The following is a 41835-nucleotide window of genomic DNA, read 5'->3' as shown; positions in this document are numbered from 1 at the left end:
TGCCACTGGTGGGAGAGTAGGTCGTTGCCTTTCTTTATCAAACCTCAATCTTTTAGTAGATTGAGGTTTTTTTTATGCGCGTATTTTAGGTTGAATACTTTCTTAAAGAAAGACTTTCTTAGTTAGAATATCAAGAGCGAAAATTGATCAAGAGCTATTTAGTTAGTTATAGTCTCAAAGAGTAGAGGCTATGTTGACGTATAAGAGAGGAGTATAAAGAGATGTTTTCGAAGATGCGTAAAAGAAATATAGACGTAAGAAAAAGTAATGTAAACATTACAGTATTTGGCTTTGTAGATCTAAATACAATCAGGTACTAAAAAGCCTATGAGTTTTAAAATTCATAAGCTTTTTTAGTTTATAATAAAGTATAATTTAATTTTTGTAACGTAATTTTCCTGTTTCAATACCAATGGCTGTTTTTGCTAAAATAGTGAATATAAGAGCTCCTAAGGCCCAAATACCTAAAGTAACACCTATTTCTATTCCAGTAGGAGTGTATTCAGCTATTTTTCCGTAAGGACCAGGAATGAAACCTGGTACAATTAAACCAAACCCTTTTTCAATCCAAATAGCTATAAATAATATAAAACAAGCAAAATATAATACTTTCAAATTGTTTCTAAGTTTATGAAAAGTTAGAATAATTGTAGCTAAGACATTTAATGAAATAGCAGTCCAAATCCATGGTAATAATGCTGTTTTTCCATCTAAACCAAAAAATAAGTAGTAGGCACTTTCACTGTGATGAGTTGGAGCATAAAACTCTTTAAACAATTCAGATACTAACATGATAATGTTTATTTGAGCAGCAACAGTAACAACCATTGCTATTTTTTTAATGGTTTTATCTTCAATTTTAAAAGCTGTAAAGGTTCTGATTATAGCTAATACCAAAATAATAAGAGCTGGACCCGCAGCAAATGCAGAAGCTAAAAATCTAGGTCCCAATAAAGCATTGTTCCAAAAAGGGCGTGCTTGCAATCCTTGGTATAAAAAGGCGGTAACTAAATGAATTCCTACAGCCCAAAAAACTGATAAAATAGCTCCGGGTACATAAACACTAGCTTTCGCCTCTTTTCCTTGATAATGTCTAAATAAAATATAAAATGGAATTGTAATGTTTAGAAATAAGTATCCGTTTAGTACAATTACATCCCAAGTAAGCATTGAATTAGGAAAATTAAATACTCCAATACCGGGAATCATGTGCCATAATACAGAAGGTCCTCCCATATCAGCAATAACAAAAGCTAAACACATAATAAGTGCAGCAACCGCTAATCCTTCACCAATTAAAACAGCTTGTTTAAAATCAATATCTTTTAATACATAAGTAGGCATAACGAGCATAACAGCAGCAGCAGCAACCCCTACTAAAAAAGTAAAGTTAGAAATGTATAATCCCCAGCTTACTCTATCGGTCATTCCTGTAACACTTAGACCATGCTCTAACTGGATAGAATAACAATACATACCTACTAATATAACCAAGGTTAAAAAAGCCATCCACAGATGGTATTTTTTAGATCCTTTAGTAATAATATTTATACTATCTTTAACTAAGCTTCCAAAAACTTTAAGTTGTTTCATTTGTTTTATTTTAGTCCATGAAGTACCAAAACTTTGGTTCGGTACCTAAATCTTCTTTTAATCTGAATACTTTTTTATTTTCTAATACCCAACGAATAGTACTATTAGGATCGAGTAAGTTTCCGAAAATACGTGCTCCTGTAGGGCAGGCTTCAACACATGCTGGATTTTTTCCTGCTCTAGAGCGTTGCACACAAAAAGTACACTTTTCCATCACTCCCTTTTTACGCATTCGATTTCCTAAGTAATGTTGATTGTGGTTGATCTCTTCTTCTGGTACTTCTGGTTTGCTCCAGTTAAATCTACGCCCGTCATACGGACATGCAGCCATACAGTATCGACAACCCACACACCAATCGTAATCTACAACTACCAATCCGTCTTTCTCTCTCCAAGTAGCTTGTACAGGACATACTTCTACGCATGGTGGATTATCGCAATGAAAGCATTGAGTTCCCATATAGAAATGTCCTTCTGCAGGAACTTCGTGATAATAATTGTCATCAGCTTCATTAAAATTAAAACCTTTTCCATCTTTCATTTCATGGATTCGGATATATTGCATTTGTGAGTTTCTGTCTTGGTTATTTTCTTCAACACAAGCACTCACGCAATCCATATATCCTTGACATTTAGAAATGTTAAAAGCATAACCAAACAGTACATCTTCTTCTGCATTTTTAGAAGACATATTTATTGTTTTTCTAGTACGTAATTGGTACGAACGGACTAAACGACTTACAGTTGCTTCTTTTTCTTCATCAGTCATTAGTTTATAGTTTCCTTTAAACTGCTCTTCCCAATCTATTTGTGCTTTTTCTTTTGATTCGTCACTAGAAGTGATACTTGTACAAGAAGACACAGCGCCAGCTCCAATTAATAAGCTAGCCGTTAGTTTTTTGAAGGCAGATCTACGATCCATTTTTACATCAAATACCTGCTCAAAACCATCTTTATGTCGTTCTTCACCTATAGACGCATTTACTGCTTTTTCAAAAAACTCTTCATTACTTAATTCTTCTTTAATAGCGTGGGAATCACATCCACCAGATGTTTTTCCACAACTACAAGAACTATTTTTCTGTTTATGCTTACTATTTAGGTTTAGAGTAAACCATTTTTTGTTGTTATTGCTCATGCCTAAATTTATTTACGTTCTTTAATTTTTTGAGTATTAAATCGTGCTGGCCATTTTGAATGGAAACTTGGTGAATGTGGATTATGACAATTTACGCAAGTCATAGAAGTTCTTGGAGGAGCCCAACCACCAATACGTTTTCCATGTGCGCCTCCTGTCCAGTCTTTGTATTGTTTTTGGTGACATTGACTACACAGTTTATAACTGTTGTTAAAATCAATTGAATTTCCTGTAAGGCTTTTTAAATTATCAGGATTATCACCATTGTGGCAAGTAGTACAATCCATAGTATTGCTATCAGCATGATTTACCTTAATGTTCCAATGTGCTTTTTTGGTAGCATCTTTACTTTGCATTTTATGCAACGGTTGCGTATGACATTCGGTACAAGCAAATGATTTTATTTGTTCTTTTCTTTCAGGAATTAAAAATGTTTGACCGTTTTCAGTAACCTCAATCGTTTTAACATTTCCAATGTATTTTTCAGAAGAAATAGAAGTACCGTGATAGTTTTTACTTTCAGCTTCTATTTTATCTGTTATGTTATGATATTCATCCTCTTTATGCTTACATGAAGTAATTATAAAGACGATAAAAAATAGATAACTCAGTAGTTTTATATGATGGTAATAGTTCATTAGTTTTCAAATTTTCTGATGAAAGATCCTATGTCTTCTGTTATTTTATTATTAGGAACATGACATTGACGACAATTTACTCGTTCGGGATGTGTAACTCTAATTTCTTTTGGGGCACTAGGACCAGCATGACAGGCTAAACAATTTTCTCGTAGTTGTAATTGATGAGGAATTACTGGCGGACTTCCGACCAAAGCATTGTTTGTTCCTACAGTAGGAATAGTTCCCTTTGTAAAGTTGGTTCCTTTAAATAGTGTTTGCGCTTTTTGTGGCACGTGACATTGGCGACAGTTTATCATCTCTGGATGTGGTGTAACGGGAGCATATGCTTCAAATTTTGTTACAAAACCTCCATTTTCATGACATTTTAAACAGCTATTTTCTCCCATATTACGTTCACTAGCAACTTCATGAGGAATGCTAGGAGGAGCTCCATAGAAAGCTCTGTTTTCGTAATAGGTTTTCATACTTCGCTGATGATTGTCATCTATAGGCATATTGGCATAATCTAAGGCATATTCTGAACGCTGAAATACACCAGTTTCAGAAGGAATAATAGGAATAGGTCTGTTGTTTTCTATTGGAATATAGGCTTCTTCTTGACCTTGATAATAACTATAATTCCATACAGCAATAAAAGCTATAAATAGAATGATAAAAAGTGATATGATTCCTAAACGTTTTCTCATAACCTTAAGCTTTTTCTATTTTAACAGCACACTTTTTGTAATCTGGTTCTTTTGAAATAGGACAAAAAGAGTCGAGTGTGATATCATTAATTAGCATATTTTCATCAAAGAAAGGAACAAATACTTGCATTGGAGCAGGTACTCCTCGTTGATTAATAGAAGCTGGCAGCGTAATTTCACCACGACGTGTTGTTAGTTTTACCTTATCACCTGTTTTAATTTGCATGCGTTTAGCATCGGCAGGGTTTAACTCAACATAGCCATGTGGCATTGCTTTGTGAAGCACAGGAATACGTCTTGTCATAGAACCGGTATGCCAGTGTTCAACAACACGACCTGTGTTTAACCAATATGGATATTCAGCATCTGGTTCTTCTGCAGCTGGTTCATATGGACGTTGCCAAATAATAGCTTTTCCATCTGGTTTTCCATAAAAATGAAAATCTTCACCATTGCTACATGCTGGATCGTATTTAGCATTAAAACGCCATTGGGTAGATTTTCCATCTACATAAGGCCATTGCATTCCAGGGTTTTCCTTTAAAACCTCTAAAGGAGCCATGTTGTGTTTTTTATTATCGTGGTGTTTACGATATTCAGCATAAATTTCTTCAATATGAGTTTCTTCATTGTAGTAAAACTGTTTTTCATATCCTAAGCGTTTTGCTACCTCAACTAATTGCCAAGTATCGCTCATGGCTTCACCTGGTGGTTGTACCATTTGCTCGAAATATTGGGTTCTACGTTCTGAGTTTCCGTACATACCTTCACGCTCTACCCACATTGCTGATGGTAGAATAACATCTGCTATATCTGTTGTTGGCGTAGGGTAGATGTCAGAAACGACAATAAATCGCCCTTCTTTTTTAGCGGCATCTCTATAACGTTTTAATTTAGGCATGGTTACCATAGGGTTTGTTACCTGAATCCACATAAAACGAATATCGCCTCTATCTAAAGCTCTAAACATTTCAACAGTATGGTATGTAGGCTTTGGATCGATATTTTCAACTGGAACATCCCAAATTCTTGCAGCAAATTCACGATGTTCTTTATTCATCACTACACCATGAGGAAGTTTGTGCGTTAAGGTACCTACTTCTCTAACAGTACCACAAGCCGATGGCTGACCTGTTAAAGAAAATGGACTATTACCAGGAGTAGATATTTTTCCTGTTAATAAATGGATGTTGTAAATTAAGTTGTTCATCCAAGTACCTCTACTATGTTGGTTAGGTCCCATACACCAAAGTGACATTACTTTTTTATTAGGATCACCATAGTAAGTAGCCATGTACTTAATATCTTTAGCAGAAACACCAGAAAATTTCTCTACTTTTTCGGGCGTATAGTCTTCTAAAAACTTTTTGTATTCTTTAAAATTAATTTTTTCTGGTTTATCTTTAAACTTGTATTTATCCTCTAAACCATATCCCATGTTGGTCAATCCTTTATTAAAGTTACAGTGCTTTTCAACAAAAGATTTATTAACCCAGCCATTATTTATAATTTCATAACAAATAGCGTTGGCAACTGCTAAATCGGTTTGAGGTAAAAATAAAATAGATTTATCCGCAGCCATACTAGTACGAGTAGTACGCGTAGCAAAATCGATGATTTTTACACCTCTTTTTAATCGGTTATCTAACATCCTAGAGAATAATACTGGGTGCATTTCAGCCATATTATTTCCCCATAAAACAAATACGTCTGCATGATCAATATCTTCATAACACCCCATTGGTTCATCTATACCGAAGGAAGTTAAAAATCCTGTAACGGCACTAGCCATACATAAACGAGCATTGGCTTCTACATTATTGGTACCTATACAACCTTTAAATAGTTTAGAGGCCACATACCCATCAGGAATTGTCCATTGCCCAGAACCGTAAATAGATACTGCATCTTTACCATAATCTTTTATGGTTTCTTTCATTTTTGAAGAAATTAAATCTAAAGCTTCTTTCATTGAAGTTTCTACATAGGTTCCATTTTTCTTAACTAACGGTTTGGTTAAACGGTCTTTACCATACATTGCCATGACTGAGTGATATCCTTTTACACAGCACAATCCTTTATTAACAGGTGACTTGGGATCACCTTTTACTGCGACTGCTTTACCGTTTTCAACACCAACCATTACTCCACATCCTACACCACAGAATCGGCAAGGAGCTTTTTTCCAATCTAAATTTTTGCCTTTTGGTAGTTTTTTTTCTTGTTCACCAGCAAACATAATTCCAGGAAACATAGTTGCAGCTGCTGTCATGGCAGATAACACAGCCATTTTTTTTATAAAACTTCGTCTGTTAGTTGTCGAGGTATACATAATTAGTTCTTTTTAGGTGTATTGAAGCCTGAAACCATAGCTAGTAATTTTAAACTACTAATAGTCTCTAATTTTTGTTTTAAAGTTTCTTCTTCTACTTTGGTATCAGTCTCAGTAACTACTACTAAAACATCTTTATTTTCAGCAGGAATTACTTCACATTGACCTAAGGTTGATAAAGCTTTAATGAGCTCTTCTTTTTTACCATCATGAGGATGGGCTAGATAACTTTTTATAGGCATAAAATAGTTGTTAATTTCTCTAACAAATTAATAAATATATGAATACTAAAAAAATGATATTTATCATAACTCATAGTTTTTCAATACGTTATGTTTTTGTAGAAATAACGAATAAGCTTGAAAGTGAAGAGGTTAAAGACTTTTTTGTCTTTTTTAAATAATGGAAAAAATGTAATTTATAATTGTTTTAAATAATTTACTGTTTATGATTAGCCTCATAAATAAAAAAGAAATAAGCCTTTAGTTTTGAGCTCTAGTTCAATTATAATTTATGCCATATAAAATTAAAAGTAGAATATGGATAGAAATAAATAATACCACTTTTTTAGGTGAAGGAAGAGTTCGGTTATTGAAATCTATCAAAGAAACTAAATCGTTATCAAAATCGGCAAAAGAATTAAAAATGTCATATAAAAAGGCATGGAATTTAATTGATTCTGTCAATAAAAAAGCTAAAAAACCTGTTGTCGTTAAAATGTCGGGAGGATTGAGAGGTGGTGGAACGACATTGACTGAACATGGTTTGGAACTTATAGAAATGTATGAGAGTATTAATACCAACTGTTGGAAGTATTTAGACAAACAACTTGAAAAATATTCACAGGACTGATTTTAAGGTAGAGTAAGAAGATTCAGAGGGTGTATAGTAATATGATTAATATCATATTTTAAACTTTGCTGTCTGACTACTTTCGCATTAAGAACTCTTTAAAAGAACTACAAGTTTTAATGCGAGGTTACGTAGGAATTGTACGAAGTAATACTCGGTTAAAAATAACAAAAGCAAAGCTTGATATCATTTATAATGAGGTAGAGAAGTTGTATAAAACATCCAAAATTACTACAACTCTTTGTGAGTTAAGAAATATGGTTACTATAGCATATTTAATTATTAACCAATCATTAGAAAGAAAAGAGAGTAAAGGAGGATACTTTAATACTGATAATAGTACGAAACAAGTTTGTGAATTAGTTTAGTTAGCATGACTTTTATCATTAATTAAATAGCACTTTCTTGTGATATTTGTACCTATAAAACACTGAATAAAACACTGAATAAAATGCCAGAAAATTTAAAGATTGTTACAGCTGAAGAAGCTGTAGCTATTGTAAAATCAAATAATAAAATATTTTTTCAAGGAGCAGCAATGACTCCTAATTTACTCATAGATACTTTGTGTGAGCGCTATCAAGACTTAACCAATGTAGAAATTATTCAAATTCATACGCATGGTAAAGCGAAGTATTTAGAAGAACCTTATAGCAAATCATTCAAATTGATAAGCTGCTTTGTAGGTGATAATGTAAGGAAAGGAGTGAATACGAATAACGGAGATTATATTCCTATTTTTTTAAGTGAAATACATTGGTTATTCCGCCGTAATATTTATCCGTTAGATGTAGCATTTATCCAAGTTTCTCCTCCAGACAAGCATGGATACTGTTCTTTAGGTACTTCAGTAGACATTACACTTCCAGCTATACAAACCGCTAAAACTGTAATAGCACAAGTAAATCCTAATGTTCCTAGAACTCATGGAGACGGTATCATACATATAAGTAATATTGATTATGCAGTAGAAGTGAACTCACCAATTCATATATCAATAACAGGAAGTCCTTCTGAAATAGAAACCAAAATAGGAAAAAATGTTGCAGGGTTAATTGATGATGGAGCAACTTTACAAATGGGAATTGGAAACATACCCAATGCTGTATTACATAATTTAACCAACCATCAACGTTTAGGAATTCATACAGAAATGTTTTCTGATGGTGTATTACCTTTAATAGAAAAAGGGATAATAACAGGAGAAGAGAAAGAAATAAAAACAGGAAAAATTGTTACTTGTTTTGCTGTGGGTTCTCAAAAATTGTATGATTTTATAGATGATAATCCGTTAGTGCATTTTAAAGAAGCAGGTTATACAAATGATACATCTATCATAAAACTAAATCCGAAAGTAACCGCAATTAATAGTGCCATTGAAATTGATTTAACAGGGCAAGTTTGTGCTGATACTATTGGAAAATATCAATATTCAGGGGTAGGAGGACAAATGGATTTTATTAGAGGAGCATCCTTATCAAAAGAAGGAAAAGCAATAATCGCAATGCCATCAATAACAGCGAAAGGAGTTTCTAAAATTACTCCGTTCTTAAAAGAAGGAGCAGGAGTTACAACTACAAGAGCTCATGTACATTATGTAGCAACAGAGTATGGAGTAGTTAACTTGTTTGGAAAGAGTTTAAAGGAAAGAGCGAAAGCACTAATTTCTATAGCACATCCTAATTTTAGAGAAGAATTAGAACGAGAGGCATTCAACAGGTTTATTAAATTATAAATAAAACAAAAAAAGGAGCATTCAAATGCTCTTTTTTTTTTGCTTTTGATTAGTGTATTTTCTTTTCTAAAGCAATGGTTTTAGGGTGTAAAATATTGTTTTCAAGATGTATGTGCTTATGTAAATCTTGTTCAAACTCATCTAGTTTAGCATACAAAGCTCTAAATGTATTACAAGCTCCCTCAGGAGGTGTATAATTATTAGATAGTCTCGCTATTTCTTTAAAAACATTACCTGCACTCTCATGTTCATGCTCCATCATTTGTATAGGATTGTTTACAGTTCTGAAAGGAGGTGTTGTATTTTTTGTGCCTTCTTTTTCAGCTTGTACTAGTTGTTTTATGAAGGGAAATAATACTTGTTCTTCTTTTTGCATATGTGATAGTAGCTCATTTGCTACTTCATGAAATAAATCAGTTATTTCTACAACTTCAGCGTAATGATGTCCATGCACTTTAGCAACTTTATTAACATATTGAGAAATGATAGGTAGACTTTCTCTTACATAGGTATGATGTACATTTTCAATATAAATTATTAAAAAATCCAATTCCCATTTATCATAATCTTCAATAACATCTTTCACTACATCTACTTCAGTCAGCTCTTTTTCAATATCTGCTTGATCTACGTTGTTTTTAGCACAAGCTTTTGCAATTGTTATACCACCTCCACAGCAAAAGTCAATTCCGTATTTTTTAAATACATGTGCTGTCTTTATGTTTTCAGTTACATAATCAGCCACTGTTTTGTTATTTGATACTACCATGATTTCTAGTTTTTTGATGAAAATAAAGTTGGCTTAATAGTTACCATAACCCAAGCCCAGTTATTCGTATTGCCGTCTGAGTTTCCTTTTAAAACTTCCATTCCTTCAGATGGAAATAGATGAGAATAACCAGCTTTAAAATCGATGTCTCTCGTAAATTTATATCCGTATACTAAATCTACTTCAGTACCTAGTTGGTTAGAAACTGAGTTATTAATATCTGCTGCTGCAGAAAAATTATGAACAAAAGCTGTTAAACCAGATTTAAGGTTTAATTTAAAGTTAACTTTTGCATAGAGATCTAACAAACCAACACTGTTTATATGATTTCCTACGTAGAAATAATCCATAAAACCATTAAACTTATGATTGGTTCCATAAAAAGGGGTAAAAGCATTGTTTTCATCAGCAGGAGTATTGTAGTCATTACCACTTTGTAATTCAACACCTATTCCAACTTTTGTTTTTTCAGAAGCTTTAAACATCGTTTCTAAACCAAGTAAATAAGCGCTTAACTCTCTATCCAAAGCATCATTTCCAAATTGATAATATAAGTTAGCAGCAATAGTAAATTTATCCTTTTTGACAGTTAGATGCGTTCCCACAGTTTGACTGTATGTAAGCCCATTAGGAGATTGCATTCCGTTATTTAAAAACAAAAAACTACCAGAAAAGTCATTCCAATCTTTATGTAACCATGCATATTGCATTGCTTTATACGTGTTTGGTGTAGTTAAGTTCGTTCCTGTTAGGTTTTCTTTCGATTGATTAAAAGCTAAACCAATATCAAATTTAAAATCATCTTTTTGATATTTAAGCATAGCCATATCGTGACTTCGAGCTTGTTGAGCCCAATCTACATTACCAAAAACCCTGCTATCATCGTATATAACTTCTTGACGTCCTAATTTTACAGAAAAATTAGCATCTAAAAAAATTTCTCCCCATGCTTGGTGAACACTTAAGCCACTGTTATCAGCATTATTAAGTTGCGGAACATCTCCCCAAACTCTTACATCTTGAAAACTAACATAAAAGTTTAATTTTTCAGTTTTATAGGAAGTGTTAAGTCGGGTTCTTTGCGAAACAAAAAGAGCAGGATTAGTATTATCAGGAAATAAAGTTTTAAACCCATGCCTATACTCAGCACGTGGACGTAGTTCTGCATCAATTGTTAATTGAGCAAAAATAGTAGTTGTAGCAAAAAAGAGTAATGCTATTATAATTTTTGATGTTTTCATAATTTTTTAAATTAACATTACTTCAAATTTCTAGATAATTACTAGGATAAAATATGATAAAAATCAGTCGGATAATAAAAAGATAAAAATATCTTTTTTGTAAATAGTAAAAATTTAAAAGAGTATAATTGATAATGAATCGTAGTTTTGTAAGTAAGATAAAAAAGGAACTACTAATAAGTTAAATAAAAAGAATGAGCGAGATGAACGACAAAATTTTAACTTGGAAAGATGTAATTAACTTTGCGGTGAATGGCAATCCAACACCCGATAAAAGAGTGGAAAAAACAGCAGTAGAATGGCAAGAACTTTTAACCCTAGAACAGTTTAGAGTTACTAGACAAAAAGGAACAGAAAGACCAAACTCAGGAGAACTGTGTAGTGTTTATGATGAAGGAAAATATAAATGTGTATGCTGTGGCACACCTTTGTTCGATTCAACTATTAAATTTAGTTCAGGTACTGGTTGGCCTAGCTTTACACAACCTATAAAAGAAAATTCTATTCAGTATGAGAAAGATACTACCTTCGGTATGGTACGTGTGGAGGTAATGTGTAATACTTGTGATGCTCATTTAGGACATGTTTTTCCTGACGGGCCAGAACCTAGCGGATTACGTTATTGTATTAACTCAGCTTCAATGATTTTAGATACTGATGAATAAGGAAAGGAGAGAAATGACAAATAATAAATTAGAAGTAATAACCGTTGGTGGCGGTTGTTTTTGGTGTGTAGAAGCTGTTTTAAATCAAATAAGAGGAGTAGAAGAAGTGGTATCTGGTTATATGGGGGGCACTGTACCAGGAACACCAACTTATAGAGAAATTTGTTCAGGTTTAACAGGGCATGCAGAAGTAGTACAAGCAACGTTTAATCCTGAAATAATAAGTTATGAAGAGTTATTGGTAATGTTTATGACAAGTCATGACCCAACAACATTAAACAAACAAGGAGCAGACGTAGGAACACAGTACCGTTCCGTTATTTTTTATCATACAGAAGAACAACAAATAACTGCTGAAAAAGTAATAGAAAAGTTAGCTGCTTACTATGAAGATGAAATTGTAACAGAAATAAGTCCAGCATCCAAATTTCATATGGCAGATGAGAGTCATCAAGATTTTTACGAAAAGAATAAAGATCAAATGTATTGTGTAGTAGTTATTTCACCTAAATTGGCAAAATTGAAAAAGCTATACGCAGACAAATTAAAAGAACAATAGAACGTGTTGAAATTCAATATACAAAATACCTTTATAGAAGAGTTACCTGCAGACCCAATTCAAGAAAATACTCGAAGACAGGTTACAGAAGCTTGCTTTTCGTATGTAACTCCTAAAAAAACGTCCAATCCAGAAATAATTCATGTTTCGGATGAAATGGTAAATGAATTAGGACTAATAGAAGCTAAAGTAGCTTCCGAAGAGTTTAAAAATGTGTTCACAGGGAATAAAGTATATGCTAGTACACAACCCTATGCAATGTGTTATGGAGGCCATCAGTTTGGGCATTGGGCAGGTCAATTAGGAGACGGTAGAGCAATTAATTTGTTTGAAGTAATCCATAATAACAAAAAATGGGTTTTACAATTAAAAGGAGCTGGTGAAACACCATATTCACGTACTGCAGACGGATTAGCAGTGTTACGTTCTTCTGTTCGTGAATATTTGTGTAGCGAGGCTATGCATCATTTGGGCGTACCTACTACAAGAGCTTTATCGTTAGCACTGTCAGGAGATCAGGTACTAAGAGACGTGATGTATGATGGAAATGCTGCATATGAAAAAGGAGCAATTGTGTGTAGAACAGCCGAGTCTTTTTTACGTTTTGGTAGTTATCAAATATTTCCTGCCAGAGGAGATGTAAAAACATTAAAAACACTGGTTGATTATACAATTAAACATCATTTTTCTCATTTAGGAGAACCTTCAAAAGAAACATACGTATCCTTTTTTAAGGAAGTAGCCGAACGTAGCTTAGAAATGGTAATTCATTGGCAGCGTGTTGGATTTGTGCACGGGGTTATGAATACAGATAATATGTCGATTTTAGGTTTAACAATTGATTATGGACCTTACGGATGGTTGGAAGGTTATGATCATGGATGGACACCTAATACTACTGATAATAAACATAAACGTTATCGATATGGTTCACAGCCAGAGGTGGTTTTATGGAATTTATATCAGTTGGCAAATGCTTTATATCCTTTAATTGAAGAAGCTGAACCTTTAGAAGTTGTTTTAGAAAATTATCAAGAAAAATTTCCTGAAAAGTACATGCAGATGATGCGAGAAAAATTAGGGCTTTTTTCTTCAAAACAATCAGACGGAACGTTAGTTTCAGATCTTGAAGAAGTACTTCAAAAAACAGAAACAGACATGACAATTTTTTTCCGATTGTTGTCAAGTGTTTCTAAAAATGATACTGTAGAGGAGGTAATAAAAAAAATTAAAAAAGCATTTTATACGCCTTCAGAAATTGTAGACGAAATAAAAAAATCTTGGGAAAACTGGTTTCGAAATTATATAGATAGATTACAGAATGAAACTGTTTCGGATGAAGACAGAAAAGTAAAAATGAACGTTGTAAACCCGAAATATGTACTTAGAAATTATATGGCGCAATTAGCCATTGATGATGCAAATAAAAATGATTTTGTATTGTTAAATGAGTTATATTTACTGCTGAAAAAACCTTATGATGAGCAGCCAGAAAATGAAAAATGGTTCGTAAAACGTCCTGAATGGGCACGAAATAAAGTGGGTTGTTCTATGTTATCTTGTAGTTCTTAAGATAAAAAACACACTAAACCTTTTGTTTAAGTGAAACAATGTAGTTTGTTGATTGTTAATTACTTGGTTGCATGTGTTGATGATAATTCAAAACACTTTTTTAAATAAAAATCAAAATAAATTTGGAATATTCAATTTTATAATTGAATATTTGTGCTCGTAAAAGTTCAAACACTTATTGACGATGTTATCAAGAAAGGTGGAGGGATTAGACCCTGTGAAACCTTAGCAACCCTTTGTGCAAACAAAGAAGGTGCTAAATTCTACCAGAGCGTAAAAAACTCGAGGATAGATAACCCAAAGAAGTTTCTTTATTTCTACAAGAACTTTCTTATAATTTCTTAATAACATTTTTCTAGTAAGCAACATCTAAAAAAGGATGTGTTTTGGCTTTTGGTTTAATTTTTTTATTAACTCAAAAACAAGAAAAATGAGTACACAAAAATTCGCAACCAATGCGTTGCACGCAGGTCACGATGTAACACAAAATGGAGGAACAAGAGCAGTTCCTATTTATCAAACAACATCGTATGTTTTTAACGATTCAGAACATGCAGCAAATCTATTTTCGTTAAAAGAATTAGGTTTTATTTACACCCGATTAAACAATCCAACTAATCAAATTTTACAAGACCGTTTAGCTGCTTTAGAAGGAGGTATTGGCGCAGTAGTATTTGCTTCTGGTACCGCAGCAATCTCAACAGGATTGTTAACCTTACTAAAAGCTGGGGATCATATTGTTGCTTCGAGTAGTTTGTATGGAGGAACCTACAATTTACTGAATGTTACGTTACCAAGATTAGGAATTACCACTACGTTTGTTGATGCTTCAAACCCTGATAGTTTTGCTGATGCAGTACAAGAAAATACTAGAGCATTTTTTGTAGAATCATTAGGAAATCCAAAATTAGATGTGTTAGACTTACAAGCCATTTCTTCACATGCAAAAAAGGCAGAAGTTCCGTTTATTGTAGATAATACAGTAGCAACTCCAGCTTTATTAAATCCGATTGAACACGGAGCAAATATTGTAATTCACTCGTTAACAAAATACATTGGTGGACAAGGAAACTCGTTAGGAGGAGCAATTATTGATGCAGGAACTTTTAACTGGGCAAATGGAAAATTCCCCGAGTTTACTAAGCCTTCAGCAGGATACCACGGATTAGTATACCACGAAGCTTTAGGAGCTGCTTCATACACGTTTAAGTTAATTTTAGAAGGGTTACGTGATTTTGGAGGAGCTTTAAGTCCAACGAATGCATTTAATATTATTCAAGGATTGGAAACCTTAGAAGTAAGAATTCAAAAACATAGTGAAAGTGCGTTAGCTATAGCAAAATGGTTAGAAGAACAAGAAGAGGTTGCTTGGGTAAATTATCCAGGATTAGAAGGAAATAAATACAAAGCTTTAGCCGATAAATACTTACCAAAAGGGCAAAGTGGGTTAGTAACCTTTGGTGTAAAAGGGGGGTATGAAGCAGCTAAAACCATTGCCGATAATACAAAACTCTTTTCATTACTAGCTAATATTGGAGACACCAAATCTTTAATTATACACCCTGCAAGTACCACGCACCAACAGTTGAATGATGAGGCACAAGAAAGCACAGGAGTAACTAAAGATTTAATCCGTTTATCAGTTGGACTGGAAAATATTGAAGATTTAAAAAAGGATTTAGAAGAAGCGTTTGCTAAAATTCCTACAGAAGTAGTAGCGTAAAAGAGTTATATCAACAAGTACAGATAAAGACTAGGCTATTAGTCCTGAATTTACTTCAAAACAGCATCTAAAAATATCAATAATGAAAAGTGATTTACAACATATACATATTCTTAGTTATACCACAATAGGCGGTGCACAATTCGATAAAATTCCGTTGAGCTATCAAACCTTCGGAAAAGCATTGGGCACTGCACCTGTGGTACTTATTAACCATGCGTTAACAGGAAACAGCAATGTTACAGGAACTGATGGTTGGTGGCAAGATTTGGTTGGTAAAAACAAGATTATTGATACGAGTCAGTATACAGTTTTGTGCTTTAACATTCCAGGAAACGGTTATGATGATTTTTTAATTGATGATTATAAAAGCTTTGTAGCACGTGATGTTGCAAACATCTTTTTACAAGGGCTAGAACAACTAAGGGTTGAAAAATTATTTGCGTTGATAGGTGGTTCTCTAGGTGGTGGAATAGCTTGGGAAATGGCGGTAGTTAATCCGAAAATAACAAAACACTTAATTCCTATTGCGACCGACTGGAAATCGACTGATTGGTTAATAGCAAACTGTCAAATACAAGAACAGTTTTTAACCAATTCTAGCAATCCTGTACATGATGCTCGTATGCATGCAATGCTGTGTTACCGAACCCCAGAATCATTTAAAAAACGATTTCAACGCTCTAAAAACGAGGAGTTGCAAATTTTTAATGTTGAAAGTTGGCTGTTACACCACGGAAAAAAATTACAAGAGCGTTATCAACTAGCTTCTTACAAATTGATGAATCAGTTATTAAAAACAATTGATGTTACAAAAGGTAGAGAAGGATTAGATGTGTTAGAAACCATTGAAGCAGAGATCCATATTGTTGGCGTAGATTCTGATTTGTTTTTTACAGCGGAAGAAAACAGAGAAACACATAAACAACTGGCATCTGTTCATGCAAATGTAACCTATAATGAAATCAATTCAGATCATGGGCATGATGCTTTCTTAATAGAATACAAACAATTAGAAAAAATTATTGAACCGATATTCAATCAAAAATCAAAGAATAAAAGAATGAAAATTTTAAAATTTGGCGGAAAATCTTTGTCGAATGTAGGCATACAAAATGTTGTAGCTATCATAGAACAAAAAATTAATGAAGGAGAAAATATAGCTGTAGTTGTTTCTGCAAGAGGGAAAGCGACTGATGAGTTGGAAGAGATTTTAGAAAAAGCAGCTAAAAATGAAGTTTTTAAAGAGCAGTTAGAAGCTTTTAAATATGAGCAAACAAAATTAACTCCATTGGTAGATTTTTCTGGGGAGTTTGATAGGCTAGAAAAATTATTTGAAGGTGTTCGTTTGTTAGGAGATTATAGCCAAAAGATAAAAGACGAAGTATTGGCGCAAGGAGAATTATTGTCTATAAAAACAGTAACCGATTTATTACAACAAAAAGGTATTAACGCAAATGCTACAGATGCTAGAAACTTATTAAAAACGGATGAAAGCTTAGGTAACGGACAGTCAATAGTTGCAGTATCAAAAGAAAATGTATTGAATCACTTTAAGCAGTATAACGGTACAACAGTAAACGTTGTAGCTGGGTTTATAGCATCAAACTTAAAAAATGAAACCACTACTTTAGGAAGAAACGGAAGTAATTATACAGCCTCGTTATTGGCAAACTATTTAGATGCCGAAGAGTTACAAAACTACACGCATGTAGATGGTATTTTTACTGCAAACCCTGATTTGGTTGCAGATGCTAAAAAGATAGAAGAATTGTCATTTTCAGAAGCTAATGAATTAGCAAACTTCGGTGCTACTATTTTACACGCTAAAACGATAATTCCACTGTTGGAGAAGAATATCAATCTTCGAATATTAAACACCTTTAACCCTAATGATAATGGAACACTAATAACAGCAAGATCAACATCAAAAGGAATTAAATCTTTATCAGTATTAGATAACGTAGCTTTGATAAATTTTGAAGGAAGAGGATTGTTAGGAAAAGTAGGAGTAGACGCTCGTATTTTTAAAGCATTGAGTAATCACGGAATTAGTGTGAGTATAATTTCACAAGGTTCTTCAGAAAGAGGAATTGGTTTGGTGATTGATAAAAACAATGCAGCAGCAGCCGTAAAAGCCTTAGAGCAGGAGTTTGAAAATGACTTACAAACAAAAGATGTAAGTCAAATATCTATTCTTGAAGAAGTATCGGTAATTTCTATCATCGGGCAAGACTTAAGTGAGTTTCATCATCCGTACAATACGTTGATTAAAAACCAGGTTGTACCATTACTATTTAACAATACCATTACTGGTAAAAATGTAAGTTTAGTAGTAAAAAAAGAACAATTACACAAAGCGTTGAATGTAATTCACGGTCAAGTTTTTGGAGTTGCTAAAAAAATAAATATAGCTGTTTTTGGTAAGGGTTTAGTGGGCGGAACATTGATAGAGCAGATTTTAGAAAATTCAAAAACGATTTTAGAAAGACGAAAAATCCAGTTGAACATTTTTGCAATTGCTAATTCTAAAAAAGTATTGTTAACTAAGAATGGAGCCGATACTAATTGGTCGGAAGAGCTTGAAAACATAGAAGAAAATACAGACATTGTAAATGATGTAATTACATACGCAAGAGAGCATCACTTAGAAAATTTAATAGCAGTAGATAATACAGCTAGCTTAGATTTTATAGAAAACTATATTCCGTTGGTTAATGCAGGTTTCGACTTAGTTTCATCAAATAAAATAGCAAATACTGTTTCGTATGATTTTTATAAAAAACTACGTAAAACCTTAGATAAAAATAAAAAGAGTTATTTGTATGAAACCAATGTAGGCGCAGGTTTACCATTGATTGATACGATTAAGTTATTACATGATTCAGGAGAAAATATCACTAGAATTAGAGGAGTGTTTTCAGGATCATTAAGTTATTTGTTTAATAAGTTTTCTGCGGAAGAAGTGTCATTTTCAACTGTATTACAAGAAGCGATAGAAAATGGATTTACAGAACCTGATCCTCGTGAAGACTTATGTGGAAATGATGTTGCCAGAAAGCTTTTAATTTTAGCTAGAGAGTTGGACTTAGAAAATGAGTTTGAAGATATTCAAATAGAGAACTTAATTCCAGAAGCGTATAGAGAAGTATCTTCTGATGAGTTTTTAGGGAGTTTAGAAAAGTTAAATTCAACATTTCAACGACAAAAAGAAACTCAAGAAGAGAAACACGTACTACGATATATTGGAGATTTACATGGAGACTTACAACAAACAAAAGGAGAGTTAGATGTAAAGTTAGTATCTGTACCTGAAAGTTCACCCCTAGGAAGTTTAAAAGGTTCTGATGCAATTTTTGAAATCTACACAGAGTCATATGGAGCACAACCTATCGTAATACAAGGAGCAGGAGCAGGATCAAAAGTTACTGCAAGAGGGGTATTTGGAGATATTTTACGATTAGCAAAGAATAATAATTAGTAGAAAGAAACAAGAACCAAGAACCAAGAACCAAGAAAATAGAGATAAGATTTGTTAAAGCCTTTGTCAGTTCGAGTGATTTTTATGGAGTATTAACGAAGTAAAAATTGTATCGAGAACGATTACAATACTTCTCGATACAAAATTATTTTTATTTCATTTCAATAATTTTACTCGAAGTGACATCAGAAAAAAGGAATAGAAAACTTAGAAACAAGAACCTCAAAAATAGAGCAGAGAAAAAAGGTAGAAGAACTAAGACCCAAAAATCTTGATTCCTTTATCTGACAACGAAGCGGTCTAACATCTAAAAAAATAACATGAGTCAACAACATTTTGAAACCCAAGCCATACGAACACAAACAGAACGTTCACAATTTTCAGAGCATTCAACACCTTTATACTTAACATCAAGTTTTGTATTTGATGATGCTGAGGATATGAGAGCGTCGTTTGCAGAAGAAAAAGAAAAGAACTTATATAGCCGATTTTCAAATCCGAATACAACAGAATTTGTAAATAAAATTGTGGCTATGGAAGGAGCCGAAGCAGGATATGCGTTTGCAACAGGTATGGCAGCGGTGTTTTCAACTTTTGGAGCTCTGTTAAATGCAGGAGATCATATTGTATCGTGTCGCTCTGTTTTTGGGTCAACACATAGTTTGTTTACAAAATACTTACCAAAATGGAATATTGAAACAAGTTATTTTAAAGTAAATGAAACAGATAAGATTGAAAGTTTAATTCAACCCAATACTAAAATTTTATATGCGGAAACACCAACAAATCCAGCAGTCGATATTTTAGACTTAGAACTGTTAGGAAGCATTGCTAAGAAACATAATTTATTATTGGTGATAGATAATTGTTTTGCAACTCCGTACTTACAAAACCCAATTAAATTCGGAGCTGATTTGGTCATTCACTCAGCTACAAAACTAATAGATGGTCAAGGACGTGTTTTAGGAGGAGTTACGGTAGGAAAAGAGGAATTGATCAGAGAGATTTATTTATTTTCAAGAAATACGGGTCCTGCAATGTCACCATTCAATGCTTGGGTGTTGTCTAAGAGTTTAGAAACCTTAGCAATCAGGGTAGAAAAACATTGTGAAAACGCCTTGAAAGTAGCGCAGTTTTTAGAAGAACATCCAAAGGTAAACTTGGTGAAGTATCCGTTTTTAAAATCGCATCCACAGTATGAAATTGCTAGAAAGCAAATGCGATTGGGAGGAAACATTGTTGCTTTTGAAATCCAAGGAGGTATAGAAGCAGGACGTAAATTCTTGAATAGTATTCAACTATGCTCATTATCAGCAAATTTAGGAGACACTAGAACTATTGTAACGCATCCAGCATCTACAACACATAGTAAGTTAAGTGAAGACGACCGATTAGAAGTAGGAATTACTGATGGTTTAGTACGATGTTCGGTGGGATTAGAAAACGTAGAAGACGTAATTCACGATTTAAATCAAGCATTAAATAATTAAGAAGTAAAGCATATATTTGTAATATGCTTTCTAAGAAAACAAAATACGGAATTAAGGCACTTACTTTTATTGCAAGGCAAGAAAAGGGCACTATGGTACAAATAGCTACCATTTCAGAAAAGGAAAATATTTCGCACAAGTTTTTAGAAAGCATATTACTTACCTTACGAAAATCAGGGATTTTAGGAGCTAAAAAAGGAAAAGGTGGAGGCTACTATTTGCTAAAACCATCTAGAGAAATTAGAATGACTGATGTAATTAGAACACTTGAAGGTCCTATTGCTATGGTACCATGTGTTAGTTTGAATTATTATGAGAAATGTGATGATTGTCCTGATGAAGAAGCTTGCTCAGTACACAAACTAATGATTCAAGTAAGAGATAATACGCTACAAGTACTTCGTAATAACACACTTGCAGATTTAGTGTAGTATTAACAAATTGTAAAATTCAAATATTTTTTTGATTTCTCCTTGGAGAATTAAAAAGCATATGTATATTTGTCGACTTAAAACCTAGTATTCCGATAGGGTAATAGTATTTTAAAAATGATTGTAGAACAAGTAGTAGAAAATAAAGCAAATTATAAAGAAGATAAGCTTTCTGAAAAACCAATAAGAAGCATTATAAAATCAATAAGTTGGAGAGTTGTTGGTACCATAGATACAATATTAATATCATGGGTAATTACAGGACAAGTAAAGACAGCTTTTTCAATTGGAGCTGTAGAATTAGTAACAAAAATGCTATTGTATTTTTTTCACGAAAGAGTTTGGAACAGTATTAAATGGGGCAAAAAATGAGTATAGAGACAATGAATTTAGAAGCAGTAAACGCAGAGTTAAAAAACAAATCTCCAAAAGAGATTATTGTTTGGGCATTACTACAAGCAAATAAAGCCGTAGTAACTACAAACTTTCGTCCCTATGAAGGAGCCATTTTACATGTAGTATCATCAGTAAAGAATAGTATAGATGTAATTTGGTGTGATACAGGTTATAACACTCCACAAACCTATAAGCATGCTGAAGAGTTAATTGAAAAATTGAAATTAAATATTCAGTTATATGTTCCTAGGCAAACGGTAGCACATAGAAATATCACGTTAGGATTACCAACGATTGAAGATCCAAATCATACGATTTTTACAGAACAGATAAAGTTAGAGCCTTTCAAAAGAGCAATGAACGAACACAAGCCAGATGTTTGGTTTACGAATTTAAGAAAGGGACAAACAGCTTTTAGAGATAGTATCGACATTGTTTCAAAAAGTAAAGATGGAGTATTAAAAGTAAGTCCGTTTTATCATTGGTCAGATACAGAGTTAGATGCTTATTTAGAAGAACATCAATTACCAAACGAGTTTAAATACTTCGATCCCACAAAAGTAGAAAGTAACAGAGAATGTGGTTTACATATTTAAAGAACATGATTATGAATACACAAACTATACAAGTAGGAGCTTTAGAAAGCGAAGCCATATACATATTAAGAGAAGTAGTCGCACAATTTGAAAAACCGGTGTTATTGTTTTCGGGGGGCAAAGATAGCATAACACTGGTGCGACTTGCTCAAAAAGCATTTTATCCAGCAAAAATTCCATTTCCATTATTACATATCGATACTGGACATAATTTCCCTGAAACGATTGAATTTAGAGATCGTTTGGTAGCAGAATTAGGAGTTGAATTGATTGTTCGTCAGGTACAAGACAATATTGATGCTGGTAAAGTAAAAGAAGAAACAGGAAAATACGCAAGCCGAAACATGTTACAAACCGAAACGTTATTAGATGCCATAGAAGAATTCGGTTTCGACGCATGTATCGGTGGTGCGCGTAGAGATGAAGAAAAAGCAAGGGCTAAAGAACGAATTTTTTCGGTACGAGATGATTTTGGACAATGGGATGAAAAAAATCAACGTCCAGAGTTGTTCGATATGTTAAATGGAAGAATAGATCTTGGACAGAATGTACGAGTTTTCCCAATTTCTAACTGGACAGAATTAGATGTATGGTCGTATATACAGCAAGAACAAATTGAAATTCCATCCATTTATTTTGCTCATAAAAGAGCCACTTTTGTTAGAGACGGACTCATTTGGTCAGCTAACGATGAAGTAGTGTATAGAGAAGATGAAGAGGAAGTACGTGAACGTATGGTACGCTTTAGAACAGTAGGAGATATGAGTTGTACCGCAGCAGTATTATCAGATGCGATAGATATTGACACCGTGGTAGATGAAATTAGAGAATCAACCATTTCTGAAAGAGGTGCAAGAATCGATGACAAACGCTCTGAAGCAGCGATGGAAAAGCGTAAACAACAAGGATATTTTTAAAATATAGGTTTTAGCTATTGGCCTTTGGCTGTTAGCAAGATTAAGATCTAAATAATAATAATAATAAAAAGGCGAATAGCTAAAAGCGAATAGCCAACAGCATAAAGATGAACGTAGTAAAAATAGCAACAGCAGGAAGTGTAGATGACGGGAAAAGCACGCTAATAGGGCGAATTTTATACGATACAAAGTCATTAACTCAAGATAAATTAGAGGCAATAGAAGAAAAAAGTAAACAACGTGGATTTGATTATCTAGATTTTTCTTTAGCTACAGATGGGTTGGTAGCAGAACGCGAACAAGGAATTACTATTGATGTAGCTCACATATATTTTTCAACACAAAAAACCAGTTTTATTATAGCTGATACTCCAGGTCATATAGAGTACACTAGAAATATGGTTACAGGAGCTTCAAACTCTCAAGCTTCTATCATTTTAGTAGATGCAAGAAACGGAGTAGTAGAGCAAACCTATCGTCATTTCTTTATCAATAATTTACTGAGAGTAAAAGATGTGATAGTAGCTGTAAACAAAATGGATTTGGTAGATTTTTCAGAAGAAAAATTCAACCAGATAAAAGGAGAAATAGAATATTTAGCTAAGAAGAGCGACTATCAAAACCAAAATATAACATTCATACCACTATCAGCTTTAAAAGGAGACAATGTTGTGAAGTCTTCAGAAAACACTCCATGGTATAAAGGAGAAACATTATTAAATCACCTTGAAAACTTGGGGTCTGAAGATACACAAGAAGTGTCAAAAGCACGGTTTCCTGTACAAACGGTTATTCGTCCAAAAACAGATGTATATCACGATTTCAGAGGATATGCAGGGAAATTGTATGGAGGTGATTTAGCAGTAGGAGATCCTGTAACGGTATTACCATCGGCAACAAAATCTACCATAAAAAGCATTCAGTTTTTTGATAAAGAGTATGCAAGAGTGAAGAGAGGAAGCTCTGTAAATATCACTTTAGAAGATGATGTAAACGTAAGTAGAGGGGATATGTTGGTAAAAACAGGAGAAGAACCCTCAGTTTTAAAACAGTTAGACGCAACCATATGTTGGATGGATAAAGAACCATTAAAAGCTTCTCAGAAATATTACATTAAACACGGAGTAAACGATGTACAAGCAAAAATAACAGAACTAACAGCTTTGATTCGTACCGATTTTACAGGAAAAGAAGAAGCTCCGTCTCAATTATTACTAAACGAAATAGGAGAGGTGAGTTTAAAAGTTAGTAAGCCATTGTTTGTTGATTCGTATGAAGAAAATAAAGCAAACGGGGCATTTATAATCATCAATTCTAAAACCAATACAACGTCAGGAGTTGGTTTTATCAAGTAAAAAATAAAAAGTTATGGCAATTATAATTACAGATGAATGCATTAACTGTGGAGCTTGCGAACCAGAATGCCCAAATACAGCCATTTACGAAGGAGCTAGTGACTGGAAGTATAACGAAGGAACTTCATTACAAGGAAATGTAACCTTGCTTAATGGAACTTCTGTAAATGCAGATGAGGACAATGAACCAGTATCAGACGAATACTATTTTATAGTACCAGATAAATGTACTGAGTGTAAAGGATTCCATGAAGAACCACAATGTGCAGCAGTATGTCCGGTAGATTGTTGTGTACCAGATGATGCACGTGTAGAAACCGAAGAACAATTGTTAGCAAAACAAGAGTTCTTACATAACTAATATCAACGCTTTTACAAGCAAACAACTAGTAAAACAGATGCAAAGTTTTAGATCAGAAATAGAAAACCCTTTAGTAGAAAAGGATATCCTAGAGTTAGAGCGTAAAATACGCTTGTTTAACGAAGGAAAAATAGATGAAGAACGTTTTAGAAGCTTACGTTTAGCCAGAGGAATTTACGGCCAACGTCAATTTGGAGTACAAATGATTCGTATCAAATTACCGTATGGTAAAGTTACGAGCGAACAGTTACATAGAATAGCAGATGTTTCTGACGAATATTCACGTGGTCGTTTACATATTACCACACGTCAGGATATTCAAATTCACCATGTAAGTTTAGACAGAACTCCTGAGTTATGGGCACAGTTAGAGAAAGACGATATTACGTTGCGTGAAGCTTGTGGTAATGCCGTACGTAATGTAACCGCATCAGAAACTGCAGGAATTGACCCGAAAGAACCGTTTGATGTATCGCCTTATGCACATGCAACTTTTCAATTTTTCTTGCGTAATCCTATTTGTCAAGAAATGGGAAGAAAATTCAAAATGTCTTTTTCTGCTACGGAAGAAGATACCGCATTGAGTTTTATCCACGATTTAGGATTTATCGCTAAAACGAAAACAGTAGAAGGTAAAGAGGTAAAAGGATTCAAAGTCTTATTAGCTGGAGGATTGGGGTCACAACCGCGTCATGCAGATGTAATTTATGAGTTTTTAGAAGTAGAATTATTAATTCCTACCATTGAGGGAGTGTTACGTGTATTTGATCGTTACGGAGAGCGTGCTAAAAGAGCAAAAGCCCGTTTAAAATTCTTGGTAAAAGATTTAGGAGTGGATGCCTTTTTAGAACTAGTAGCAGAAGTAAGAAATGCATTAGCGTATAAAACGTATCCGATAGATACTACTGATTTTGAACAAGACATTGTTTTTGAAACAAAAGACGTACCGTCTGTAGTAATTGAAGATGAAAAAGCATATCAAAACTGGAAAACAACCAATGTTTTTAAGCAAAAGCAAGAAGGATTATATGCTATAGGGATCAAAGTACATTTAGGAGATTTTTATACTGATAAAGCACGTTTATTGGCCGATTTAATCAAAGCATATGGATCGAATGAATTGCGCTTTACGCTACGTCAAAATATCCTTATTCGTCACGTAAGAGAAGAATTTTTACCGTTTTTCTATACGGAATTACAAAAGTTAGGTTTTGCAGAAGTAGGATATAACAGTTTAAATGACATCACCGCATGTCCAGGAACCGATACCTGTAATTTAGGAATATCAAGTAGTACAGGAATTGCAGCGGAGTTAGAGCGTGTTTTAAAAGCAGAATATCCGCAGTATGTGAATAACAAAGACATTACCATTAAAATTAGTGGGTGTATGAATGCTTGTGGACAACACAATATGGCACATATTGGTTTTCAAGGAATGTCTATAAAAGTAGGAAAGTTATTAGCACCAGCATTACAAGTGTTAGTTGGAGGTGGAGTTTTAGGAGATGGAAGCGGACGTTTCTCTGATAAATTGGTGAAAATTCCAAGTAAAAGAGGACCAGAATCTTTACGAATCTTGTTAAACGATTTTGAAAAGCATAAACAAGAAGCTGAAGATTTCTTAAGCTATTACGATAGACAAGGAAAAATGTATTTCTATGATCTTTTAAAAGAGTTATCAGATACCACCAATTTAACAGAAGATGATTTTATTGATTGGGGACACGATAAAAACTATGTAAAAGCCATAGGAGTGGGTGAATGTGCTGGAGTTGTGATTGATTTGGTAGCAACTTTACTGTTTGAAAGCGAAGAAAAATTAGATAATGCAACGCAAGCATTAAACAGTCAACAGTGGTCTGATAGTATTTATCACGCTTATGCAGCCATGGTAAACACAGCCAAAGCACTGTTAACATCAGAAGGAGCAAAGACCAATACACAAGCAGGAATCATCACCAATTTTGATGAGGTTTTTGTAGCAACAAATAAAATAGAATTACCAAGTTTATTTGCAGAATTGATTTATCAAATCAACGAGAATGAACCTACGGAAGCTTTTGCAAAAAAGTATTTAGAAGAAGCAACATCGTTTTACAAAAAGATAGATGCTTTCAGAAAAGTAGTCGTAGAAAATTAAAAATAGAGAGTCCAATGAAAAATCAACCGAAATTAACCGTAGTAGGTGCAGGACCAGGAGATGCTGATTTAATCACCTTAAAAGCCATTAAAGCATTAGAACAAGCCGATGTGGTATTGTACGATGCATTAGTAAATAACGACCTGTTAGGATATGTGAATCCAAATGCAGAATTAATCTTTGTAGGAAAACGAAGAGGATGCTATCGTTATCAACAAGAACAAATTAATGAGTTAATTGTCGCAAGAGGATTTTCACACGGACATGTAGTACGTTTAAAAGGAGGCGATCCTTTTATTTTTGGTAGAGGGGCAGAAGAAATGGAATATGCGGCAAAGCACGGGCTAAAAGTAGCTGTAGTTCCAGGAATTTCTTCTTCGTTAGCAGTACCAGCGTATCAGAACATACCATTAACAAAAAGAGGAAGTTCAGAAAGTTTTTGGGTAATTACAGGAACGACCAAACAGCACCAATTATCAAACGATGTTGCTTTGGCAGCAAAATCCAGTGCAACGGTTGTTATTTTAATGGGAATGGGAAAACTCTCAGAAATCATTCATCTTTTTAAAGAAGCAGGAAAGAACGAATTACCTGTAGCTATTATTCAAAATGGAACAACTCCTGAAGAAAAAATAGGAATTGGTACCGTAGATACAATAGAAGAAGTAGTCGCTAAAAATAACTTGAGTAACCCTGCTATTATTGTGTTAGGAGAGGTAGTAAATCACAGACAACAATTGCTACAAGTACAACAAGAAGCAGTTTTAAAGGAAGTGGTATAATGGAAGAAAGAAATAACCTATATCCAATTTTTTTAAAGACAAAAGAATTGGAGGTGTTACTAGTTGGAGGAGGGTATGTCGCGGAAGAAAAACTACAATTTTTATTAAAATCAAGCCCAGATGCTAACGTAACTATGGTAGCTCCTTTTTTTAGAGAAGAAACTGTTGAGGTTGCTAAAAAGGGAAAGGTGAAGATGGTAATAGATAGCTATAGTAATGCTTATTTAAAAAAGAAGCATTTGGTGATTGCAACTACTGATGTTCCTGAGGTAAATATGCAAGTGTATAAAGATTGTAGAGACCAGAACAAATTGGTGAATGTGGCGGATAATCCACCGTATTGTGATTTTTATATGGGAGGAATTGTAACCAAAGGAAACGTAAAAGTAGCTATCTCAACCAATGGAAAGTCGCCAACAACCGCTAAAAGATTACGTCAGTTTTTTGAAGAAGTAATTCCAGAAGACATCAATCAATTAGTACAAAACCTAAATAGTTATAGAAAAACCATCAAAGGAAACTTTGAACATAAAGTAGAAACATTAAATAAACTGACAGAGAGTTTAGTGAAGTAACGTCATTGCGAACAAAGTGAAGCAATCTGTTAGTCGATAAACAGATTACTTCGTTTTCCAATTCATTGGAAACCTCGTAATGACAAAATAATAAGAACATGATACAAACAGATATATTAATTATTGGAGCAGGTCCTACAGGACTATTTACCGTTTTTGAAGCGGGATTGTTAAAATTACGTTGTCATTTAATTGATGCTTTACCACAACCGGGAGGGCAGTGTTCAGAAATTTATCCGAAGAAACCAATTTATGATATTCCAGCATATCCAGAGATTTTAGCAGGAGATTTAACAAAGAACCTGATGGAACAAATCAAGCAGTTTGAACCAGGATTTACCTTAGGTGAACGTGCTGATACTATTGAAAAGCAAGATAACGGAACATATATCGTAACTACTAATAAAGGAACAAAACACCAAGCACCTGTGGTAGCTATAGCAGGAGGGTTAGGAAGTTTTGAACCTCGTAAACCACCGATTCCAAATATCGCTGACTTTGAAGACAAAGGAGTAGAGTATATGATTAAAGAACCAGAATTGTATCGTGATAAAGATGTGGTAATTGCTGGAGGAGGAGATTCTGCCTTAGATTGGTCTATTTTCTTAACAGATGTAGCAAAATCAGTAACCTTAATTCATAGACGAAATGAGTTTAGAGGAGCATTAGATTCTGTAGAAAAAGTTCAAGAATTAAAGAATTTAGGTAAGATTAACTTAATAACACCTGCTGAGGTAAAGGCAGTATTAGGTGAAAACCATGTAACGGGTGTTGTGATAGAAGAGAAAGGGAAAGAACCTTATATGATAGATACGGATCATTTCATTCCGCTATTTGGATTAGCACCAAAATTAGGACCAATTGCCAATTGGGGGTTAGAAATTGAGAAGAATGCCATTAAAGTAAACAATGCGTTAGACTATCAAACCAATATTCCTGGAATTTACGCTATAGGTGATGTAAACACGTATCCAGGGAAGTTAAAGCTAATTTTATGTGGTTTTCATGAAGCAACATTAATGTGTCAAAGTGCTTTTCAACGAATTTATCCAGATAAAAAATATGTGATGAAATATACCACAGTTGGTGGGGTTGATGGTTTTGACGGAACGCGAAAAGAAGCACCAAAGGCGGTAGTAAAAGCAATTCAATAATGGGGATTAGGATGAAAGTAGTTAGGAGTTGAGTATATAGGTTTGTTGTAATTACAAGTTTTAAGTAAAAACTCCTTCACCAACAAAACTGAAAAACCTTCCTAACTACTGATTCCTATAAGAAATTGTTACAAATGGATAATCAAGACATCAATATAAAAATAATAGACCGTGAAGGTGTAATGCATGAGGTAGTTGCTCCGACAGATATGGCAATGAACTTAATGGAAGTTGTTCGATCATACGAATTAGCTCCTGAAGGAACTATTGGAATCTGTGGAGGAATGGCAATGTGTGCTTCTTGCCAATGTTATGTGAAATCAAATCATGAATTGCCTGAAATAAATGACGATGAAGATGCAATGCTAGCAGAAGCTTTTCATGTAGAAGAAAATAGCCGATTAGGATGTCAAATCCATATGGTTCCTGAATTAGAAGGACTTGAAGTTGAGCTAGCTCCTGAAAGTTAGTTATTTTTGTAAAAAATTAGTAAATGCAATTCAAACAATACGATTTATCATTAAAAGATGATGTAGAAAACTTTACAAAACAATTATTTTACGCATTGTTTAATGATGTATGTCAAGAAAAAGCAAATCATTTAAAAGAAAAATTTGTAAAAATACTAAATGGGTTGGCTATTAATAATGCTTCGGAAGCATGGGCTGTATACCAACAAACCTTTTGTGAAATACGAGAAAAGTTAGATTTAGATGCTAAAGCATTTGAACAAACAGATCCAGCCTGTAAAAGCTTAGGAGAAGTGTATTTAGCCTATCCAGGGTTTCATGCGATTGCCGTATATCGTTTGAGTCATGAATTGTATAAAATGGAAGTTCCTATTTTACCAAGAATGATGAGTGAATATGCGCATGGATTAACAGGAACAGACATCCATCCAGGAGCAGCAATTGGCGATTCGTTTTTTATAGATCATGCAACAGGAATTGTTATTGGAGAAACCACCATTATTAAAGAAAACGTAAAAATATACCAAGGAGTTACCTTAGGAGGAATTCAAGTAAAAAAAGAATTGGCTTCCACAAAAAGGCATCCAACGATTGAAAATAATGTAACCATTTATGCCAATGCAACTATCTTAGGAGGTGATGTAATAATAGGAAGAGATAGCGTAATAGGTGCAAATGTTTGTGTAACCACCTCTGTACCCGAAGGATCTATTGTAACCTATGAGTCAGAAAATAAAATAACCACTAGAAAATCCTATGTTAAATGATGTAGGTACAAAATTAACCATGAAAACTAAAACAATTATAGATAGTATAGGGAATACGCCATTAATAGAAGTTTCAAATATTCTTCAAAAAGAAGGCGTAAAGCTATTATTAAAATTAGAGGGAAATAACCCTGGTGGAAGTGTAAAAGATAGAGCAGCATTTAACATGATTGCTGAAGCTATTAAAAGAAAAAATATCCGTCCAGGAGATTATTTAGTAGAAGCAACTAGTGGAAACACAGGAATTGCGTTAGCACTCATGGCAAAAGTTTTAGGAGTAAATATGGTATTGGTAATGCCAGAAAATTCTACTGAAGAACGTGTAAAAACGATGCGTGCTTACGGAGCAGAGGTTATTTTAACGGATGCAGAAAAAGGTATCGAAGGTTCTAGAGATGTAGCGTTAGAATTACGCTATAAAAAAGGGTATTTTATGCTGAACCAGTTTGAAAATACTGATAACTGGAAAGCACACTATAAAACTACAGGACCAGAGATATGGAACGATACCCAAGGGGAAGTAACTCATTTTGTTTCAGCGATGGGAACTACAGGAACCATTATGGGAGTTTCTACCTATTTAAAAGAGCAAAACCCTGAAGTACAAATCATCGGAGCACAACCCAAAGACGGCGCCAAAATTCCTGGAATTCGTAAATGGACACCCGAATATCAGCCAAAATTCTTTAACAAAAGTAAGGTGGATCAAGTGGTAGAACTAGATGAAAACGATGCAAAAAACATGACCAGAAAGCTAGCACAAGAAGAAGGTGTTTTTGCAGGAATGAGTAGTGGAGGAGCGGTACATGCAGCGTTAGAAATAGCCAAAACAATTGACAAAGGAGTGATTGTAGCGGTTATTTGTGACAGAGGGGATCGCTATTTATCTTCAGATTTGTTTCAATAGATAATCTTACTAAATTTATAATACTATTATTCCCGCCCTAAGTGCGGGAATTTTAATAAATACTATTCTATAAAAAAGAGTCAGTAGCAAACGTTTTACTTGTCATCATCCCAATGAAATTTGTGTATAATTCGGTGAATTATAGGACTCATTAATATCCCCAAAGAAGCTATAAATACCAATCCAGCATAAAGCCCGTATATACCAGCAAAAATGTGTCCGATTTGAGAACTTGGCTTCTTAATAAGTCCTAAGCCCGATAACATGATTGATGAATGTAAAAAAGATTCACTTAAGGTTAAGTCTTCAAAAGTAATGAACCCTAAAATTCCAATTAAAAGTGAAAAGACTATCAATACTAAAATACCGAAAAAGTGTTTTAATAGTCTGATATAGAACCTTTTTTTATTAATAGGTGCTTCTGTTCTTTTTTCGTACATGGTTTATTGTTTGCACTACAAAGTACTGTTTTTTATAGATAATATGCTTTTATAACGATTAATTAGTAGAGTCTAATTTAACAGTAGCACTTAACTTTTTGTGCTTATTTGAAACATCAATTACCGCTAATGATGTACTAGAATCTTTTATCTTTTCGAAAGAAATCGTATCAAAATTCTCTTCTTCTAAATCCAAATTGGTAATACCGTTTAATTTTTTGCCCTTGAAGTCATTTAATTCAAACTCTATGACTGTTCCAAAGGGTATTTGACTAGATTCAGTATGTACAATTCCTTTTAGTTTTTTGCTTAAGAAAGATAGTTGACTGTAATAAATGATAATTAGAATAGAGGGTACGATGTAGAACATGTTAAAACTGAAACCTATTTTACCTATTGACATATAAATATCTGATGAGTAAGATATCAGAAAATTAATGTTTACGGTTTCACTGATAAAAGAAGCTGATAAGTACCAAATTAATATTAGTAAAATTAAGTTTTCTTTATAGTATTTTGATATAACACAAACTACAATTCCAAATAAACTTAAACCGATGCTTATATAATTATAATCATTACTTAAAAATGTACTTAATAGGGTAATTATACAAGTTGCTATACAGTAATTAATAATAAAGTTAAATAGTTTCATATGATTTTTTAGGTGATAGTAACAGTCTTGTATAACTACTATTTAGTGAAGAAAATTGTTAATTTTTGGTTATACGTTGTAAATAGTTATTTTTTCTGTAATATATTTTTCAATAAGCTTTTTATCTGATTTATTTTTTAAAATCAAAAGTTCGTTGTTTTTATGAGTTCGATAACTCATTAAAAATTTTGTTTTTCCGCTTCGAGTTAATTCCGAGTACTCAAATCGTTTTGGGTCAAATTTATCCGCAATTAATTCTGTTTTTTGAATTCGGTTAAGTATTTTTTTTAATCGAGTTATTTCGCCACTTTTTTCGTTGATTTTTAATTCTGTGTAATAAACCCACGAAGCAAATCGGTAAAAAAGATATCCAATTAAAGTCAAAATTGCGACAAAAATTCCAACTCCAACCCCTAGAAACCAAATTAAAAATATGAATGAAGAAGAGGTCCAAATCATTAGTTCTTTCCAATTAAATGGAATTTGGTCACTCAATGTGTGAACATTTCCCTTTTTAGAAATCCTGAAGTAGTCTTCTTTCTCGTTCATAATTGCCCACAACTAGTTTATATGCGTAATAAAATTACTAATTAGATTCCTCTTATGGTAGGATAAACGGAAGTTTATAACAATTTTATTCTCTTAATTAGGCGCTAGCCAAGATAAAACAAAATAAAAAAACGTACAAAAAATGTACGGTTATAGTATTCTATTGATATCAAGACTAGTAATTACTTATATTCTATAAAAAGACTCTCTATAGGTTTTCTTACTTTGTTTGCATTTTGAGAATGATCTTCGTCAGAACGATAACCGACAGGAGTAACTACAGCAGTATGCAAGTAGAGGAAAGGCATCAATTTGCGACAGAGGTGATTGTTATTTATCATCAGATTTGATGAATAATGGTTTAACTGTGAACAGTAATGGGTTTCTATTCACAAACCTTGCGGTTTAAACTGACCTTTGTTTTATTACTATAGACCTTGTTAGCAAACATGTTTTTTATAATTTACTTAATATTTTTTTTCGTTTTTCGCTAAATTCTTCTTCGGTAATGAGTTCTAAGTCAAACAACTCTTTTAACTTTTTCAATTTGGTTTTAATATCTTCTTTTTGGGGTTCGTTAGTTATTCGGCTGAGTTCTACTCCTGTAAACATTCCCATTGTTATTCCTGCTGCTCCTTCATTTTTGGCGGCATCTCGCATTGCTTTTAGTTTTTGCAAGTTGGCAAAATCTATGCCTGCTATTTGTGCCGATTTTACTTCAGCTTGAATATCTGAAATTTCACCAATTCTGCCTAAGGTTTCTTGATCAAATTGTGTTCCTTCAATTCTAAAATCTAGAACCTCAAAACCTAAATCGGTAAAAACTTCGTTGGTTTTATCTTTAGTATTTTTAGCAATTTCGTTTAATTGGCCATCAATTTCAACATACGAAAATTTAGCATTTGCAAGATAATCGGTGATTGGTTGTGCAATTCGAGATAAGAAAAATTCTTTTAAATCGAAATGTGTAAACAGCTCTTTCCCAGCAATAATATTTTCAAAAAACTCTAACGGCTTTATCACCTTTACACTATAATTCCCAAAAGCAGAAAGTTGAATAGGAAAGGAATAAATAGGATCGGTGTATGCAATTGGCACACGAGTTCCCCAACGCATATTTACAATATCGGCTTTTCTGAAAAACCAAATTCCGAGCACATGCTCACTGCGCTCACGAAGTTGAAAAAGTTTTTTTAAGTTGGTTATAAAAGGTTTATTATCAGTTTTTAAATCGTAGATTCCTGCTTCGGTAATAACATCTTTAACCTTACCTTCGTATGTAATTATACAACCTTGCCCTACTTGTAATATCAATTTAGAAGCATTTTTTATTTCCTCAAAATTGTCGGTTACTTTTACAAATAATTCTTTCTCGTTGGGGTTTTCCCATTCTATAACGGAACGAAATTGTTTATTTATGTTCATATGTTTCTAATTTCAAAAGTTACAAGTCTAAAAATAGACTTGTAGCTTAAAAACTTAATATTAAAAGTCAATATCTTCTCCTAAATTAGCTTCTTGCTCTTTGTAGAAGTCTTCGAAATGAGCAGCCCATTTTTTGTCCGAATCATTAAACATTTCCATTTCTTCTGGTGTTGCATTTTCTTCGTGAATTTTATCTTTCACCCAACTAGAATAATGCATTCCAACCTGTCCCCATTGTTGTAATGTTAATCCGTATTCGGCAATAATCGTTCCGGCGTCTAAACCAACTTTTGTTGCTTTTGATTGATGCATTGTTATTTTCATAAAAGTATCATAATCTGGTACTTTTTTCAATACGTCATCCATACTTACTGTTTCTCCTACATTAGCGAATTTCCCTACTTTTGGGTTCTGAAAAATTTCGCCGTATTTCATTGCCATATTCATATCTGAGGTCATTAAATCTGCCAGTTTTTCACCCCATTGGGTGTTAGTATCCTCCCAAACAGGAATTTCAATTCTTAAAATTTGACAAACTTCTTCAATTGACATTCCATTTGCAATGTTTGCAGATGCGGCTGCCCAGTTTTCAAACGTAATTCCGTTAATTTCCATTGTTTTTTTATTTTTAAATGTTATTAATTTATTATTTTGTAATCTTATCAACGTTGTTTAAACTTTTCAAATTCTTTGACCTTTCGTTCCATATCTTGTTCAAAGCGTTTTTCATAATCCGAATTGAGTTTTATACGTTCTGTGAAAAAACATTCATAATATGTTAAATATTGTGCTTTGTAATGTTCCCAGTCTTTGTTGGTTGCTTTGCCAAAATGTTCCTTTTCTTTTATCTTTTGATATGCGTGACTTAATGCTTTTTTCTCCTCAAATAGTTTCAGTTTTATAATATTGTCCACAGTCCCACCAAGTTGTGTGTATTTTGTTTCGGGCTCAAAAGTATTTACGGTATTGCAATAATCACAAGATAGATATTGTGAGCGGAAGATGCGTTTGTCTATTTGTAGTTTAGCATTGCATTGAGAACAAAGAAAATCTTTATCGGCTATTTTTATAATATTGTCGTAATATTTTTGAGACAATTTACCTTCTAAAATAGTTTCGAAATATTCTAGTTTTTTCCATAGTTCTTGAGATAATTTACTCCCTTTCTGAGATTGATCAATCCAATCGGAACTTGCAAGAGCATTTTGCATTTGATTTTTCACTTTTCCGTCCCACGTATCGTCAATTTTCTGAATTAAACTTCTTATTTGACCTTTCATCCCAACAAACGCTTGCATTGTTTGCCCATAATCGTAATTACTTTCTTCTAAAAATTCGAAACTCGCTTGTTCTGCTTGCTGCAAAGTTTCACTAAATCGAGCTTCAATTTTATTTAAAAAAGTATCCCAACGATTTATTAGTTCTTGTTTCATTACTTATCAGGTTTAATTCTCACATTAATATCCATAAATTTGAACCCACAGTAATCGCAGGTTGTTAAATTTGTGTCTACAGGTCTTGGTGCTTTGCAGTTTTTACATACACGTGATTTTATATCGGAAGTGTTTTTTTCTTTATCCTTATACCAAGCCTCGTTTTCCTTTGTGTTTTTTATAATTTTTTTAAATGGGGTAGACATTTTATTCTGTTTATTTTTTGATATGTTTGTTAGTGTTTATCTTCTGCTACTTTATTTTGAGATTTCGAATCATTTGTTTGTCTTGCCCAAAAGCATTAGTGTTCCAAATAAGCATCTTTAATTCTTGAAAAGTGTCCTGTCCTATCAACGCATTTCAATTGTTTGAAAACAGTATAATCACAGAACAAAAATGTAAAGTGATTATATTCCTGAGGTAATAATTACTTATATTCTATAAAAAGATTCTCCATAGGTTTTCTCACTTTGTGTGTATTTTGAGAACTATCTTCATCAGAACGATAACCAACAGGAGCAATTACAGCAGTATTTAAGCCTAATTTATTCAAGTTTAATATCTTGTTATAAGCTTTGGCATCAAACCCCTCCATAGGGCAAGCATCTATTTTAAGTTCAGAGCAAGCATTTAGCAAATTTCCCAAAGCAATGTAAACTTGGTTAGAAGTCCATTTGTTTTTTTCAACCAAAGTTCTGCTCGTAACGTCAGATTTAATAAAATCAGCATATCCTTTAAAGTTTGAAATGTCAACCTGTTCTATTTCAGTCTTTAAAGAAAAATAAGCATCTATATGGTCATTGGTAACCTTTGTATAATTACAAAACACAAATAAATGAGAAGCGTCAGTAATTTGGCTCTGTCCGTAAGAAACAGATTTTAACTGTTCTTTTATTACATTGTTTTCTATAATCAAAACGGTATATAATTGAAGACCATAGGAAGAAGGAGCTAATTGAATCGCTTTTTTTAAAAGTTTTATATGCTGCGTTGAAATTTTTTTAGAAGCATCAAACTTTTTAGTAGCGTATCGCCACTCAAGGTTGTCTATTAAAGTCATACTATTATTGTTTAAGAAAAAGCAAAATTAAAAGGGGAGTAGTTACAATGCCTTTACATATGTTGATTTAGCAATTTTTTACATTTTTCTTTGTAGAAGATGTTTGGATAAAAAACTCGTAACGGAACCATCAGCACGTCACGCTGAGCTTTCCCTAAGAAGGGATAAAGCTAGTTTTTAAATTTAAACAAACAATTTTCTATTAAAAAGGCAAAAAACAACGTGTGTGTAAATAAAGAATAGTTTTGCTACTTTTTTAATTATAAAGCTTTTACTATATAAAAAAGCGGTTTGAATTTGAGTTCAAACCGCTGTTAGTTATATATGTTACTGTGCTTAGTACTTACTAGACTTTTTTAAATTTTTAAAATGCTTAACCATTTTTCCAAAATCTTTATCCTTTTTGCGTTTTTCAGCAACAGTAGCTTCAAAATGTTCTTTTTCTTTTTCCATTTTTAAGTAGTTTTTATAAGAGGAGGTATCAATCTCTCCGATTTCAACTGCCTTAGTAACCGCACACCCAATTTCTATAGTATGTGAACAATCTTTGAATTTACAATGTTTTGAATGTTCAAAAATTATTTCAAATGTTTTTTCTAAACCATACGATGTATCAGTCATTCCAACTTCTCTCATTCCTGGATTGTCAATTAAAATACCACCATTATCAAGAATTATGAGTTCGCGATGAGTGGTTGAGTGTAGGCCTCTATTAGAAAAATCACTAACATTCTTAGTAATCATTAAGTGTTTGTTTGCGAGTGTGTTTACAAGTGTTGATTTGCCAACGCCAGAGGAACCTAAAAGACAATATGTTTTTCCTTTTAGTATAATTTCTTTTAGTTTTTCAAAACCTTGTTTTGATGTATTACTAATTGCAAATATGGGTACATTGTTAATTCTTTTTTTTAGAGAATCAATCAAATCACTTAATAATACTTCGTTTATCAAATCAATTTTAGTAAGAATAATAAAAGGTTGGATGTTTGATGTATTACAAATTGTAAGATACCTTTCAATTCGATTGATACTAAAATCTCTATCAACAGCCTGCATAATAAAAGCGTAATTTATATTTGTGGCAATTATTTGTAAATCTCCAAATTGACCGACTGCCTTTCTTGAAATAATTGAATTTCGAGGGAGTACTTTGTGGATTATTGAACTATATGAATCATATAGTACTAACGCAACCCAATCTCCTACAGCAGGAAAATCTTCAGGAGTATTAGCAGTATATCTTAAGTTTCCTGTAATTTCTGCATCGAAATCTCCTTTTTCTGTTTTAACAGTATATCGTTCCTTATGCTCTGAAATGACTCTTCCAATTTCAAAGTCTTCTAGATTATGTTCAATTTTTAGTTTTTCTATTTTGTCGTTATATCCGAAATGTTCTAGTTTCATATTTTAAGTATTTTAAAATATAGTAAACACTTACGCTATTCATACATGATATGAATTTAAATACATAAGCGTTCACAATTGATGTGTTTATATGTAAAATGTAAATAAATAGATATGCTTCAGATGATAATCTGAAGTAAAGAGTGGTGATAGCCTTAAGAAAATTGACTATCTATTTTACAATATCCAAATACGATACAGATGTAATAGACATAAAATTGAATTAAAAGTCAAAGTTAAGTAAAATATCCTTTTAAAGTTTAAAGAAATAGAATGTTCTTGTTTTTTTTAGTTGCTGAAATATTTAGTAACTTTAATGTAAGTTACTAAAAATGATTACATGAGAACTCTCTATACCTTAATTGGAGTAGCATATCTTCTGTTCGTAGTGGTGACGTCGTACATGATCTTAGTCCAACCACTTATAAACGCATGTAAAAAAAGTAAGAAAGAAAAATAGTACGTTATTACAAGTGTTTTTTCTTTGATAGAAACAGCATCAAAAGGACTGTTATTTTGGTGTTTATCATAAGGTTTTAAACTAGTAAGCAATGTATTTGTACTTTAATACTACTTTCAATGTTTATTAAAAGAATGGTATATAATTTAATTATGAGTAAAGAAGTTTTAGTTAAATTAACTTTTGGCATATATATTGAAAAGCTCTAGGAAAATTATATTATTATGAGAACAATTTCAAATCAATTCACTAAATTATTTTTAATAGCATTCTTAACTATTACTTCTGTGGCAGTAGGGCAGACGTCTTTAACAAAAACGGATGTATCAATATATCCTAAACCAGAAAAAGGGTTTAAACAAATGATTATTGAAGTTCCACATTCAGATAATGATAGTAACAAAAAAATAGAATTCGTTATAGGAAAATGGATGGAAGTAGATACTTGTAATAAGCACGGTCTTGTAGGAAGTATAGAAAAAAAGGAGCTCAAAGGATGGGGTTATTCGTATTATGATTTCAAAACTGATGGTGGAGTTATATCTACCCGAATGGCTTGCATGGAAAACAGCGTAATCAGAAAGTTTATTTCTAGTCAGCCAAAAATAGTAAGGTATAATGGAAAATTACCGATTGTTATTTATGTACCAGAAGGTTACGAGGTTCAATTTAAGATATTTAAAGCAGAGGATGATGTTTATCGCGCTAGTGAGGTGAAACAAAAATAATACGTTTCTTTAACCTTATCAATGGTTTTATATACAAAAAGCAGCAAATACTATTTGCTGCTTTTCATGTTATATTATAACAAGTATTTCTTTTTTATAGAATTAATAAACTATTTTTTTTCTTTAATAGGCACTGCATCAAAAGGATCAACCATAGCAACAAATAAAACACAAGGACCATTATTTAGGCATTTAGCCCTATGTGGCTTTCTTGCAGGACCATAAGCATAAGAACCCGCTTTTAATACAGTAGCTTTTTCTCCTTGGTATTGTACTTCCAAATCTCCAGAAATTAAAATCATTCGTTCAGGTGAATTATGTGTATGATATATAATTTCAGTATTGGGTTCTATTCTAAAGAAAAAATCTAAATTAGGCTTAGATATATCTCCATGAAGTATTGTAAAAGAACAATTAGGAAAAAAATCTGGAGCAGGTAGCCATTTCAAACTCTTATTATTAACAGTTGTAGCAATAGAAGTTTCTGTGTTTGAAACATCATTGCTTTGAGCATTTAATCCTATAGCTAAAAAAGCTAGGATAAGGGTTAACATGTTTAGCTTGTTTATTTTCATCTTGTTGATTTTTAGATATTTAATATAGGTAAAATATTTTAGATTATTAAATAATATTAACCCGTTTATTACGGGTACAATTACTTGGGTTTTATTAACAGAAGTATTTTCTTCCTCTTTTAGGAAGTAGTTAAATAAAACAAACAAAAATGTAGAGGTGTAATTCTTAGCGAGTTTCGTTAAGAATTAAGTTGATAGTTACTTTTTGGGCATTGGAATTTTATTTCTAAAATCAAAAGCTATTTCTGAAGCACCGTTTTTTTGTAGGTAATCTAATTTATCAACAGCTTCTTGTATCGTGGGATATTCTCCTTCAGTTATCCACCACATTGCAGTAAAAACTTTTCCATATGTTTGAAACCACTCTTTTCTTCTTTTCAGAAAATCCGTATGAAAAGTTTTGTAAACAAATTTTTCTAAGGATTCAATAGATTCCCAAACAGAAATATTTATAATTACCTGTTCGTCGTTATAAGGATTGAAACTTGTAGCATCATTATTCTCGTCTTTTAGTCTCCAAACAAAACCGTCACTGTTTTCAGCTAAATTGTTTACACGGTCTAAATTATCTACAAATTCTTTCATAATAGGATCGTCAATATTTACTCCTTTCATTCGAGCTACATTGATTTCTGCGATATGGTACTTTTTCATAGGTGTGGTTTATAAAGTGTTGGGCGCAGTTATTCTTGTTCGTAACATTTGTAGTTAGATTTTCTTTTTCTATAATAATCTTTTAAAGGTTCAAATCCTATTTTCTTTCGCTTAACCTTTGCTTTTTTACAATCACAAACCGTAACATTTAAATAAGAACCATATAGATAGCAAGATTCGCTAATTATAGTTCCATTATTTTTCTTCTTTTGACTAATATTTTTATGTGAAACCGTATAATCTATTATTCTGGCAAAGTGGTAAGGATACATTTCACCGTTTAAAACAGCTTCTAGCATATATGGTCTTAATTTTTCAATCCATTCTTTTTTGAAATGTAATGGCATTAAAGTTATGTTTTTTGTTATGTCATATTTTCCTTTTGGCGTCATTTCTCCAATTATCGAAAACCCAGGCCATTTATTATTGTTTTCTTTAATAATTTCTAAAAGTCTATTGTAATTATAAGAATCTGTTTTCTTCATTTGTTTCCAGCTTCCAAAAATTGGTGTTCTTGCTTTTTGGTCGTTTCTTACCATTTCAGAAATCTCTTCTCTTAAAGGTAAATTCAAAGTCTTAAGGTGGTTTTCACGAAGCGAATTATATTCTTTTTTTAGTTTTTTCCATTCTTTAGTTCTTTTGAAATCACTTAGTTGTTTTTTTATTCTTTTTAATGTCAATCCGTTATTAATTCCTTTTTTCAAATAATCAAAAGTTTTTTGGTTTTCATTTAATTTTTCGGAATTTATGGAGGCTAATAAAAAATCTTCTTTAAAAGGTTTTTCAACAAGTTCAAATGCGATTTGATAGAGCGAATCTGATTTTTTTAAATGACTGTTCAAATTTGCTATTTCAGCTTTGTTTATGGTTTCGTAATAATTAAGATAATTTTGAGCTGATATTTTCTGAATTCCAAATAGTGAAATTGTAATCGAAAACATTAAAATCTTTTTCATAATATTTGTTTTTTTATAATTGTACCTAACGCTCTAGGTGTATGGCGTGTGAGGCACATCCTCATGAGGAGCCATAATTGTGCCTCATTCGTTATAGCATCCATGAAAAAGCAGTAAGTCGAGTATCTTTAAAGTTCATCAAAACAATAAAAGACATGAACACTCAAA

At 32.8% G+C, this 41835-nt stretch carries 43 protein-coding genes and 1 riboswitch; of the genes, 23 read left to right on the top strand and 20 right to left on the bottom strand.

What is annotated here, in order from left to right:
* Positions 1-375: 375 nt before the first annotated feature.
* Genes dsrP through ACQYZ7_RS16475 form a run of 6 tightly spaced genes read right to left on the bottom strand, consistent with a single transcriptional unit; the run spans position 376 to position 6632 of the window.
* Positions 376-1593 (bottom strand): sulfate reduction electron transfer complex DsrMKJOP subunit DsrP, encoded by a 1218-nt coding sequence (gene dsrP / locus ACQYZ7_RS16500; RefSeq protein WP_430730811.1) that lies wholly within the window; start codon positions 1591-1593, stop codon positions 376-378.
* A 10-nt stretch (positions 1594-1603) separates the two neighbouring features.
* Entirely contained in the window at positions 1604-2731 is a 1128-nt protein-coding gene (locus ACQYZ7_RS16495; protein ID WP_430730810.1) for a 4Fe-4S dicluster domain-containing protein, read from the bottom strand.
* An 8-nt stretch (positions 2732-2739) separates the two neighbouring features.
* Positions 2740-3369 (bottom strand): cytochrome c3 family protein, encoded by a 630-nt coding sequence (locus ACQYZ7_RS16490; protein WP_430730809.1) that lies wholly within the window; start codon positions 3367-3369, stop codon positions 2740-2742.
* The gene (locus ACQYZ7_RS16485) at positions 3369-4058 is read right to left on the bottom strand and encodes a nitrate reductase cytochrome c-type subunit (protein ID WP_430730808.1); all 690 of its coding nucleotides are present in this window, start codon (positions 4056-4058) and stop codon (positions 3369-3371) included. Before ACQYZ7_RS16485 ends, ACQYZ7_RS16490 begins: the two co-directional genes overlap by 1 nt.
* A 4-nt stretch (positions 4059-4062) precedes the next feature.
* Positions 4063-6390: a molybdopterin-dependent oxidoreductase gene (locus ACQYZ7_RS16480; protein WP_430730807.1), complete on the bottom strand. Its 2328-nt coding sequence runs from the start codon at positions 6388-6390 to the stop codon at positions 4063-4065.
* Positions 6391-6392: 2 nt separating this feature from the next.
* On the bottom strand, positions 6393-6632 hold the full coding sequence (locus tag ACQYZ7_RS16475) for a hypothetical protein (RefSeq protein WP_430730806.1): 240 nt from the start codon (positions 6630-6632) through the stop codon (positions 6393-6395).
* Positions 6633-6903: 271 nt separating this feature from the next.
* Here ACQYZ7_RS16475 and ACQYZ7_RS16470 point away from each other — a divergent pair, with 271 nt between their 5' ends.
* The 3 genes from ACQYZ7_RS16470 (at position 6904) to ACQYZ7_RS16460 (ending at position 8977) form a co-directional block, all read left to right on the top strand.
* Positions 6904-7242 carry a winged helix-turn-helix domain-containing protein gene (locus ACQYZ7_RS16470; protein ID WP_430730805.1) on the top strand — a complete coding sequence of 113 codons (339 nt, stop codon included), beginning with the start codon at positions 6904-6906 and terminating at the stop codon, positions 7240-7242.
* A gap of 65 nt (positions 7243-7307) precedes the next feature.
* Positions 7308-7610 carry a hypothetical protein gene (locus ACQYZ7_RS16465; RefSeq protein WP_430730804.1) on the top strand — a complete coding sequence of 101 codons (303 nt, stop codon included), beginning with the start codon at positions 7308-7310 and terminating at the stop codon, positions 7608-7610.
* An 83-nt stretch (positions 7611-7693) separates the two neighbouring features.
* Positions 7694-8977, top strand: a complete 1284-nt coding sequence (locus ACQYZ7_RS16460; protein WP_430730803.1) for an acetyl-CoA hydrolase/transferase family protein — start codon at positions 7694-7696, stop codon at positions 8975-8977.
* Positions 8978-9026: 49 nt separating this feature from the next.
* Here ACQYZ7_RS16460 and ric read toward each other — a convergent pair whose 3' ends face one another.
* Complete coding sequence (ric, locus tag ACQYZ7_RS16455; protein ID WP_430730802.1) at positions 9027-9746, bottom strand: iron-sulfur cluster repair di-iron protein; 720 nt, start codon at positions 9744-9746, stop codon at positions 9027-9029.
* Positions 9747-9751: 5 nt separating this feature from the next.
* Positions 9752-10987 (bottom strand): alginate export family protein, encoded by a 1236-nt coding sequence (locus ACQYZ7_RS16450; protein ID WP_430730801.1) that lies wholly within the window; start codon positions 10985-10987, stop codon positions 9752-9754.
* 215 nt (positions 10988-11202) lie between these two features.
* On the opposite strand from ACQYZ7_RS16450, the gene msrB reads away from it, so the two are divergent.
* The 19 genes from msrB (at position 11203) to cysM (ending at position 31328) form a co-directional block, all read left to right on the top strand.
* Positions 11203-11652 carry a peptide-methionine (R)-S-oxide reductase MsrB gene (gene msrB, locus ACQYZ7_RS16445; RefSeq protein WP_430730813.1) on the top strand — a complete coding sequence of 150 codons (450 nt, stop codon included), beginning with the start codon at positions 11203-11205 and terminating at the stop codon, positions 11650-11652.
* A gap of 13 nt (positions 11653-11665) precedes the next feature.
* A complete protein-coding gene (gene msrA / locus ACQYZ7_RS16440) occupies positions 11666-12211 on the top strand; it encodes a peptide-methionine (S)-S-oxide reductase MsrA (protein ID WP_430730800.1) in 546 nt (181 codons plus the stop codon).
* A 6-nt stretch (positions 12212-12217) separates the two neighbouring features.
* Positions 12218-13783 carry a protein adenylyltransferase SelO gene (locus tag ACQYZ7_RS16435; RefSeq protein ID WP_430730799.1) on the top strand — a complete coding sequence of 522 codons (1566 nt, stop codon included), beginning with the start codon at positions 12218-12220 and terminating at the stop codon, positions 13781-13783.
* A 184-nt stretch (positions 13784-13967) separates the two neighbouring features.
* A riboswitch (SAM riboswitch) is annotated at positions 13968-14082 on the top strand.
* 131 nt (positions 14083-14213) lie between these two features.
* Complete coding sequence (locus ACQYZ7_RS16430; RefSeq protein ID WP_430730798.1) at positions 14214-15506, top strand: O-acetylhomoserine aminocarboxypropyltransferase/cysteine synthase family protein; 1293 nt, start codon at positions 14214-14216, stop codon at positions 15504-15506.
* 82 nt (positions 15507-15588) lie between these two features.
* The gene (thrA, locus tag ACQYZ7_RS16425) at positions 15589-18987 is read left to right on the top strand and encodes a bifunctional aspartate kinase/homoserine dehydrogenase I (RefSeq protein ID WP_430730797.1); all 3399 of its coding nucleotides are present in this window, start codon (positions 15589-15591) and stop codon (positions 18985-18987) included.
* A 320-nt stretch (positions 18988-19307) separates the two neighbouring features.
* Positions 19308-20477: an O-succinylhomoserine sulfhydrylase gene (locus ACQYZ7_RS16420; protein WP_430730796.1), complete on the top strand. Its 1170-nt coding sequence runs from the start codon at positions 19308-19310 to the stop codon at positions 20475-20477.
* 23 nt (positions 20478-20500) lie between these two features.
* Complete coding sequence (locus ACQYZ7_RS16415) at positions 20501-20908, top strand: RrF2 family transcriptional regulator (RefSeq protein ID WP_430730795.1); 408 nt, start codon at positions 20501-20503, stop codon at positions 20906-20908.
* Positions 20909-21025: 117 nt separating this feature from the next.
* A complete protein-coding gene (locus tag ACQYZ7_RS16410) occupies positions 21026-21280 on the top strand; it encodes a DUF2061 domain-containing protein (RefSeq protein ID WP_028891803.1) in 255 nt (84 codons plus the stop codon).
* A gap of 11 nt (positions 21281-21291) precedes the next feature.
* Positions 21292-21900 (top strand): phosphoadenosine phosphosulfate reductase family protein, encoded by a 609-nt coding sequence (locus ACQYZ7_RS16405; protein ID WP_430730812.1) that lies wholly within the window; start codon positions 21292-21294, stop codon positions 21898-21900.
* Positions 21901-21911: 11 nt separating this feature from the next.
* Positions 21912-22817 carry a sulfate adenylyltransferase subunit CysD gene (gene cysD, locus ACQYZ7_RS16400; protein ID WP_430730794.1) on the top strand — a complete coding sequence of 302 codons (906 nt, stop codon included), beginning with the start codon at positions 21912-21914 and terminating at the stop codon, positions 22815-22817.
* A gap of 107 nt (positions 22818-22924) precedes the next feature.
* Positions 22925-24172: a sulfate adenylyltransferase subunit 1 gene (locus tag ACQYZ7_RS16395; protein ID WP_430730793.1), complete on the top strand. Its 1248-nt coding sequence runs from the start codon at positions 22925-22927 to the stop codon at positions 24170-24172.
* A 13-nt stretch (positions 24173-24185) separates the two neighbouring features.
* Complete coding sequence (locus ACQYZ7_RS16390; RefSeq protein WP_430730792.1) at positions 24186-24533, top strand: 4Fe-4S dicluster domain-containing protein; 348 nt, start codon at positions 24186-24188, stop codon at positions 24531-24533.
* A gap of 37 nt (positions 24534-24570) precedes the next feature.
* Entirely contained in the window at positions 24571-26673 is a 2103-nt protein-coding gene (locus ACQYZ7_RS16385; RefSeq protein WP_430730791.1) for a HEPN domain-containing protein, read from the top strand.
* A 14-nt stretch (positions 26674-26687) separates the two neighbouring features.
* Positions 26688-27455: a uroporphyrinogen-III C-methyltransferase gene (cobA, locus tag ACQYZ7_RS16380; protein WP_430730790.1), complete on the top strand. Its 768-nt coding sequence runs from the start codon at positions 26688-26690 to the stop codon at positions 27453-27455.
* Complete coding sequence (locus ACQYZ7_RS16375) at positions 27455-28030, top strand: precorrin-2 dehydrogenase/sirohydrochlorin ferrochelatase family protein (RefSeq protein WP_430730789.1); 576 nt, start codon at positions 27455-27457, stop codon at positions 28028-28030. Before cobA ends, ACQYZ7_RS16375 begins: the two co-directional genes overlap by 1 nt.
* 98 nt (positions 28031-28128) lie before the next feature.
* On the top strand, positions 28129-29184 hold the full coding sequence (locus ACQYZ7_RS16370; protein WP_430730788.1) for an NAD(P)/FAD-dependent oxidoreductase: 1056 nt from the start codon (positions 28129-28131) through the stop codon (positions 29182-29184).
* 134 nt (positions 29185-29318) lie between these two features.
* Entirely contained in the window at positions 29319-29654 is a 336-nt protein-coding gene (locus tag ACQYZ7_RS16365; RefSeq protein WP_430730787.1) for a ferredoxin, read from the top strand.
* Positions 29655-29677: 23 nt separating this feature from the next.
* On the top strand, positions 29678-30421 hold the full coding sequence (gene epsC, locus ACQYZ7_RS16360) for a serine O-acetyltransferase EpsC (protein ID WP_430730786.1): 744 nt from the start codon (positions 29678-29680) through the stop codon (positions 30419-30421).
* Between the two features lie 19 nt (positions 30422-30440).
* Positions 30441-31328: a cysteine synthase CysM gene (gene cysM / locus ACQYZ7_RS16355; RefSeq protein WP_430730785.1), complete on the top strand. Its 888-nt coding sequence runs from the start codon at positions 30441-30443 to the stop codon at positions 31326-31328.
* 95 nt (positions 31329-31423) lie between these two features.
* On the opposite strand, the gene ACQYZ7_RS16350 is transcribed toward cysM, so the two are convergent.
* The 9 genes from ACQYZ7_RS16350 to rsgA all read right to left on the bottom strand — a co-directional run bounded on the left by ACQYZ7_RS16350 (position 31424) and on the right by rsgA (position 38294).
* Positions 31424-31768 (bottom strand): hypothetical protein, encoded by a 345-nt coding sequence (locus tag ACQYZ7_RS16350; protein WP_430730784.1) that lies wholly within the window; start codon positions 31766-31768, stop codon positions 31424-31426.
* Between the two features lie 58 nt (positions 31769-31826).
* Complete coding sequence (locus ACQYZ7_RS16345; protein WP_430730783.1) at positions 31827-32423, bottom strand: hypothetical protein; 597 nt, start codon at positions 32421-32423, stop codon at positions 31827-31829.
* Between the two features lie 69 nt (positions 32424-32492).
* Entirely contained in the window at positions 32493-32972 is a 480-nt protein-coding gene (locus tag ACQYZ7_RS16340) for a hypothetical protein (protein WP_430730782.1), read from the bottom strand.
* A gap of 456 nt (positions 32973-33428) precedes the next feature.
* Entirely contained in the window at positions 33429-34397 is a 969-nt protein-coding gene (locus tag ACQYZ7_RS16335; RefSeq protein ID WP_430730781.1) for an SPFH domain-containing protein, read from the bottom strand.
* A 60-nt stretch (positions 34398-34457) separates the two neighbouring features.
* Entirely contained in the window at positions 34458-35012 is a 555-nt protein-coding gene (locus ACQYZ7_RS16330) for a hypothetical protein (protein ID WP_430730780.1), read from the bottom strand.
* 47 nt (positions 35013-35059) lie between these two features.
* Positions 35060-35830: a hypothetical protein gene (locus ACQYZ7_RS16325; protein WP_430730779.1), complete on the bottom strand. Its 771-nt coding sequence runs from the start codon at positions 35828-35830 to the stop codon at positions 35060-35062.
* The gene (locus tag ACQYZ7_RS16320) at positions 35830-36036 is read right to left on the bottom strand and encodes a hypothetical protein (RefSeq protein WP_430730778.1); all 207 of its coding nucleotides are present in this window, start codon (positions 36034-36036) and stop codon (positions 35830-35832) included. The genes ACQYZ7_RS16325 and ACQYZ7_RS16320 overlap by 1 nt, the downstream gene beginning before the upstream one ends.
* A 221-nt stretch (positions 36037-36257) precedes the next feature.
* The gene (locus ACQYZ7_RS16315; protein ID WP_430730777.1) at positions 36258-36890 is read right to left on the bottom strand and encodes an NAD(P)H-dependent oxidoreductase; all 633 of its coding nucleotides are present in this window, start codon (positions 36888-36890) and stop codon (positions 36258-36260) included.
* 336 nt (positions 36891-37226) lie between these two features.
* On the bottom strand, positions 37227-38294 hold the full coding sequence (gene rsgA / locus ACQYZ7_RS16310; RefSeq protein ID WP_430730776.1) for a ribosome small subunit-dependent GTPase A: 1068 nt from the start codon (positions 38292-38294) through the stop codon (positions 37227-37229).
* A gap of 684 nt (positions 38295-38978) precedes the next feature.
* Here rsgA and ACQYZ7_RS16305 point away from each other — a divergent pair.
* Entirely contained in the window at positions 38979-39482 is a 504-nt protein-coding gene (locus ACQYZ7_RS16305) for an ecotin family protein (protein WP_430730775.1), read from the top strand.
* Between the two features lie 110 nt (positions 39483-39592).
* Here the strand turns inward: ACQYZ7_RS16305 and ACQYZ7_RS16300 are convergent, their stop codons facing one another.
* The 3 genes from ACQYZ7_RS16300 to ACQYZ7_RS16290 all read right to left on the bottom strand — a co-directional run bounded on the left by ACQYZ7_RS16300 (position 39593) and on the right by ACQYZ7_RS16290 (position 41667).
* On the bottom strand, positions 39593-40057 hold the full coding sequence (locus ACQYZ7_RS16300; protein ID WP_430730774.1) for a cupin domain-containing protein: 465 nt from the start codon (positions 40055-40057) through the stop codon (positions 39593-39595).
* A gap of 198 nt (positions 40058-40255) precedes the next feature.
* Positions 40256-40711: a DUF3291 domain-containing protein gene (locus ACQYZ7_RS16295; RefSeq protein WP_430730773.1), complete on the bottom strand. Its 456-nt coding sequence runs from the start codon at positions 40709-40711 to the stop codon at positions 40256-40258.
* Positions 40712-40740: 29 nt separating this feature from the next.
* A complete protein-coding gene (locus tag ACQYZ7_RS16290; protein ID WP_430730772.1) occupies positions 40741-41667 on the bottom strand; it encodes a hypothetical protein in 927 nt (308 codons plus the stop codon).
* Positions 41668-41835 lie beyond the last annotated feature (168 nt).

The organism is Tenacibaculum sp. SDUM215027 (assembly GCF_050566205.1).
Classification (GTDB): domain Bacteria; phylum Bacteroidota; class Bacteroidia; order Flavobacteriales; family Flavobacteriaceae; genus Polaribacter.
Note: the sequence above shows the minus strand (reverse complement) of the source record. Positions and strands in the feature narration are given on the sequence as shown.

Bases quoted from the DNA above. Each gene is read 5' to 3' on its own strand.
- ACQYZ7_RS16335 (WP_430730781.1), bottom strand. From the start codon at position 34,397: ATGAACATAAATAAACAATTTCGTTCCGTTATAGAATGGGAAAACCCC.
- ACQYZ7_RS16460 (WP_430730803.1), top strand. From the start codon at position 7,694: ATGCCAGAAAATTTAAAGATTGTTACAGCTGAAGAAGCTGTAGCTATT.
- ACQYZ7_RS16325 (WP_430730779.1), bottom strand. From the start codon at position 35,830: ATGAAACAAGAACTAATAAATCGTTGGGATACTTTTTTAAATAAAATT.
- ACQYZ7_RS16385 (WP_430730791.1), top strand. From the start codon at position 24,571: ATGCAAAGTTTTAGATCAGAAATAGAAAACCCTTTAGTAGAAAAGGAT.
- ACQYZ7_RS16315 (WP_430730777.1), bottom strand. From the start codon at position 36,890: ATGACTTTAATAGACAACCTTGAGTGGCGATACGCTACTAAAAAGTTT.
- ACQYZ7_RS16350 (WP_430730784.1), bottom strand. From the start codon at position 31,768: ATGTACGAAAAAAGAACAGAAGCACCTATTAATAAAAAAAGGTTCTAT.
- ACQYZ7_RS16330 (WP_430730780.1), bottom strand. From the start codon at position 35,012: ATGGAAATTAACGGAATTACGTTTGAAAACTGGGCAGCCGCATCTGCA.
- ACQYZ7_RS16320 (WP_430730778.1), bottom strand. From the start codon at position 36,036: ATGTCTACCCCATTTAAAAAAATTATAAAAAACACAAAGGAAAACGAG.
- ric (WP_430730802.1), bottom strand. From the start codon at position 9,746: ATGGTAGTATCAAATAACAAAACAGTGGCTGATTATGTAACTGAAAAC.
- ACQYZ7_RS16450 (WP_430730801.1), bottom strand. From the start codon at position 10,987: ATGAAAACATCAAAAATTATAATAGCATTACTCTTTTTTGCTACAACT.
- ACQYZ7_RS16475 (WP_430730806.1), bottom strand. From the start codon at position 6,632: ATGCCTATAAAAAGTTATCTAGCCCATCCTCATGATGGTAAAAAAGAA.
- thrA (WP_430730797.1), top strand. From the start codon at position 15,589: ATGAAAAGTGATTTACAACATATACATATTCTTAGTTATACCACAATA.
- ACQYZ7_RS16490 (WP_430730809.1), bottom strand. From the start codon at position 3,369: ATGAACTATTACCATCATATAAAACTACTGAGTTATCTATTTTTTATC.
- ACQYZ7_RS16430 (WP_430730798.1), top strand. From the start codon at position 14,214: ATGAGTACACAAAAATTCGCAACCAATGCGTTGCACGCAGGTCACGAT.
- rsgA (WP_430730776.1), bottom strand. From the start codon at position 38,294: ATGAAACTAGAACATTTCGGATATAACGACAAAATAGAAAAACTAAAA.
- ACQYZ7_RS16340 (WP_430730782.1), bottom strand. From the start codon at position 32,972: ATGAACGAGAAAGAAGACTACTTCAGGATTTCTAAAAAGGGAAATGTT.
- ACQYZ7_RS16480 (WP_430730807.1), bottom strand. From the start codon at position 6,390: ATGTATACCTCGACAACTAACAGACGAAGTTTTATAAAAAAAATGGCT.
- epsC (WP_430730786.1), top strand. From the start codon at position 29,678: ATGCAATTCAAACAATACGATTTATCATTAAAAGATGATGTAGAAAAC.
- cysM (WP_430730785.1), top strand. From the start codon at position 30,441: ATGAAAACTAAAACAATTATAGATAGTATAGGGAATACGCCATTAATA.
- cobA (WP_430730790.1), top strand. From the start codon at position 26,688: ATGAAAAATCAACCGAAATTAACCGTAGTAGGTGCAGGACCAGGAGAT.
- ACQYZ7_RS16410 (WP_028891803.1), top strand. From the start codon at position 21,026: ATGATTGTAGAACAAGTAGTAGAAAATAAAGCAAATTATAAAGAAGAT.
- ACQYZ7_RS16295 (WP_430730773.1), bottom strand. From the start codon at position 40,711: ATGAAAAAGTACCATATCGCAGAAATCAATGTAGCTCGAATGAAAGGA.
- ACQYZ7_RS16405 (WP_430730812.1), top strand. From the start codon at position 21,292: ATGAATTTAGAAGCAGTAAACGCAGAGTTAAAAAACAAATCTCCAAAA.
- dsrP (WP_430730811.1), bottom strand. From the start codon at position 1,593: ATGAAACAACTTAAAGTTTTTGGAAGCTTAGTTAAAGATAGTATAAAT.
- ACQYZ7_RS16365 (WP_430730787.1), top strand. From the start codon at position 29,319: ATGGATAATCAAGACATCAATATAAAAATAATAGACCGTGAAGGTGTA.
- ACQYZ7_RS16470 (WP_430730805.1), top strand. From the start codon at position 6,904: ATGCCATATAAAATTAAAAGTAGAATATGGATAGAAATAAATAATACC.
- cysD (WP_430730794.1), top strand. From the start codon at position 21,912: ATGAATACACAAACTATACAAGTAGGAGCTTTAGAAAGCGAAGCCATA.
- ACQYZ7_RS16290 (WP_430730772.1), bottom strand. From the start codon at position 41,667: ATGAAAAAGATTTTAATGTTTTCGATTACAATTTCACTATTTGGAATT.
- ACQYZ7_RS16370 (WP_430730788.1), top strand. From the start codon at position 28,129: ATGATACAAACAGATATATTAATTATTGGAGCAGGTCCTACAGGACTA.
- msrA (WP_430730800.1), top strand. From the start codon at position 11,666: ATGACAAATAATAAATTAGAAGTAATAACCGTTGGTGGCGGTTGTTTT.
- ACQYZ7_RS16300 (WP_430730774.1), bottom strand. From the start codon at position 40,057: ATGAAAATAAACAAGCTAAACATGTTAACCCTTATCCTAGCTTTTTTA.
- ACQYZ7_RS16485 (WP_430730808.1), bottom strand. From the start codon at position 4,058: ATGAGAAAACGTTTAGGAATCATATCACTTTTTATCATTCTATTTATA.
- ACQYZ7_RS16345 (WP_430730783.1), bottom strand. From the start codon at position 32,423: ATGAAACTATTTAACTTTATTATTAATTACTGTATAGCAACTTGTATA.
- ACQYZ7_RS16415 (WP_430730795.1), top strand. From the start codon at position 20,501: ATGCTTTCTAAGAAAACAAAATACGGAATTAAGGCACTTACTTTTATT.
- ACQYZ7_RS16375 (WP_430730789.1), top strand. From the start codon at position 27,455: ATGGAAGAAAGAAATAACCTATATCCAATTTTTTTAAAGACAAAAGAA.
- ACQYZ7_RS16495 (WP_430730810.1), bottom strand. From the start codon at position 2,731: ATGAGCAATAACAACAAAAAATGGTTTACTCTAAACCTAAATAGTAAG.
- ACQYZ7_RS16305 (WP_430730775.1), top strand. From the start codon at position 38,979: ATGAGAACAATTTCAAATCAATTCACTAAATTATTTTTAATAGCATTC.
- ACQYZ7_RS16395 (WP_430730793.1), top strand. From the start codon at position 22,925: ATGAACGTAGTAAAAATAGCAACAGCAGGAAGTGTAGATGACGGGAAA.
- ACQYZ7_RS16390 (WP_430730792.1), top strand. From the start codon at position 24,186: ATGGCAATTATAATTACAGATGAATGCATTAACTGTGGAGCTTGCGAA.
- ACQYZ7_RS16420 (WP_430730796.1), top strand. From the start codon at position 19,308: ATGAGTCAACAACATTTTGAAACCCAAGCCATACGAACACAAACAGAA.